Raw genomic sequence first — 57,671 nt, 5'->3', positions numbered from 1 at the left:
TATCCAGTTCGAGGCCGGAAAATTCTCGGTCGCGGGGACCGACCGCATGAAGACGTTCGAGGAGATCGCGGGCGCCGCCTACGTGCCGCACGACTATCCGCTCGAAGTGCTGGAGCCGGGGCTCGAGGAGCAGGCTTACTACGATCCCGTCAACTTCACCTATCCCGGCGGCTGCCACATTGCCGAGGTCGAGATCGACCCGGAAACCGGCACGGTGACGCTGGTCAACTACACCGCGGTGGACGACGTCGGCACGGTCATCAACCCGATGATCGTGGAGGGCCAGTTGCACGGCGGCATCGTGCAGGGCGTCGGCCAGGCGCTGTACGAGAACGCAGTCTATGACGAGGGCTCGGGCCAGCTGCTGTCGGGCTCGCTGATGGACTATTGCATGCCGCGCGCCGACCACATGCCGATGATGAACATCGCGACCCATTCGACGCTGTGCACGCACACGCCGATGGGCGTGAAGGGCTGCGGCGAGGTCGGCACCATCGGTTCCCCGGCGGCGGTCATCAATGCGGTGGTCGATGCGCTGTCGCATCTCGGCGTCACCCATGTCGACATGCCGGCGACGCCGAACCGGATCTGGCGCCTGCTGCAAAACGCGTCGCTGCCGGTCGCTGCGGAATAGGGAGGATGACAATGAAGCCGTTTGCCTATCACCAGCCGAGCGAAATTCCCGACGCTGCCAAACTGCTGACCTCGATCGAGGACAGCAAGCTCGTCGCCGGCGGCATGACGCTGATCCCGACGTTGAAGCAGCGGCTCGCCAGTCCGCCTGCCCTAGTCGACCTGTCGAGGCTCGGACATCTGAAGGGCATCACCGACGACGGCGCCACCATCACCATCGGTGCAATGACGCCACATGCGGTGGTGGCAGCCTCGAAGCTGGTGCAGGCGAAGATTCCCGGACTCGCCGCGCTGGCCTCGATGATCGGCGATCCCGCCGTGCGCATCCGCGGCACCATCGGTGGCTCCGTCGCGAACAACGATCCGGCGGCCGATTATCCGGCAGGTGTGCTCGGGCTGGGCGCGACCGTCGTCACCAGCACGCGCGAGATCGCGGCCGACGGGTTCTTCCGCGGCCTGTTCGAGACCGCGCTTGAACCTGGCGAGATCATCACGGCGATCCGCTTTCCGGTGCCGCTCAAGGCGGGCTACGCCAAGTTCAAGGCGCCGGCGTCGCGCTATGCGCTGGTCGGCGTGTTCGTCGCGAAATTCGCCGATGGCGTTCGCGTAGCCGTGACCGGAGCGGGCTCCGGCGTATTCCGCGTTCCCCCGATGGAAGAAGCGCTGTCTCGAAATTTCGATCCGTCCGCGATCGCGGCGATCAGGATCGACACCGACGGCCTCACTTCCGACATCCATGCCGAAGCCGACTACCGTGCGCATCTCGTCACGGTGATGGCCAGGCGCGCCGTCGACGCGGCGCTCAGCTAGCACTTTTAGGGTTGATGATGACTGATGGTTCCGGCCGAACGGCCTTCCCGCCGGCGCCGACTGGCCTTGGCTCGCTTTCCGCAACCGAGATCCTGGCCGGCTACCGGCGCAAGGCGTTCACTCCGCGCGATGTCGTCGACGACACCATTGCCGCGCTGGAGGTGACCAATGAGGCCTGCAACGCGGTGGTGACGCCGATGTACGAGCAGGCGAGGGCGGAGGCCGATCGTCTCACCAGGGAGATGCGTTCCGGCGAGGCCAAGGGGGCTCTCGCCGGTATACCCGTGACGATCAAGGATTTGGTCTTTGTCGCAGGCGTGCCGGCCTATGGCGGCTCGCCGATGAACAAGGCATTCGTGCCCGATGTCGACGCGGCGGTTGTCTCGGCGCTGAAGGAGGCGGGTGCAATCGTCACCTGCAAGACCACGACCTGCGAGTCCGGTTACAAGTTGACGGCGGATAGCCCGGTCACCGGCACCACGCGCAATCCGTGGAACCCCGGTCGCACCAGTGGTGGGTCGAGCGGCGGCGCGGCGGCGGGCGTTGCCGCCGGCTGCGGCCCGATCGCGATCGGAACCGATGGCGTCGGCTCGATCCGCGTGCCCTCGTCCTTCTGCGGTGTGTTCGGCCTGAAGCCGACCTTTGGCCTGGTGCCGCGTTCGCCCGGCTTCTCGCCACCGTCCTGGGGCTCGCTCGCGCATACCGGGCCGATTACGCGGACGGTCGCGGATGCCGCGCTGACGCTGGAGATCATCGCCGGCTACGATTTGCGCGATCCCGCGAGCCTGCCGGTGGCGGCGCGGCGGTTCGATACGAACGTCGCGCCGTTGAACGGCATTCGTATCGGCGCCAGCGTCGATCTCGGCTACGCCGCCGTCAGCCCCGATGTGCGCGCGGCGTTCGGCAAGGCGCTGGTCATTCTCGATGCCTGCGGCGCGCAGGTCACCATGGACGGTCCGGGCCTCGATCCCGGCATCCTGGAGCACACGCTGAAGCCGATCGCCTTTACCGAACAGGCGGCCGCGGTCGCGACCAAGACCACGGCCGATCTCGCCGGCTCCGAAGCAGATTATCTTGATGTCATCAGTGCCGGCCGGCGCTACAGCGGCACGGACTATATCGAAGCGGGTTATCGCCGCGGCCAGGCTCGCGGCGGCTTCCTGAAGCTTTTCGAGCGCGTCGATGCGCTGGTGACGCCGACGGTCGCGGTGACCGCGTTCGAGGCCGGCCGCATCGGCGTCGACACGATCGACGGCGGCAAGGTCGATCCGCATCTCGGCTGGTCGCCCTTCACCTGGCCGATCAACCTCGCCGGCCTACCGGCCGCGACGCTGCCTTGCGGCTTCGATCGCGATGGGCTGCCGATCGGCTTGCAGATCGTCGCTCCCTGGCTCGACGAGCCCATGATCTTCCGCATCGCCGCTGCGTTCGAAGCGGCCCAGCCATGGGCAAACTTCTGGCCGTCACTGGTGCTCCGCGAAAGTCCCGCGCGCACGAAGGCATGAAGCTCAGGACAGCTCGATCGGCTCGCCGCGGCCGCTAAGCTCCTCGTCGAGGCGCAGATAGTGCGCGAGATAGTCGTGCAAGGCGGTCGCCGCCTTCGAGGTCGCGCCGCTCGACTTGTAGAGCAGCAGCTCGATCTTCGGCAGCGGCGGCAGGCCCTCGGTCGGGCCGATCTCGCGCATCGCCGGCACCAGCGCGCTGCGGCCGAGTACGGTCACGGCCATGCCGGCGAAGGCCGCCGCCTGGAGGCCGCCGACGCTTTCGCTGACGCAGGCGATGCGCCAGCGCAAGTTCGCGCGTTCCAGTGTGTCGATCGCGTAGTCGCGATAGATGTTGCCCGGCGGCAGCAGCGCCAGCGGAATGGGCCGTTCCTGGTGCGCGGCGGACTGCTCGCCAGTCATCCAGACGAGTTGCTCGCGTCGCACCACCTGGCCGCCCGTAAAATCGTTCATGCGGGTGACGAGCGCGATGTCGACATCGCCGCGCTTGACCAGGCCCACCAGCGGCGTCGAAAGCGCGCAATTGAGCTCGACCTGGACGCGTGGAAAGGATTTTCGGAACACGCTGAGGATCTGCGGCAGCATGAAGGCGGCATAGAGGTCGGGCGTGCCGAGCACGACCTGACCCTCGATCTCCTGCGACGCCAACTGCGAAATCAGTTCGTCATGCAACCGCAGGATGGATTTGGCGTAGGTGAGAACCGTGGTGCCGTCCTCGCTCAGCGTCAGCCGGCGGCCGGCATGCTCGAACAATTGCTTGCCGGTGAGCTCCTCCAGCCGCTGCAATTGCAGGGTGATCGCCGGCTGGGTGCGGCCCAGCCGCCGCGCGGTCTCGGTGATGCTGCCGGTCTCGACCACGGAGATCAGCGACCGGAGCATGCGGATATCGAGGCTGATGAGGTTCATGCGGCGTCCATGTCGCCCAGAATTTATGCAAGTTCCATGCTAGGGCTAAAGAAAGCCGATTTGGAAGGCGCGGCTGCAGGCGGCCTGTTCTCGTCGGTTAGAGGACGTGCCGGTCCGGCATTGCTGGCATACTGAATATTGATTATCAGGCGGGTCGGCGCGCATGATGCGCCCAACGAACATAAAAAGGGAGCACAAAACATGAAAGAGATCTCACCAACGCGACGAGAGCTGCTCGCAATTGCCGCGGCGGCAAGTGCTGCCTCGATCGCGGAAGTTGCGCCGGCCGCGGCGCAGGCCGGGCCGAAGCCGATCTTTCCAGTGCCGATGGTCACCATCCCGATCGTCGGTGAAACCCAGGTGTTCCAGGTCCGCCGCATCTACTGCATTGGACGCAACTACGCGGCGCACGCGATCGAGCGCGGTTCGGACCCGAACCGCGAGCCGCCGTTCTTCTTCCAAAAGCCGACGGATGCAATCCAGAACGTCGCCGTGGGCGAGGTCGCCGATCATCCTTATCCGTCGCTGACCAAGAACTATCACCATGAGGTCGAGCTGGTCGCCGCGCTGAAGTCCGGCGGCTCCAACATTCCGGCCGAGAAGGCGCTCGACCATGTCTATGGTTACGCGCTCGGCCTCGACATGACCCGGCGCGATCTCCAGAACGGGATGGCTGCGGAGAAGAAGCCTTGGGAGATCGGCAAGAGCTTTGACCACGCCGCGGTAATCGGGCCGATCCACCCGGCGAGCAAGACCGGTCATTTCGACAAGGGCGCCATTTCGCTGGCGATCAACGGGACGGTGAAGCAGAGCTCGGATCTCAGCAAGATGATCTGGAACGTGGCCGAGCAGATCGCAAAACTATCGGAAGCGTTCGAGCTGAAGGCCGGCGACATCATCTATTCCGGCACGCCGGAGAATGTCGGCGCGGTCGTGAAGGGCGACGTGCTCTTGTGCAAGCTCGACGGCTTGCCGGACATGTCCATCAAGATCGTCTAGCGGCGGTCTTTGCCTCTCACCGCCTGCGGAAAGCGAGGGGCGGGACGTTTTCGCTTCGTCATGCCCGGGCTTGTCCCGGGCATCCACGTTTTTGGGTGCCGGTTGCGAAGCCCGTGGATGGCCGGGACAAGCCCGGCCACGACGATGCCGAGAGTGGCTTCGGTCCCATCTGTCGCAGCGCGGCGTCCTGATCTAGCTCTGGCCGAGGATCTTCATCGCAGCACGAAGATGCGGCTTGTCGATCATCTGGCCGTCGAGGCGCAGCGTGCCGGAATTCGGATTGCTCGCGAACGCCGCGATCACCTTCTCCGCCCAATTGCGCTCCGCCTCGGTCGGCTCGAACGCCGCGTTGACCACGTCGACGTGCTTGGGATGGATCAGTGCTTTCGCCGAAAAACCGTCGCGCCGCGCCGCGCGCGTTTCCTGTTCGAGCCCCGCCAGATTGTCGATGTCGGTATAGACCGTGTCGATCGGCGCGACCTCGGCCGCGGCCGCCGCCATCAGGCAGAGATCGCGCGCCAGGCGATAAGGGCTGTGGAACACGCCGCCCGACGCCTTTTCAGTAGCGCCGAGCGAGGCCGAGAGATCCTCCGCGCCCCACATCAGGCCCGCGAGGCGAGGGGAGCAGCCCTTGTAGCTGCCGAGCCCGAAGATCGATCCTGCGGTTTCCGTCGCGACGCAGACGATGCGCGTTGAGCCGATGGCGACGCCAGCCGCAGCTTCCAAAGCTTCGAGCCAGGTCGCGACCTGCCGCACGTCGTCGCCGCCCTGCGATTTCGGCAGCACGATGCCGTCGGGCTTGCCTGGAATCACCGCGGCGAGGTCAGCGAGCGTCATGCCGGTGTCGAGCGCGTTGACGCGGACATAGAGCTGATGGGGCTTGTTGCGGCCTTTCAGCATCGCCAGCGTCAATCCGCGCGCCTCCGGCTTCTTGTCGGCGACGACGGAATCTTCGAGATCGATGATCAGCGCGTCGGCGTTGCCTTCGCTGGCCTTCTCGAATTTGCGCGGGGAGTCGCCCGGCACGAACAGCATCGAACGCATCAGACCGGCCTCTTGTGCATCATCGCCATGCGGCGGCATTTTCCGACGATCTCGTCGTTCTGGTTGAGAGCGTGGTGCTCGAATTCGACGATGCCCGCCTTGGGGCGCGATTTGGATTCCCGCAACGAAAGCACCTTCGTCGTCGCCCGCAGCGTGTCGCCATGGAAGACCGGTTTCGGAAAAGTGACGTCGGTCATGCCGAGATTGGCGACGGTGGTGCCCATGGTCGTATCATAGACCGTCATGCCGATCATGATCCCAAGAGTGTAAAGGCTGTTGAAAATGCGCTGGCCGAACTCGGTCTGGGCCGAAAAATGTGCGTCGATGTGCAGCGGCTGCGGATTGAGCGTCAGCAGGCTGAACAGGGTATTGTCCATCTCCGTGACGGTCCGGGTCAGCGGATGCCTGAATTCCTGGCCCACCGAAAACTCCTCGAAATAAAGTCCGGCCATCGCGGTTTCCTCCCTGCGAAATAACGGCGCGCCCGCATCCTCGCGCCGCATGACCCTATGCATGCTACACACAGTTGATGAGGAAATTCACGTATCTGTACCCTGTTTTTCAAGTTAAAGAACGCAAGCGAAGGCACGTTCGGGCGCGCCAATCTGCCGCCGCCTTCGAGTGGGAACGCGACGAGGGGGAGATTGCGCGGTCGCTTCTCCCAAGAAGGAGATCAAGAATATGGATTTCGCGCTCACCGCTCAGCAGGAAGCCATTCGCGACGCCGTCGCAAAGGTTTGCGAAGACTTTCCCGACGCCTATTGGCTGAAGAAGGACCACGACGGCGGCTTCCCGCACGACTTTCACAAGGCCATGGCGGACGCCGGCTGGCTCGGCATCTGCGTGCCGGAGGAATATGGCGGCTCCGGCCTCGGCATCACCGAGGCCGCGATCATGATGCGCGCCATCGCCGAATCCGGCGCCGGCATGTCCGGCGCCTCCGCGGTGCACATCAACGTGTTCGGTCTCAATCCCGTGGTCGTGTTCGGCACCGAGGAACAGCGCAAGCGCATGCTGCCGCCGATGGTCGAGGGCCGCGAGAAGGCGTGCTTTGCCGTGACCGAGCCCAACACCGGCCTCAACACCACCCAGCTCAAGACCCGTGCGGTGGCCAAGAACGACCGCTACATCGTGAACGGCCAGAAGGTGTGGATCTCGACCGCGCAGGTCGCGCACAAGATCCTGCTGCTGGCGCGCACCACGCCGCTGGAGGAGGTGCGCTCGCCGACGCATGGGCTGAGCCTGTTCTATACGGACTTCGATCGCAACAGGATCAAGGTCCACGAGATCGAGAAGATGGGCCGCAAGGTCGTCGATTCCAACGAGCTGTTCTTCGAGGATTTCGAGATCCCGATGGAAGACCGGATCGGCGAAGAAGGCAAAGGCTTCCAGTATATCCTCGAAGGCATGAACCCCGAGCGCATCCTGATCGCAGCGGAAGCCGTCGGCCTCGGCAAGGTCGCGCTGTCGCGCGCGACCGAATACGCCAAGACGCGCGTGGTGTTCAACCGGCCCATCGGCAAGAACCAGGGCATTCAGCATCCGCTGGCCGTAAACTGGGTTGAGCTCGAGGCGGCCTGGTTGATGGTGATGTCGGCGGCCTGGCAATACGACAGGGGCATGCCTTGCGGCGGCGCCGCCAATGCCGCGAAATACATTGCGGGTGAGGCCGGATATCATGCCTGCGAGCAGGCGGTGATGACCCATGGCGGCTTCGGCTATGCCAAGGAGTTTCACGTCGAGCGTTACTTGCGCGAAGTTCTGATCCCGCGCATCGCGCCGGTCAGCCCGCAGCTTGCGCTCAGCTTCATTGCGGAAAAGGTGCTTGGGCTGGCCAAGTCATACTAGGCTCGAGCGCCATCATTTGGCCGAGACGAATTCGCGCGCTATCCCAGTGTCCGTGCCTATTCCGCAGCGATCCGGTCCATCGCCATGGCCCGAAGCCGGGCGCGCTGGATCTTGACCCCGTTGGCGCTGTCGGTGACGGGGAAGGCTTCCACGACATAGATCCGCGCCGGGACCTTGTAGCCGGCGAGCCGCTCGCGCAGGCGCGTGATCAATGTTTCCTGCCGCGGCGGCTCGTGGTGGGATTCCTGGGCGGGGATCACGAAGGCAACGCAGCGGGCGTTTCCCTTCAGATCGACCGCGACGACCTGGGCGTCGGCCACACCAGCGCACGATTTCAGTTCGTCCTCGATCTCGCCGGGCGCAACCAGGAAGCCGCCGAGCCGCATGGCGTCGCCCGCGCGGGTTTCGTAGACGAAGGAGCCGTCGCCGCGCAGCCGGCCGATATCCCCGGTGCGGAAGAAGCCGTCCGCGGTGATGGCGTCGCGCGTCGCGTCGGGATTGTTGTAGTAGCCGAGGAAGCGTGACGGCGCATGGATCTCGATCTCGCCGGAGACGCCGCGAGCGGCGAGTTCGCCGGTCTCGGTGTCGCGCACACGGACCTTGGCCTCCGGCGACATCGGCCAGCCGCCGCCCTCGATGCGATCGGTGAAGGCGTCACTCGAGTGTGCGATCGAGAACAGCGCCTGCACCTCGCTCGAACCGTAGAGGCCGTGCAACGGCATGCCGCGCGCCTCGGCCTCCGCGGCAAGCTCGCGCCAGCCGGGCTGGAACGCGGCAAAGCCGCAAATTTCGAGATGCGGGAACGGCCGCGGCGCGTCGGTGAGGGCGAGGATGCGGCGGAACATTTCATCCGAGCCAAAGGCGTGCGTGATCTCGTACTCGCGGAGAATCTTCAGCGCCGGCGCCGCCTCGAAAGCGTCGAGCGCATGGACGGTCGCGCCCGCTGCGACGAAGCCGAGCAGGCTCGTCATGCCGAAGGTGCCGCAGAACGGCAGCATGGCCAACAGCGCATGGCGCTGCGGCGAGAGTTTGAGCGCCTTGGCGACGGAGGTGGCGTGCGTGGCCAGCGTTCGCTGCGAATGCGCGACGAGTTTTGGTCCTTTGGTCGTGCCTGACGTCGTGTAGAGCAGAACCGGCAGATCGAAATCGTCCTGAGCAGGCGTAGCCGGCGGATAGGGCTTGTCGAAGGCATCGAAGCGCACACATGGCCATTGGGCGGGAATCTCATCCGCGCCGACCACCGCGAGCTCTCGCAGCGCAGGCACCTCGTTCTTGGCGACGTCGGCGAGAATAGCGGCAAAGTCGATCGAGCGGAACGCGGCTTCAATCACCATCAGCCTGGCGCCGGACAGCTTCAGGAGATGCGCGACCTCCGCGCTGCGGTAGCGCGTATTGACGGCGGCGACGATTGCCCCAAGCCGGGCGGCGGCGAACAGCAGCGCGATCCATTCGATCCGGTTGACCAGCCAGACCGCGACGACGTCGCCCTTGCCGATACCGCGCGCGGCAAGCCAGGCGGCGGTCTGCTCGATCTTTTCCGAGAATTCCGCGCGCGAGACCGGCGTGCCGTCGAACACGAAGGCCGGATCGGCGGCAGCCTCGGTCCGGATCAGCGATTGCAGCGTAAATTCGTTGGCGCTCATGGCAACCGGACTAGCCCGATCGCGCGAACCTGTCTACTTGGTGCCGAACATCCGGTCGCCGGCGTCGCCCAGCCCCGGCACGATGTAGCCGTGGTCGTTGAGCCGCTCGTCGATCGCGGCGGTCCAGACCGGCACGTCCGGATGCTCGCTCTGGAACTGCGCGATGCCTTCAGGCGCGGCCAGAAGACAGACGAAGCGGATGTCGCGGGCGCCGCGCGCCTTCAGCAGCGAGGCGCCGGCGCAGGCCGAGTTGCCGGTCGCCAGCATCGGGTCCATCAGGATCACGGTGCGGTCCGACAGGTCTTGCGGCGCCTTGAAGTAATATTCCACGGCCTGCAATGTTTCAGGGTCGCGGTAGAGCCCGATATGGGCGATGCGCGCCGAGGGCATCAGCGCCAGCATGCCGTCGAGGAAGCCGACGCCGGCGCGCAGGATCGGCGCCAGCGTGAGCTTCTTGCCGGCGATCTTGGGCGCCCGCATCGGCGCAATCGGCGTCTCGATCTCGACCAGCTCCAGCGGCAGGTCGCGCGTCACCTCGTAGCCGAGCAGCATCCCGATCTCGTTCAGGATCTCGCGAAAGCTCTTGGTCGAGCGGTCCTTCTCCCGCATCAGGGAGAGCTTGTGCTGGACCAGGGGATGGGCGACCACGTTGACGTTGCTGATGCTCATGAAACCGATCTACACGGTTCCGTGAAATTTCGCCAGATCGGCCGCGTTTTTTTGGCCTCTCCGAGGGGATACGCGGCCTCAACCGGGCATCGTGACCGCGCTGCGGAGCCGGTTGCTCGCCTCCTAGGCAGCCATGATCAATTCGCGATCGACGGGCCTGAGGGCTACGCTCCGAGCCCTCGCGCCACGAGCGTAATGACGAGCGTCAGGACCGCGCTCCACTAGCCGCAGTTCTCGCAGCCGACCGGCTCATAGAGCGAGTCAGGCGCGGGACGAACAGTGGGAACGCTCGGACGCGAAACTTCAGGTGCCAATGCTTCGACTTCGATGAAAGCCGAGAGTAGCGCGAGCGTAAGATCGGCGTGGCGCGCCTCGACAGCGGCGTCGAGCCAGTCCGGCAATTCGCGCTCGCGCGACAGCGCGCAGTGCCATTCGCCCTCGTCATAGGCGATGCGCCGGACTTGCCATAGCGGCAGCTCCAGCTCTATCAGCGCCAGCGCCGCATCGGTCCATGCCTCGACATCGATCAGGCGCGTGATGCGCGTGGTGCGGTTGTTCTGGCCGAGCGTAGGGAAGCGGCGGCAGGCGTGCGCGATGATGTCCAGCATCAACGGTCGGGTCATCGCCTGAGTGTTGCGCAAGCGGTCATTGAGTGACGGCGGTTCGTGGTGTCGGCGTGCGGCGGTCATGTCAGGCCTCCTGGAATTGGCGTCGGTCAGTCGGCCGGCCTCTCCAGGATGGCCAAAACGGCATTTGAAAACGAGATGGGGACGGGGCGGGAGATATAGGGATTTCATAAGTGTGGGCACCGGGCCGCCGCCGGCCTTTTATGAGATTCCTATAACTTCGCCACAACCCTCGTCTCGAAAACCTATGCCCGCGGTGGCACTTCAGCCCGGTCAAAAGTCCCGGTAGGCGCCGTGGAAATGCATCGGCATTTCCTTTCGCGCGCCGACCGGGTCTCCCGAGAAACGGTTGCGCCGAAATCAAGGGCGCAACGAGGAGCAATCCCATGATGGACATTCTGATGCTGGCGCTGGGCTTCGGCTTCTTCGCCCTTGCGATCGGTTACACCTACGCCTGCGAACGGCTCTGAGGGAACGGACCATGATCTTCGATTATTCGCTCGCCGGTGCCGTTTCGCTCGGCCTCCTGTTCTACCTCACTTACGCGCTGCTGCGGCCCGAGCGATTCTGACCGTGCTCCTGCTTCTCAAACTCCTGCTGGCGGACGCCGCGCTCGTCGCCTGCCTGCTTGCACTGCTCCTGCCGCTCCTGCGCAGGACACAAGTCCTAAAGGGTTAAATCCATGACCATGATCGGTTGGCTCCAGATCATCCTATACTGCGTCATCATCGTTGCGCTGACAAAGCCGCTCGGCTGGTACATGACGCGCGTGTTCAACGGCGAGCGAACCTTCCTGTCGCCGGTGCTACGTCCGATCGAGGCCGGCATCTATTGGTTCTCCGGCGTCGACGAGAAGCGCGAGCAGCATTGGCTCACTTATACGGTCGCCATGCTGCTGTTCCATGTCGGTGGCTTCCTCATCATCTACGGCGTGATGCGGCTGCAGGATGTACTGCCGTTCAATCCGGCCGGGCAGTCGGCGGTCGCCGCGGATTTGTCCTTTAACACCGCGATCTCCTTCATCACCAACACCAACTGGCAGAACTACGGCGGTGAGAGCACGATCTCCTATCTCGTGCAGATGCTCGGCCTGACGCACCAGAACTTCCTGTCGGCGGCGACCGGCATCGCGCTCGCGGTGGCGCTGATCCGCGGCTTCTCGCGCGCCTCGATGCGCACGGTCGGAAATTTCTGGGTCGACGTCACGCGCTGTACGCTCTACGTGCTGCTGCCCATCTGTATCGTCTACACGCTGTTCCTGGTATCGCAGGGCATGCCACAGACGCTCGGTGACTATGTCGAGGCCACCACGCTCGAGGGTGCCAAGCAGACCATCGCGGTCGGCCCGGTCGCCTCGCAGGTCGCGATCAAGATGCTCGGCACCAATGGCGGCGGCTTCTTCAATGCTAACGCCGCGCACCCCTTCGAGAACCCGACTGCGCTGTCGAACTTCGTGCAGATGCTGGCGATCTTCACGCTTGGCGCCGCGCTCACAAACGTGTTCGGTCGTATGGTCGGCAACCAGCGCCAGGGCTGGGCAATCCTGTCCGTGATGGGCGTGCTGTTCCTCGCTGGTGTCGCCATCACCTATTGGGCGGAGGCCAACGGTACTTCGACCCTGCATGCGCTCGGCCTGACCGGCGGCAACATGGAAGGCAAGGAGGTTCGCTTCGGCATCGTCGCGTCCTCCCTGTTCGCCGTGATCACGACGGCCGCCTCCTGCGGCGCCGTCAACGCCATGCATGACAGCTTCACCGCGCTCGGCGGCATGATTCCGCTGATCAACATCGAGCTCGGCGAAATCATTGTCGGCGGCGTCGGCGCCGGCATGTACGGCATGCTGCTGTTCGTCATCCTCGCGATCTTCGTGGCGGGCCTGATGGTCGGTCGCACGCCGGAATATGTCGGCAAGAAGATCGAAGCGCGCGAGGTCAAGATGGCAATGCTGGCCATCCTGGTGCTGCCGCTGATGATCCTCGGCTGGACGGCGGTCGGTGTGGTCTATCCGGCGGCGGTTGCCTCGATGGCGAATGCCGGGCCGCATGGCTTCACCGAGGTGCTCTACGCCTTCACCTCGGCGACCGGCAACAACGGCTCGGCCTTCGCGGGCCTCACGGGCAATACCTTCTTCTACAACCTTACGCTTGCAAGCGCGATGTTCGTCGGCCGCTTCTTCATGATCATCCCGGCGATGGCCATTGCGGGTTCGCTGGCCGCCAAGAAATCGATCCCGCCGTCCGCGGGCACCCTCCCGACCACCGGCGGGCTGTTTGTCGGCCTGGTCGTCGGCGTGATCCTGATCATCGGCGGCCTGACCTTCTTCCCGGCCCTCGCCCTCGGCCCCATCGTCGAGCATCTCGCGATGAACGCCGGCCAAGTGTTCTGAATAGCAAGTGTTCTGAACAGCAAGTGTTCTGATCGACAGCCTTCTGATTGTTTGGAGTGACCTCCATGGATACCATGAAACTGCAAAAACGCGCGTCCGTCTCGGCGATGCTCGATCCCAAGATCGTCGTGCCTGCGATCCGCGCGTCCTTCACCAAGCTCGATCCGCGCTTGATGATCAAGAATCCCGTGATGTTTGTGGTCGAGGTCGTGGCCGCGCTCACCACTGTGATCTTTCTGCGCGATCTCCTCACGGGCGGCGGGAATCTCGGCTTCACCTTCCAGATCATCGTCTGGCTCTGGTTCACGGTGCTGTTTGCCAATCTTGCCGAAGCGGTGGCCGAAGGCCGCGGCAAGGCGCAGGCGGAATCGCTGCGCAAGACCCGCACCGAGAGCCAGGCCAAGCTGCTGACCGGCGCCGGCCTGGCCTTCAATCTCGTGCCGGGCACCAGCCTCAAGGTCGGCGATATCGTGCTGGTCGAGGCCGGCGATACCATTCCCTCCGATGGCGAGGTGATCGAGGGCGTCGCGTCCGTCAACGAGGCCGCCATCACCGGCGAGTCCGCGCCCGTGATCCGTGAGTCCGGCGGTGACCGCTCAGCGGTGACCGGCGGCACCCAGGTGCTGTCCGACTGGATTCGCGTGCGGATCACGGCAGCGCAGGGCTCGACCTTCATCGACCGCATGATCAAGCTGGTCGAGGGCGCCGAGCGGGCCAAGACCCCGAACGAGATCGCGCTCAACATTCTGCTGGCCGGCCTCACCATCATCTTCGTGTTCGCTACCGTCACCATCCCGAGCTACGCGGCCTATGCCGGCGGCTCGATCTCGGTGGTCGTGCTGGTCGCGCTGTTCGTGACGTTGATCCCGACCACGATCGGCGCGCTGCTGTCGGCGATCGGCATCGCCGGCATGGACCGCCTGGTCCGCTTCAACGTGCTGGCGATGTCCGGCCGTGCCGTCGAGGCCGCTGGAGACGTCGACACGCTGCTGCTCGACAAGACCGGAACGATCACGCTCGGCAACCGCCAGGCGACCTCCTTCCGCCCGGTGCGCGGGGTCACTGAGCAGGAGCTCGCGGACGCGGCCCAGCTCGCCTCGCTCGCCGACGAGACCCCGGAGGGCCGTTCGATCGTCGTGCTGGCCAAGGAGAAATACGGCATCCGTGGCCGCGACATGGCCGATTTGGGAGCCACCTTCATCCCGTTCACGGCGCAGACCCGTATGAGCGGCGTCGATGCCGGCGGCTCGTCGGTGCGCAAGGGCGCGGTCGATGCGATCCTCAATTATGTCGGTGGCGGTGCGCCGCTGGTGGTCGCCTCCGGCAACACGGCTCGTTCCATCCAGCCCGCCGGGCTCTCGGACATCGGCCGCGAGATCCAGACCATTGCAGACGACATATCGAAGGCCGGCGGCACGCCACTGGCGGTCGCTAGGGACAGCAAGCTGCTCGGCGTCATCCAGCTCAAGGACATCGTCAAGGGCGGCATCCGCGAGCGCTTTGCCGAGCTGCGGCGCATGGGCATCCGCACCGTCATGATTACCGGCGACAATCCGATGACGGCCGCCGCGATCGCAGCGGAGGCCGGCGTCGACGACTTCCTGGCGCAGGCAACCCCCGAGGACAAGCTCAAGCTGATCCGCGACGAGCAGGCCAAGGGCAAGCTGGTAGCCATGTGCGGCGACGGGACCAACGACGCGCCAGCGCTGGCGCAGGCAGACGTCGGTGTCGCCATGAACACGGGCACACAGGCTGCCCGCGAGGCGGGCAACATGGTCGATCTCGACTCCAACCCGACCAAGCTGATCGAGGTGGTCGAGATCGGCAAGCAGCTGCTGATGACGCGCGGCGCACTGACCACGTTCTCGATCGCCAACGACGTCGCGAAGTATTTCGCGATCATCCCGGCGATGTTCCTGGCGTTCTACCCCCAGCTCAACGTGCTCAACGTCATGAACCTGTCGAGCCCGCAGAGCGCCATCCTGTCCGCGATCATCTTCAACGCGCTTGTTATCATCGCGCTGATCCCGCTGGCGCTGAAGGGCGTCGCCTATCGCGCGGTCGGCGCCGGCGCACTGCTCCGGCGCAACCTGCTGATCTACGGCCTCGGCGGCATTGTCATTCCCTTCATCGGCATCAAGGCGATCGACCTCGTGGTCGTTGCCTTGCACCTGGCTTAACCCCGTCATTGCGAGCGAAGCGAAGCAATCCGGAATTCTTGCCGCGGCTGAGAGACTGGATTGCTTCGTCGCTTCGCTCCTCGCAATGACGAAAAAATAGGAGAAACACATGCTCAGAGAAATCCGCCCCGCCATCGTCCTGCTGCTGGTGCTCACAGCCATCACCGGACTTGCCTATCCGCTCGCGATGACCGCTATTGCCGGCGCGATCTTCCCGGCGCAGGCGCAGGGCAGCCTGATCGAGAAGGACGGCAAGGTGGTCGGCTCCGCCCTGATCGGGCAGGAGTTCAAGGACGACACATATTTCCACGGCCGTCCCTCGGCGACGGTAGCGCCGGACCCGAACGATTCGACAAAAACGGTGCCGGCGCCCTACAACGCGGCCAATTCGGGCGGCTCCAATCTCGGTCCCACCAGCAAGGCGCTGGCCGACCGGCTGAAGGAAGATGTGGACAAGCTCAAGGGCGAGAACCCGAATGCCGCCGTGCCGGTCGACCTCGTGACGGCGTCGGCCAGCGGCCTCGATCCGGACATCTCGCCGGATGCGGCGCAATTCCAGGTGCCGCGCATAGCGAAGGCGCGAAACGTGCCGGAGGATCAAGTCAAGCAGCTGGTGGCCTCCAACATTCAGGGCCGCCTGCTTGGCCTGATCGGCGAGCCCCGGGTCAACGTGCTGGCTCTGAATCTCGCACTCGATCGTGCCACGAAGTAGTCTAGGCTAGGTCCGCGCGGATGATTATATTGATTTGATGGTCCGAGAGCGCCGCGATCCCGAACAACGTCCTTCGCCCGAGGCGCTGCTGGAAGCCGCGCGCCGGGAGGAGGGCGTGAGCGGCAAGCTGAAGATCTTCGTCGGCGCCGCTCCCGGGGTCGGCAAGACCTACGAGATGCTGCAAAGCGCCCACGCCAAGCGCAAGGCCGGCATCGACGTCGTGGTCGGCTTCGTCGAGACCCATGGCCGCGCCGAGACCGAGGCGCTGGTGCGCGGGCTGGAAGTGATCCCGCGCAAGAAGCTCGATTACCGCGGCCAGATTGTCGAGGACATGGACCTCGACGCCGTGATTGCGCGCCGGCCGAAAATCGCGCTGGTCGACGAGCTCGCCCACACCAATGCCGCCGGCAGCCGCCATCCAAAACGCTATCTCGATGTCGAAGAACTGCTGTCCCACGGCATCGACGTCTACACCGCCGTCAATATCCAGCACATCGAGAGCCTGAACGACGTCGTCGCGCAGATCACCCATGTGCGGGTGCGCGAGACCGTGCCGGATTCGGTGTTCGACAGCGCAGACGCCATCGAGCTGATCGACCTCACGCCCGACGACCTGATCCAGCGGCTGAAGGAGGGCAAGGTCTATGTCTCCAGGCAGGCCGAGCGGGCGCTGGAGCATTATTTCTCGCCGGGCAACCTGACCGCGCTGCGCGAACTCGCCCTGCGGCGCACCGCCGAACGGGTCGACGAGCAGCTGCTCACCCACATGCAGGCGAACGCGATCGCCGGTCCCTGGGCAGCGGGCGAGCGCATCCTCGTCTGCGTCAGCGAAGATCCGCGAGCGGCCGGGCTCGTGCGCTATACCAAGCGCCTGGCCGACCGGCTGCATGCGCCGTTCACTGCGATCTCGATCGAGACGCGGCGCTCGCTCCAACTCTCAGACGAGGCGCGAGACCAGCTCGCCGACACGCTGCGGCTTGCCGAAGCGCTCGGCGGCGAGGCGCTGACCATTCCGGCTGTCGGCCGCCGCATCGCCGACGACGTCATCAACTTCGCGCAAGGCAACAATGTCACCCAGATCGTGATCGGCAAGTCGACGCGCTCGCGCTGGTTCGAGATGACGCGCGGCTCCGTCGTGCATGATCTGGTGGGCCGCGCCGGCAATATCAGCATTCACGTCATTCCGGGCGACGAGTTGTCCGGCGAGCCCGCGCCGAAGACGTCGGTGCAGACCGCTGCACGCTCGGAACCGTTCAATCCGCTGCCCTATCTGAAGGCGCTCGGCATCGTTCTGGTCGGCCTCGGCGCCGCCGAGCTGATTCAGCCGAGATTCGGCATCGAGAACGTGGACCTCGTGCTGCTGACGGCTGTGGTGGCGGTCGCTGTGCGGTATGGACTGTGGCCGTCGCTGCTCGCGACCGTCGCGGCCTCGCTCTCCTACAATTTCTTCTTCATCCCGCCGATCTACACCTTCACGATCACCGATCCGACCAACGTCGCCGCCTTCGTCCTGTTTACGGTGGTTGCGATGATCGTCTCGAATGTCGCAGCGCGGGTGCGCACCCAGGCCGACACCGCGATCGGGCGCATCAGGACCACCGAGCAGCTGTATGCGTTCAGCCGCAAGCTCGCCGGCACCGGCACGCTCGACGACGTGCTGTGGGCGACCGCTTACCAGACCGCGCTGATGCTCAAGGTCCGCGTCGTGCTCTTGCTGCCGGACGACGGCCTGCTCACGGTCAAGTCGGGCTATCCCCCCGAGGACGATCTCGATCAGGCCGACCTTGCCGCCGCTAACTGGGCCTGGAGCAATGACCGCCCTGCAGGCCGCGGCTCGGACACGCTGCCGGGTGCAAAACGGCTGTTCCTGCCGATGCGCACCGGGCGTGGCCCGATCGGCGTCATCGGCATCGACAACGACCGCACCGGTCCGCTGCTGACTCCGGACCAGCGTCGCCTGCTCGACGCGCTGGTCGACCAGGGCGCGCTGGCGATCGAGCGCGTGCTGCTGGTCGAGGACGTCGACCGTGTCAAGCGCTCCGTCGAATCCGAGCGGCTGCGCTCCGCATTGCTGACCTCGATTTCACACGACCTGAAGACGCCGCTGGCATCCGTGCTGGGTGCGGCCTCGACCATGCGCGATCTCGCCAGCGCGCTCTCCGACACCGAGAAGCGCGACCTGCTCGCCACCGTGATCGACGAATCCGAACGGCTCAACCGCTTCATTGCCAATCTGCTCGACATGACCAAGCTCGAATCCGGCGCCATCGTGCCCAACGCTGCGTTGCACGATCTTGGAGAAATCGTCGGCAGCGCGCTCCGCCGTGCAGCCAAGATCCTCACCGCCCACAAGGTGGAGTTGGAGTTGGCCGCAGACCTTCCTATGCTCCAGCTCGATGCGGTGCTCTTCGAGCAGGTGCTGTTCAACCTGCTCGACAACGCCGCCAAATATTCGCCGCCCCAAGCGACGGTCTCGATTCGCAGCCGGCGCGACAGCGATCATGTGGTGCTCCAGATTGCGGACGAGGGCGATGGCATTCCGTCCGAGGAGCTCGAGAGCGTGTTCGACAAGTTTTATCGCGTGCAGAAGGGCGACCATGTCCGCCCCGGCACCGGGCTCGGGCTCGCCATCTCCCGCGGCTTCGTCGAGGCGATGCATGGCACGATCTCGGCCGCGAATCGCAGCGACCGGAGCGGTGCGGTTCTGACCGTCCGTCTGCCCATTCCGGCCCGGACCCACGCATTGGATACCGCCGCATGAGCGCTGCTCCGATCAAGGTGCTGGTCATCGACGACGAGCCGCCGATCCGCAAATTGCTGCGGATGGGGCTCTCGACCCAAGGCTATGAGATCCTGGAGGCGTCCAACGGCAAGACCGCGCTGGAGAAGCTCAGCGAGGATCCCGCGCTGATCATCCTCGATCTCGGCCTGCCCGACATCCAGGGTCACGAGTTGTTGCGTACCATCCGCGCCCGCAATGAAGCTGTGCCGATCGTGGTGCTGTCGAGCCGTGGCGACGAGGCCGGCAAGGTGGAGGCGCTCGATCTCGGGGCCGACGATTACCTGACAAAGCCGTTCGGCATGGACGAGCTGCTGGCGCGCCTGCGCGCCGCGCTGCGGCACCAGCTTCAGATCCAGGGCGAGCGCCCGGTGTTTCGTGCCGGCGATCTCTCGGTCGATCTGGTGCGCCGGATCGTCAAGGTCGGCGAGCGCGACGTCAAACTGTCGCCGAAGGAATATGACCTCCTGCGCGTGCTGGTGCAGCACGCCGGCAAGGTGCTCACCCACCGCTTTCTGCTGAGGGAGCTCTGGGATGAGTTGACCGACGCGCAATATCTGCGTGTCTACGTCCGCCAGCTCCGGCAGAAGATCGAAGCCGATCCGGAACGGCCGCAATATGTGCTGACGGAGACGGGGATCGGGTACCGGCTGAAGGCGGGGGACTAGCTCTCGATCCTCATCCTGAGGAGCGCGGAACGCGCGTCTCGAAGGATGAAGGCCCGACTGCCGCAGCGGGGGCCTGCATGGTTCGAGGCGGCGCTTCGCGCCTCCTCACCATGAGGGAAAGAGTGAAGTGCGCGGCGGAGAGCTAACCCGCTTTCCTCTGCCTCGCGGTCGACCGGTGCGTCTTCTTCGCGGCGCGCGTTCGCCCCGATGCCCGGCGCGCGTGGGACTTCGCCGCCGTCTTCTTCCCGCCGCGTCCCTTCAAGCTCTGCTTGAGTGCATCCATCAGGCTGACGACATTGCTCGGTTTCTCCTGGGGCTCCGGCAGTTCGATTGTCTTGCCGCTGGCCTTGCGCTTCACCAGGGCCTTCAGCGCGTTCTCGTAGTCGTCCTTGAACTTGCTGGGGTCGAAATGGGAGGCCTTGGTCTGGAGGATATGGCCGGCGAGCTCAACCATGTCCTTGGTGATCTTCGGGCTCTTGATGTCGTCGAAGAACTGGTCCTCGTCGCGCAGTTCGTAGGGGAAGCGCAAAGTGGTGCCGAGCAGACCCTTGCCGAGCGGCTCGATCGCGATGATGTGCTCGCGATTGGTGAGCACGATCTTGGCCAGCGCGACGCGATCCTGGTCCTTCATGGCGTCGCGGATCACGGCAAAAGCATCGACCGCGGCCTTGCCGTCGGGCGCGATGTAGTAGGGATGGTTGAGGTAGCGCTGGTCGATCTCGTCGCTCGGCACAAAGCTCTCGATGTCGATGGTGTGGTTGCTCTCGATCTGGACCGCTTCGAGCTCCTCCGGCTCGATCTCGACATACTTGCCCTTGCGCAGCTCGTAGCCGCGTCCCTTCTGGTCGCTCTCGACGATGTCGCCGGTCTCGGCGTCGATCATCTGCTGCTTCAACCGGTTGCCGGTCTCGCGGTTGATCATGTGAAACCGCGTCTTCTCGGCCGCGGTGGTCGCCGGATATAGCACGACGGGGCAACTGACCAGCGAGAGCTTCAACGTTCCCTTCCAATAGGCGCGCGGTGCCATTCCGATCTCCAGCAATGTAGTTGGAACCCCAACCGTCCCGCGGGGTTTTGGTTCCGGGTGGGATGCGGGCCGTGATAGGCTTCCGTGCCGAAAGAGAATCCGGGACCAGTCGTGCTGCAAAAGCTCTCCAAGTATCGAAAGAAACGTGATTTCGAGAAGACGCCGGAGCCGTCGGGCAAGACCGCGGTGGCGCCGTCGAAGCAGCGGCGCTTCGTGATCCAGAAACATGACGCCACGCGGCTGCACTACGATCTGCGGCTCGAGTTCGACGGCGTCTTCAAGTCCTGGGCGGTGACGAAAGGACCCTCGCTCGATCCGCACGACAAGCGGCTGGCCGTCGAGGTCGAGGATCATCCGCTCGACTATGGCGACTTCGAGGGCACGATTCCGGAAGGCCAGTACGGCGGCGGCACGGTCATGCTTTGGGATCGCGGCACCTGGGAATCCGAAGATCCCGAACGCGGTTTCAAGAAGGGCGATCTGAAGTTCACCCTGCATGGCGAGAAGCTGCACGGCAGCTGGGTCCTGGTGCGCATGCGCAACGACCGCACCGGCGGCCAACGAACCAATTGGCTCCTGATCAAGCATCGCGACGAATATGTTCGCGAGGGCGCAGACAACGACATTCTCGAGGAGGACAAATCGGTCGCCTCCGGCCGCGCGATGGATCAGATCGCCGAAGGCAAGGGGCGAGCACCAAAACCGTTCATGCTGGCGAAGGGCACCAAGGCCAAGGCCGACGCGGTCTGGCAGTCCAACCGGGCGGACGAGGCGAAAGAGCGCACGGTCAAGCCGGCACCCCGCGCGGCGTTGAAGACCGGCAAGACGGCAAAGAAGAAAGCCACAACCGCGACGACCGCGAAGAAGGCGGAAATGCCGGATTTCGTCGCGCCGCAGCTCTGCACCTCGGTCGAGCGCCCGCCGGGCGGCGATGGCTGGTGCCACGAAATCAAGTTCGACGGCTACCGCGTGCAGCTGCGGGTCGAGGGCGGCAAGGCGACGTTGAAGACGCGCAAAGGCCTCGACTGGACCGGAAAATTCGCAAGCATCGCGAAGGAAGCGGGCGCGTTGCCGGATATGATGGTCGACGGCGAGATCGTCGCGCTCGATCATAACGGGGCACCGAACTTTTCGTCGCTCCAGGCCGCGCTGTCGGAGGGCAAGACCGACGAGCTCATCTTTTTCGCCTTCGACCTGTTGTTCGCCGAAGGCCTCGATTTGCGGCGGCTGCCGCTCGGTGAGCGCAAGGACCGCCTCAAGGAGCTCCTGGAGGCACGCAAGAAAAAATCAAGCCAGATCCGCTATGTCGAGCATTTCGAAAGCGGCGGCGACGCCGTGCTGCAATCGGCCTGCAAGCTCGAGCTCGAGGGCGTGGTGTCGAAGAAGCTCGATGCGCCTTATCGTTCGGGGCGGACAGAAAGCTGGACCAAGGCCAAATGCCGCGCCGGCCATGAGGTCGTGATCGGCGGCTACAAGACCACCAATGGCAAATTCCGTTCGCTGATGGCCGGCGTACACCGCGGTGATCATCTCGCCTTCGTCGGCATGGTCGGCACCGGCTTCGGCGCGGACAAGGTCAAGCGCATCATGCCGTCCTTGAAGGCCATGGAGGCCAAGCAAAGCCCATTCGGCGGCAAGAACGCGCCGAAAAAGGCGCGCGAGGTGCACTGGCTGAAGCCGGAGCTTGTGGCGGAGATCGAGTTCGCCGGCTTCACCGCCGACGGCAATATCCGCCAGGCCGCCTTCAAGGGTCTGCGGCAGGACAAGCCGGCGGAGGAGGTCGAGGCCGAGACACCGGTCGATACCGAGCTTGCCGAGCCCTCTTCGAAGCGGCGCGCGAAAGCGAAGACCGGCGCGCGAACGGCCCAGGCCGGCGGCAGTGCCGAAGTGATGGGAGTCGTCATTTCCAAGCCGGACAAGGAGCTCTGGCCGGACGACGGCAATGGCGATCCCGTCACCAAGCTGGATCTCGCGCGCTATCTCGAAGCCGTCGGCGAATGGATGATCGTCCACCTGAAGGGCCGTCCGTGCTCGCTGATCCGCGCCCCTGACGGCATCAAGGGCGAATGCTTCTTCCAGCGCCACGCCATGCAGGGCACCTCGAACCTTCTGGAGCTCGCGCGGGTCTCCGGCGACCGCAAGCCCTATTTGCAGATCGACCGCATCGAAGGGCTCGCCGCCGTGGCGCAGATTGGCGGCGTCGAGCTGCATCCCTGGAATTGCGCGCCCTACGCCTACGATACTCCGGGCCGGCTGGTGTTCGATCTCGATCCGGCGCCCGACGTCGTCTTCGCCGAGGTCGTCGAGGCCGCCAAGGAGATGCGGCAGCGGCTGACCGACATCGGCATGGAAAGCTTCTGCAAGACCACCGGCGGCAAGGGCCTGCACGTCGTGGTACCGCTGCGTCATGGCGTCCGCGATCAGGTGAGCTGGAAAGAGGCGAAGGCCTTCGCGCAAGGCGTTTGCCAGTGGATGGCGGACGACGATCCCGAGCGCTATCTGCTCAACATGTCGAAGAAGCTGCGAACGGGAAAGATCTTCCTGGACTATTTGCGCAACGATCGCATGTCGACGGCGGTGGCCCCGCTGTCCCCCCGCGCGCGCGATGGTGCGACTGTGTCGATGCCGGTCACGTGGGCGCAGGTGAAGAGCGACCTCGATCCGAAGCGGTACACGGTGCGAACGGTGCCGGGCTTGCTGGCGCGATCGAAGGCGTGGGATGGCTACGACGATGCAGCCGCGTCGATCAAGGCGGCGATCAAGAAGCTCGCGGCGAAAAAGAGTAGGGTGGGTTAGCGAAGCGTAACCCACCACTTCTGTTGACGCGGAAAGAAAAGAGGTGGGTTACGCCTTGCGGCTAACCCACCTACCGAACTCGGCTAGATCCGTCCCAGCAGCAGCAGGATCAGCAGGATGACGATGACGAGCCCGAGGCCGCCGCCGCCGTAATAGCCGGTGCCGTAGAACGGGCCGCCGCCGATGCCGCTGAAGCCGCCGAGCAGCGCGATGACCAAAATGATCAGAATGATCGTACCGATAGACATGCCAAATCTCCTCCAGCCCTTCGTTGGAAGGGTCTCTTGCAACCTGTCCCGTGGTGCGAGGGCAACTTGCCGCAGGTTTTAAAGTTCCCCCAATGAAACACCGGTTGCACGCTCCACTTGCATGGAACCTTTGCGGTGTCCGGGGGCATGATTATGTGAGGTTCAATCACTAACCGGGCAGAGCCATGTCAGCACCGCTTGTCGTCTCTATTCCCCACCGCCTCGGCCGCGAGGAGGCGGTGCGTCGTCTCAAGACCGGGCTCGGCCGTGCTGCCGCCAGCATTCCCGTGATGCAGGTCGAGGAGGAGCGCTGGAACGGCGACAGCATGAATTTCCGTATCCGCGCGCTGGGGCAGATTGCGAGCGGCCAGGTCGATGTCGCCGACGACCATGTCAAGGTGCAGGTGGTGCTGCCCTGGCTATTGCAGCGCTTTGCCGAGATGGCGCGGGCCACGATCCGCAAGCGCGGCCAGTTGCTGTTGGGCAAAGACGGGAAGAGCTAGCGTTCAAGCGCGGGTGCGCTGTCGCCCCGGCTTCGCCACACCCGCTGGGCGCGCCGGGATGACAGAAGCGGGAAAACCGCGAAGCGCCTGCGCGAGCGGCAGATCGTTCCCGGCGAAACCCGGCACGCTATAGCCCGTGACGTCGATAGTGGCGTCGGCTCCATCGAGCGCCGGCCATTCGCGTCCTGCTTGCGTGAAAGGTGCGAACTGGCGCCCGACCGCGACGATCGCCGCAGCCCGGCCGTGGCGGCGGGCAAACGCCACGACATGGTCGGCATGTGCGCCCTGCACCTGAAGCGGCTGGTAGTCGCCTCGCGCGAAGACGTCCGGCAACTCGTTGCGCAGCTTGAGCAGGTGCCGCGTCCAGGCCAGCTTGAGCTGGCCGTCCGGCCAGCTCTGGATCAGATGATTCCAATCCGGATTCTCCAGCGTGCCCAGCGCCGCGTGTCGTGCGGAAAAATCCACCGGGCGGCGGTTGTCGGGATCGACCAGCGAGAGGTCCCAGAATTCGGTGCCTTGGTAGAAGTCGGGCACGCCCGGCAGTGTCGCCTTGAGCGTGAGCTGGCTCAGCGCGTTCAGCGCACCGAGCAGCGCGACGCGGCGAGCCAGGGTTTGCAGCGCCTCCAGGAATTCGCCTGACAGCGCGGGATCGAGGATCTTCGCGATGAAGCTATGGACGCCGTTCTCGTAGGCCTCGTGCGGGTTGAGCCAGCTGGTCTCCTCCTTGCCCTCGCGGGCGGCCTTGAGCGCATACGCCTGGATACGCGCGACGAAACCGGCACCGGCCGGCTCCTGGAGGGACCAGGCGCCGAGCAGCGTCTGGTAGAGCATGTATTCGAACGTTGCCGAGGGAGCGCGCAGATTGCCGTCGAGCGCGAGGTGCGGCGCGTTCAGGACTTTCCAGCGCGCCACGGCGCTGGTCCATTCGCCGGGAATTTCACTCAAGGCCGCGATCCGCGCGCGGGCGTCCTCGCCGCGTTTGGTGTCGTGCGTGGCGGTCGCCGTCATCCCTTGCGGCCATTCCCGGGCGCGGGCCTGCATGGTCTCGTGGAAAGCGGGAATGGTGAGCCCCTTGCTCGCGGGATCGCCGCCGACTTCGTTCAGGGCGAGCAGCCGGTGGAATTGATAGAAGGCGGTGTCCTCCAGCGACTTCGCCATCATCGGTCCGGTGAATTGCTGTACCTTCAGCGCAAAGCGGCGCACGCGCGGCGCGCTGTGCGGGGGACGGCCGGGCTTGAGCAAGTCCATGGTGAGCGCGTCGCGCAGGAAGTCGAAAATGCCTTCGTCCGCGGCGAACCATTCCCGGCGCGCGGCCTCGATGGTGTCGTCGATCAGCTTGCGATCGTTCGCCGTCGGCGCGCCTGTCGTCAAATAGGTGCGGTACACCGGGAAATGAAGCACGTAGAGCTCGAGCGCCTGCCGCAGGCTGTCGGCGGAAAAGTCGCGGGTCGAGTAGTGCCCGTTGGCGATGCGCGCCAGCAGGCGCGTCAGAACTGTGAATTCGCTGGTCAGTAGTGTCTCCAGCACGCGCCTTTTGGCGTCCTTGACGTAAGGCGCGAGCCGCGGCGGCCGGTTGCTGATCTGCCGCCAGGTCTCGTCCAGCGCCTCCAGTCCCTTGGGGTCGACCAGAACGTGGGTGATGGCATTCATCCACTCATAGCCGGTGGTGCCCTGGACGCCGGCGAAATGCGGCAGGCGCTCGTGCTCGCACAGGATCTTCTCGATCACCGTATAGAACGGCCTGGTGGTGCCCTGCGCGTCGCGCACCAGCCGGCGCAGCCGCTGGCAATATTGCGCGGGATCGCGCAGGCCGTCGATATGATCGAGCCGGATGCCTTGCAGTTTGCCGTCGGCAATGAGTTGCTTCACCAGCCGGTGCGTGGCGGCGAACGTGCCGGGATCCTCGACGCGCATGCCGGCGAGCCCGTTGACGTCGAAGAAGCGGCGATAGTTGATGTCGCTCGAGGCAAGCCGCCAGTGCCCGAGCTTGTAGTGCTGGCGCTCCAGCAGATGATGCAGCGCCAGCGTCTGCGCGGCGCGGTCCTTGGCGGCGCGATAGGCGCCAAGGCCGCGCGCGATGATATCGGCGCCGCCTGCGATCTCCTTGAGCTCCGCCTTGAAGCCGGGCGCTTCCTTGCGGTTGGGACGGCGCAGTCCCGTGTAGCGCGCCGCGAGCGACAGCAGGCGCTTGCCGGCCTCGGTCTCGGCGGCGTCGGCTTCCTTCACGATCATCCGCAGCATCTCGCCATAGCGCTCCGGCGCGATCGGCAAGCGGTGCTCGAAATACCAGGCGGAAAAACTACCTTCGTCGGGATCGTAGCGCAGCTCGATATCGCCGCTCTCGAGCGCTTCGCCATAGGATGCTCCGAGGATCGGCAGCAGCACGCCGCCGCGGGCGCGGAAAGCCAGTTGATCCCAGTCGATATCGAAGGAGACGGCGTGCGGCGAGGCCTGGCCCCATTCCAGCACGTCCAGCCACCAGGGATTGTCGGCAAAGTGCACGCCGACATGGTTCGGTACGAAGTCGATGATGAGGCCGAGGTCGTGTCGCGTCAGCGCCTCGCTCAGCCGCGCAAAGCCGGCCTCGCCGCCGAGCTCCGGATTGAACTGGCTGTGATCGACGGTGTCATAGCCGTGGGTCGAGCCCTTGCGGGCCTTCATCACCGGCGAGGTGTAGAGATGCGTGATCCCCAGCGCCTTCAGATAGGGCACGACCGCGGCGGCCTTGTCGAAGTCGAAATCCGCGGTGAGCTGAAGCCGGTAGGTTGCGAGAGGAATGGCTGGAGGCATGTCAACCTCCGAGGCGCCAGACCACCGACCAGGGCGCAAGCCGGTCGCCGGTCGCGCCGCCCCAGACCAGGGTCCCCACACCGCCGTCGGAACACGCGACATCCTTGTCGGAGAGATTGGCCACGAGGCGCAACGTCGCGCCATCCCCCATGTGCCAATGTGCGGTGAGCAGGCCGCTATCGGCCACGGCGGAATCACCGAAGCGCGCACCTTTCAGTCGTGGCGCGATCTCCTTGTGGCGGAGTGCCAGCAGCTCCCGCACCAGCGCGAGACGTGCGTCCTGCTCCGACGTGTGGCCGGTCCAGTCGAGCACGGCCGATTGCGGCGTTGCCGGATCGAGCGGGTCGGGCACCTCGTCGCCGTACGTCTCATAGGCCCAGGCGTATTCCTGCCTGCGTCCCTTGCGCACGGCATCAGCCAGTCCGCCCTGGAAGTCGCAGAAGAACGGGAAGGGCGCGGTGGAGCCCCACTCCTCGCCCTGGAACAGCATCGGCACCATCGGCGCGAGCAGGGTCACCGCGAGGGCTGCTTCGATCTGCTTGGGCGGTGCCAGGCTCTCCAGCCGGTCGCCGAGCGGCCGGTTGCCGACCTGGTCGTGGTTTTGCAGGAAGTTGACGAAGGTTGCTGGCGGCAGCTCGCCGCTGTCCTCGCCGCGCGGCTTCTTGCCCCAGAATTCAGAGATTTCGCCCTGATAGACGAAGCCGGAGGCGAGCGCGCGTGCGAGATCGAGCCGAGGCGTTTGATAGTCCGCGTAATAGCCGGCGAGCTCGCCCGTCAGCATCACGTGCCAGGCATGGTGGTAGTCGTCGTTCCACTGGGCGCGATATTTGCCGTTCGGAGGCTCCTGCGCGGCGTCAAGCAGGCTCGCGCGGTTGTCGCCGTTCTCCAGCACGAGATGGATATGCCGCCCCGTCGCCTTGGCAAGCTCGCCCGCGGCGACGCTGAGGTCTTGCAGCATCGATTGCTCGCCGGGGATTGCCATGATGTGATTGGCGGCATCGAGCCTCAGGCCGTCGAAGCAATAGTCGCTGAGCCACGACAGCGCGTTCTCGACGGCAAAAGCGCGAACCTGCGGCACGCGATAATCGATCGCACTGCCCCATGGCGTGTGCGCGTCGGTGAAAAAGGCCGGCGCGTAGCGGCCGAGGTAATTTCCCTCGGGGCCGAAATGATTGTAGACGACGTCGAGGAACACCATCAGCCCGCGCAGATGTGCTTCGTCGATCAGCGTCTTCAAATCATCGGGACGGCCATAGGCGCTGTCGGGCGCGTACCACAGCACGCCGTCATAACCCCAGCCGCGACGACCGGCGAAGTCGGCCAGCGGCATCAGCTCGACCGCGGTGATGCCGGTCGCGACGAGATGATCGAGCTTGTCGATCATGGCACGATAGGTGCCTTCCGCGGTGAAGGTGCCGACATGCGTCTCGATCAGCACCGTCTCTTCCCAGGGGCGGCCGCGCCAATCGGATGCGCGCCAGGCGAAGGCGTCATGATCGATCACCTCGCTCGGGCCGAATACGTCGTCGGGTTGGAATGCAGACGCCGGATCGGGCACGTCCATCTCGTCGTCGATCCTGAATTTGTAGGTGCTGCCGACGGGCAGATTGGCAATCTCGGCGACATACCAGCCATCCTGCCGGCGCTGCATCGCGTGTCGTCTGTCGAGCAGGAGATCGACACGGCGCGCGGCAGGCGCCCACAGCCGGAACGACACGCCGTCCTTTGTCGGCCTCGCCCCGAAGGATGGCCTCATAGCGCCCCCGCGAAAGCGAGCACGGAGCGCGGCGGCGCCTTGCTGTCGCTTCCGGGTTGGAAGTCGACCGTGTTCAGCTTGGCGTCCGTCGTGTTGAGGATTTGCTGCCAGCTCTTGTATTCGGTCAATTTTGGCAATTTGAATGCGATCTCTTCGGGGGCTGCGTTGAGTACGATAAAGATCGCGGCGCTGCCCGGTTCCATCGGCCCCATCACATAGGACAGGAACCGCCCTTCCGGGAATTTCCAGTCGCTTTCCGTCATTTCGTCGCCGGCCGGCGTCAGCCACAGCGCGCCGTAGGAGATGCCGTCCTTGGGGCGGCCGTCGAGCCAGCGATGGCTGCGAAGCTGCGAGAACCGGCGGCGGATCTCGGCGAGTTCGGCGACGAAATCGACCATGTCGTCGCCGTCCTTGCCGAGATTGTCCCAGCCGACCCAGCCAACCTCGTTGTCCTGGCAATAGGCGTTGTTGTTGCCTGATTGCGAATTCCCGACCTCGTCGCCGGCGAGGATCAGCGGAATGCCCTGCGCCAGCATGAGGCAAGCCAGCACGTTCTTGCGAAGCTGACGGCGCAAGCTGACGATTTGCGGATCGTCGGTCGGGCCCTCGACACCGCAATTGTTGCTGTGGTTGTCGTTGGAGCCGTCGCGATTGTCCTCGCCATTGGCCTCGTTGTGCTTCTCGTTGTAGCTGAAGAGATCGGCGAGGGTGAAACCATCATGCACGGTGATGTGGTTGACGCTGGCGCGCGGCCGCCGTCCGTCGTGGTTGAACAGGTCGGAGGACGCCGTCATGCGGCTGGAGATGTCGCCGATCAGGCTGCCTTCGCCGCTCCAGTAGCGGCGCATGGCACTGCGGTAACGGTCGTTCCACTCCGACCATTGCGAGGGAAATGCGCCGACCTGATAGCCGCCGAGGCCGAGGTCCCAGGGTTCGGCGACGAGCTTGACGCTCGCCAGCACCGGGTCCTGGCGGATCGCGGTCAGGAACGAGCTGCCGCGATCATAACCGTTCGGCCCGCGCGCCAGCGTGGTGGCGAGGTCGAAACGGAAGCCGTCGACGTGGCAGACCTCGACCCAATAGCGCAGTGAATCCATCACCATCTGCAGCACGCGCGGGTGGGTGAGGTTCAAAGAGGAGCCGCAGCCGGTGAAGTCGTCGTAATAGCGCGGGTTCTCGCGGTTCAGCCAGTAATAGGAGGCGTTGTCGATGCCGCGGTAGCACAGCGTCGGGCCGAGGTGATTGCCCTCGGCGGTGTGGTTGTAGACGACGTCGAGCATCACCTCGATGCCGGCATCGTGCAGGCGTGCAACGGTGGTGCGGAAGGAATCGAGGGCGTTGTCCTGGGAATAGCGCTGCTCGGGCGCGAAGAAGGACAGCGTGTTGTAGCCCCAGTAATTGGCGAGCTTCTTCTCCACCAGGATGCGGTCATCGACGAAACTGTGCACCGGCAGAAGCTCCACCGTCGTGACGCCGAGCTTCTTCAGGTGCTCGATCATCGCCGGCGAGGACAGGCCGCCATAGGTGCCGCGCAAATTCGGCGGCACGTCGTCGCGCTTCTGTGTCAGTCCCTTGATATGGGCCTCGTAGATGATGGTGTCTTCCCAGGGAATGTTGGGCCGGATCTCGCGGCGGCCCCAGTTGAAGGTCTCGTCGACGACGACGGCCTTCGGCATGCCGCGCGCATTGTCGCGCCGGTCGAACGACAGGTCCTCGCGCGGGCTTCCGGTGCGATAGGCGAAATGCGCGTCACTCCAGACCAGCCGCCCGGAAAGCCGCTTGGCATAGGGATCGAGCAGGAGCTTGTTGGCGTTGAAGCGGTGGCCGTGCTCCGGCTCGTAGGGGCCATGCACGCGATAGCCGTAGAGCTGGCCGGGCGAGACGTCGTTGAGATAGCCGTGCCAGACATCCTCGGTGCGCTCCGGCAGCTCGACGCGCTCGAGTTCGCGGCGGCCTTGCATGTCGAACAGGCACAGCTCGACCTTCTGCGCGTTGGCGGAGAACAGCGCGAAATTGGTGCCGCGTCCGTCCCAGCTTGCGCCGAGGCGTGCGGGCGATCCAGCAGTCAGGCGCATCGTTCAGCTTTCCGGAACGAGGAAGATCGCGGCGAGCGGCGGAATGGTGAGGCGGAGCTCGCCATCGACGGCATGGACTTCGCCGATGTTGCCGACATTGCTGCCGCCGTAATGGGCGGAGTCCGAGTTGAACACTTCCTTCCACTTGCCACCGAGGGACGCGCGGACGCGGTAGTTGCGATAGACGTTGGGTGAGAAGTTGACGATCACCATGCACCGGGCGTGCTCGTCAAATCCCTTGCGCAGCCAGGCGAACACGTTGCGGTTGGCGTCGTCGGTGATCAGCCATTCGAAGCCGGCCTGCTCGCAGTCCATCTGGTGCAGGGCGGGTACCGCGCGATAGAGCCGGTTGAGATCGCGGATCAGCGCCTGGATGCCTGAATGGGGCTTGTACTCGAGCAGGTGCCAGTCGAGCGACTGGTCGTGATTCCACTCACGGCTTTGCGCGATCTCGGCGCCCATGAACAGCAGCTTCTTGCCGGGATGGCCGAACATGAAGCTGTAATAGGCACGCAAGTTCGCGAAGCGCTGCCATTCGTCGCCGGGCATGCGCCCCAGGATCGAGCGCTTGCCGTGCACGACCTCGTCATGCGACAGCGGCAGGACGAAGTTTTCCGAGAAGGCGTAGTGCAGGCCGAACAGGATGTCGCCGTGATGATGCTTGCGGTGGATCGGGTCCTTGCTGATGTAGTTCAGCGTGTCGTGCATCCAGCCCATGTTCCACTTGTAGCCGAAGCCGAGCCCGCCGAACTCGACCGGGCGCGAGACCTGCGGCCAGGCGGTGGACTCTTCGGCGGCCGTGGTCGCCTGCGGGAAACGCGCGAACAGCTCGGTGTTGAAGCGGCGCAGGAACGCGATCGCCTCGATGTTCTCCCGGCCGCCATGCTGGTTCGGAATCCACGCGCCGGGCGGACGGCTGTAGTCGAGGTAGAGCATGGACGCGACGGCATCGACGCGCAGTCCGTCGATCGCGTAGCGCTCGAGCCAGAACAGCGCGTTCGAGACCAGGAAGTTCGTCACTTCGGTGCGGCCGTAATTGTAGATCAGCGTGCCCCAATCGAGGTGGCGGCCCTGGAGCGGATTGGCGTGCTCGTATAGCGCTGTACCGTCGAAACTACCGAGCCCGTGCGGATCGTCCGGGAAGTGGCCGGGCACCCAGTCGAGCAGCACGCCGACGCCTTCGCGGTGGCAGGCATCGACCAGCGCGGCAAAATCCTCGGGCGTGCCGAAGCGGCTGGTTGGCGCATACAGGCCGGTCGGCTGATAGCCCCAAGAGCCGTCGAAAGGATGCTCGCTGACGGGGAGGAATTCGAGATGGGTGAAGCCCATGTCGCGGGCGTAGGCCGGCAGCTGCTCGGCCAGTTCGCGATAGGTCAGCCATTCATTGCCGTTCTTGCGCCGCCACGAGCCGAGATGGACCTCGTAGATCGACATCGGCGCGGACAACGCGTTGATGCCGTCGGGCGCCGGTCGCGGCCGCGGCAGATGCGCTTCGTCGAACACGATGGAAGCGGTCTTCGGCCGCACCTCGCTCGCAAACGCCATCGGATCGGACTTCAACGGAAGCAGATGGCCATGCGGTCCGATAATTTCGAACTTGTAGTGGTCGCCGGCCTTGGCGTGCGGGATGAACAATTCCCAATAGCCCGCGCCCCGCACCCGCATCGGATGGCGCCGTCCGTCCCAGAAGTTGAAGTCGCCGACCACGGAGACACGCCGGGCGTTCGGCGCCAGCACCACGAAGCCGATGCCATCGATGCCTTCGAGCCGCATCGGATGCGCGCCGAGCTTGTCGTAAAGGCGCTGGTGGGTGCCTTCGCCGAGCAGATAGAGGTCGAAATCGGTCAGGATCGGCGGAAGGCGATAGGTGTCCTCGAATTCGATGACGTTGTCGCCGAACTTGGCGCGGAGCTGGTAGTGCTTCGCGCCGTTCGGGAGAGCGCCGATGAACAGGCCGGCATCATGGACGCGATCGAGCTTCGCCACCTCGCCGTGCTCGCCCACCGCTTCGACATTGGAGGCATCGGGAAGAAACGCGCGCACCACGCTCTTGTCGCCCTCGGGGTGCAGCCCGAGATAGTGGAAGGGATCGGAGTGGCGACCCTCGATGATCGCATAGGCCTCGGCAGGGAGTTTAGGCATGGGCTTCGCTCTCGATACTGGACAGAATGCGAAGCAGTCCGGACAGCGGCGCATGGAGCCCCTCAGGCCGGTGGGACAGCTCGTACTCTACTTCCTCGAACGCTTGATCAAGCAGGAAAAACCTTAACAGGCCTGCCGCGGATTGCGGATCTTCCGGCCACAGCCGCCGATCGGTCATGGCTTCGCGGTAGGCGGTGAGGAACGTCGCGGTGGTGCGCTCGCGCCATTCGTCGAGCGCAGCCGTAAGCCGGCCCTGTTCGTCGGAAGCACCCGTGAGCGCGCGGTGGAGCGCCGCGTCAACCGAAAGATCAATCGAGCGGATCAGGCCGGCAACGTCGCGCGCCGCAGGCAGCTTGCGCCGCTTGTCGGCCAGCGGCGAACGCGGATCTCCGTCGAAGTCGATGATGAAGATATCGTCCTTCACGATCAGAGTTTGCCCGAGGCGGAAGTCGCCATGATGACGGATGTTCAACCCGCCGATCTCGGAAGATAATAGCGCGTTGAGCCGGCCGGACAGGGACGCCCGCTGCGCGGCGAGCTGATTGATCAGCGGCCGATCTGCCTCTCGCAGGCCGTCGCTGCTGCTGGCCAGCCGCTCGAAGACCCGCTCGGCCCGTGCCTTGAGCTCGGATGACCAGCGCTTGATTTGTGCGGAGCCAATCGGCTCCGGCACGAGATCGTTTGGCTTTGCGGCGGCCAGAGCCACATGCAGCTCGGCAAGCCGCCGGCCGATCTGCGTAATGAAGTGCAGATAGGGCGCTTGCTCCTGGGTCTCGCGGGGCATCTCGCCCGGGGGCAGCACCCGCTGCTCGTCGATATAGCGGTCGAGATAGCCCGCGGTGACGCCCCAGCCGTCGCCCTGGTTCTCGACATAGGCGTGCAGCACGCCGACTGCGCTGCGACGGTCGTCTTCGACCAGCTCGACGCTGCCGAGCAGTGCCGGCGTGTTGGCAAAGCGGGCGATTTCGGTGAGGTACGAGCCGATCTCGATCTCCGGATTGATGCCGGCTTCGAGCTGGCGATAGATCTTGGCGACATACTGGTTGTCGACCAGCGCGGTGCTGTTCGACTGCTCGATCGCGCGGATGCGTTCGGGCTCCTTGATGGTGTACTCGGCAAACCGGCTGGTCGCCTTGAACTCCAGCCGCAGATTGTTTTCTTCCACCACCAGGTTCTGCGACAGATTGCGCAGGAACAGGCCAATGAAGATCTGCTCGGTTGCGACGTCCAGCAGCGTGCCTTCGCGGGCACCCTGGCGCACGGCGGCGAGCGCCCTGGGATTGAAGCGTTCGCGGTCGAAGCGCACCCATTCGATCTGCATCGGCAGCACGTAGCGCGTGGTGACGTCGCCCTGCGCCGCCTCGAAGAACGCGATCCAGGGCCTGTTGTCGCCGATGTCGCAGAACGGCACCGCCGAGGTCAGCGTCGGCTTGATGTGCTTGGGATTGTGCTCCGGATACCAGCGCGTGCGCGACAGGAATCCCGGCAGCACCTCATGCTCGAACACGCCGCGCTCGCGCGCCAGCGACACCCAGGTCGAGTTCACCGGCACCACCAGCGTCTCGAATTCCGGGACAGCGCGCGGCATCACCGGCTCGGACTTGTCGCGCTCGGTGAGCTGGAACCAGTAGAAGCCATAGGGCCCCAGCGTGACCATGTAGGGCAGTTCGCCGATCGCCGGAAAACGCGTGCGGCCGAGCATCTCCTGCGGGATGCGGTCCTTCCAGGGCGACAGATCGAGCTCGGTCGCCTGGGCCGCGCGCGACAGATTGGCGACGCAGAGGATCACCTCGTCGCGGTACTGCCGGACATAGGCCAGCACGGCGCGGTTGGCCGGGCGGATGAAGGTCATGGTGCCGCGGCCGAAGGCGAGCGTCGATTTGCGCACCGAGATCAGGCGCTTGGTGGCGCTGAGCAGCGAGGACAGGCTGCGCGACTGCGCCTCCACATTCACCGATTCGTAGCCGTAGACGGGATCCATGATCAGCGGCGCATAGAGGCGGGCCGGGTCGCAGCGCGAGAAGCCGCCGTTTCGGTCCGGGCTCCACTGCATCGGCGTACGCACGCCGTTGCGGTCGCCGAGATAGATGTTGTCGCCCATCCCGATCTCGTCGCCGTAATAGATGATCGGCGTGCCGGGGAAGGACAGCAGCAGCGAGTTCATCAGCTCGATCTTGCGCCGGTCGTTGTCCATCAGCGGCGCGAGGCGCCGGCGAATGCCGACATTGATGCGGGCGCGCGGATCGTTGGCGTAGGTGGTCCACAGATAGTCGCGCTCGACGTCTGTCACCATCTCCAGCGTCAGCTCGTCATGATTGCGCAGGAACAGCGCCCATTGGCAGCTTGCGGGAATGTCCGGCGTCTGGCGCAGGATGTCGGTGATCGGGAAACGGTCCTCCTGCGCGATCGCCATGTAGATGCGCGGCATCAGCGGGAAGTGATAGGCCATGTGGCACTCGTCGCCGCGGCCGAAATATTCCTGCACGTCCTCCGGCCATTGGTTGGCTTCCGCCAGCAGCAGCTTGCCCTTGGAGTAGGAATCGAGCTCGTGGCGCAGCCGCTTGATGATGGCATGCGTCTCGGGCAGGTTCTCGTTCGAGGTGCCTTCGCGCTCGCAGAGATAGGGAATGGCGTCCAGACGGAAGCCGTCGACACCGGCGTCCAGCCAGCGCTTCATCACCTGGATCAGGGCGCTGACGACGCGCGGATTGTCGAAATTGAGATCCGGCTGGTGCGAGAAGAAGCGGTGCCAGTAGAACGCGCCGGCCTCGTGATCCCAGGTCCAGTTCGACTTCTCGGTGTCGGTGAAGATGATGCGGGTGCCCTGGTATTTCTGGTCGGTGTCACTCCAGACATACCAGTTGCGGGCGCTCGAGCCCGGAGGGCTGCGGCGCGCGCGCTTGAACCAATTGTGCTGGTCCGAGGTGTGATTGACGACAAGCTCGGTGATGACGCGCAGCCCGCGCTTCTGCGCTTCCTGGATGAAGCGCTTGAAATCCTTCATCGTCCCGAAATCGGGATTGACCGCACCGTAGTCGGCGATGTCGTAGCCGTCGTCGCGGCCGGGCGAAGGATAGAACGGCAGCAGCCACAGCGCGGTGACGCCGAGCTCCTGGAGATAAGGCAGCTTCTCGGTCAGCCCTGCGAAATCGCCGATGCCGTCATGATTGCTATCCGCAAACGCCTTGACGTGAAGCTGATAGATGATGGCGTCCTTGTACCAGAGTTCATCCACGATCTCGGCAGCCTCGGCTTTCTTGGTGTCGACGGAAGACAATACGTTCATGGCGTGCGCCTTTACGCCAGGCAGCGGAACAGCAGCGCCGGATCGCGCTCGGGATCGATACGCAACCTGATCCCGCCCCATTCGATGCGGGCCTGTTCGCCGGTGAGGAGGTTTTCGAGTGCCGACACATGGTGTCGCTGCCCACCGGCGTCAACCGTGACGTCGCCGAGCGGCAACCAGAATTCGCGCACGTCGCGCGACAGTGCAATCACGATCACGATGATGTTGGCCGGATCGGTCGCTTCCTTGACGAAGGTGATCGTCTCGCCGTCTTCGATGCCGAGGAAGCGCAGGTTCGCCGTCTGCTGAAGCGCAGAATTCTCGTTGCGGATGCGATTGAGATCCGCGATGTAGGTCTTGATATGGCCGGGCTTGTTCCAGTCGCGCTGCTTGATCTGGTATTTCTCTGAGTCGAGATATTCCTCGCGGCCGGGGATCGCGTCGTGCTCCAGCAGCTCGAACCCGCCGTAGACGCCATAATTGCCGGACAAGGTCGCGGCCAGCGCAACGCGCGATTTGAACGCCCATGTCTCGCCGCCCTGGAGATGATAGGGCAAGAGATCGGGCGTATTCACGAACAGGTTCGGCCGATAGAAATCACGTTCGGGATAGCGCGTCAGCTCGCCGAGATATTGCTCCAGCTCCCACTTCGCCGTGCGCCAGGGGAAATAGCTGAACGATTGTGCAAAGCCGAGCTTGGCGAGGCCCTTCATCAGCTTCGGGCGCGCGAACGTCTTGGAGAACAGGATCACCTCGGGATGCCGGCGGCGGATGTCGCGGATCAGCCACTCCCAGAAGGCGATCGGCGCGGTGTCGTGATTGTCGATGGCGAAGATGGTGACGCCGTGGTCGATCCAGAACAGCATGGCGTCGCGAAACGCGTTCCACAGGCCAGCCCGGTCGACGGACGCGAAATCGGGGATCACGATATCGGAATAGGGCCCGTCAGCCGTCCGCACCGAGCGATCCGGGCGCCATTTGAACCATTCCGGATGCTGCGTCAGCCACGGGTGGTCCGGCGAGCATTGCACGGCGAAGTCGAGCGCGAGCTCGAGGCCGTATTCCAGGCAGGTCGCGACCAGCGCGCGAAAATCCTCGATCGTGCCGAGTTCGGGATGCAGCGCATCGTGCCCGCCCTCGATGGCGCCGATCGCATAGGGCGAGCCGGGATCGCCGTCGCCCGCCACCGGCGCGTTGTTGCGGCCCTTGCGCCGGGTGCGGCCAATGGGGTGAATCGGCGTGAAGTAGAGCACGTCAAAGCCCATTGCGGCGATGTCGGGCACCCGCGCGATGCAGTCGCGGAGCGTGCCGTGCTGTCCTGGCACCACGCTCTGGCTGCGCGGCATCATCTGATACCACGCGCCGAAGCGCGCCTTGTCGCGGTCGACGTGCAGCGGGAATAGCGCCGAGCGCGTGAGATCAGGCCGCGACTGGCTCTCCGCCATGGCTGCGCCGAGCTCGGTTGCCAGCAGCGGGGCAACGTCGCCGGTCTGAAGATAGTCCTCGCATTGCCTGACGATGACGGCGGCGGCGTCCTGCTGCGCGCCATGAGCCTTGGTCAGAAGGCCGGCGCCCTCGATCGCATCGAGCGTGACGTCGGCACCGGAGCGCTGCTTGCGCGCGACTGCGTGCGACCAGGTGGCGAATTCGTCGGTCCAGGCTTCGATCGCATAGACATATTTGCCGGGCTCGACCGGTGTGAACGCGCCTGACCAGCGGTCATTGCCGTGCGGGATCATCGGCTCGCTCTGCCATTCGCGGTCCTGCTCCTGTCGCCAGATCAGCGCTGCGCCGATCACGGCGTCGCCGTCGCGGTAGATGTCGGCCCAGACCTCGACCGGTTCGCGCGCGATCCGCTTCACGGGGAAGCGCCCGCCGTCGATCAGGGGATAGACGTCTTCGATGAGGAAAGTGCTGCCCGCTGCGGCACTCTCGACAGTTTGAATTGTCTTGTTCACGGTGATGCCATTGACAAGAAAGCAGGAGCCCGTTTCCCTTGCCGGGAACCTACGCTTGATACCACTATAGAAAGCCGCTTGTGTGTCATTGGTTCCGTGGGGAACGGCAGGCCCGGCTTGCGAGTTAACCCTGACTAACCTCCTCAGCGACCTCGTTAAAATCAATTCCCCCGGCCAGAAAATGGCTTGCAAGCTGCGTGCCGAATGGATCTTTTAGCTCAAGCCCGGATCAAGGGCGTTCAATCCGAATTCGTCGATGCCCTCGGAAAGCTGCGGGTCACCGATCCCGTGGCCCTCAAATCCATCCTCGACGCGCTGCCGGAAAAGCGGGTTTACCGCTTCGTCAGCGGGCCCGTGGTGGTACGCGCCTTGGGACATCCGCGCACCGAATTGGTGACGATCGGTGCGCCGCCGCTCAAATGGAAGATGACCGGCAACGGCAATTTGATCGCGCAAGGTGAGACGCGCGAGCCCGTGATTGCCTGGCCGGCCGACCTGCCGCTCGGCTATCACCGCCTGACGCTGACCGATGCCGAAGGCGTGACGGAAGAAGTGCCGATGATCGTGGCGCCGGAGCGGGCCTTCTGCGGCGATTTCGATCGGGGCTGGCTGCTTGCCGTGCAGCTCTACAGCGTCCGGTCGGACCGCAATTGGGGCATCGGCGATTTCACCGACCTCGCCGGTCTCGTCCGGCTCGCCAAGCAGCTGGGGGCCGACGGCGTCGGGCTCAATCCCCTGCATGTGTTGTTCGACGACCATCCGGCCGATTGCAGCCCTTATTCGCCGAACAGCCGGCTGTTTCTCAATCCGCTCTATGTCGACGTCGAGGCGATCCCGGAATTTTCCGCCGACCTCGTCCCCGACGCGGCCGCGACCGCCGCGCGGCTCCGCGACGGTGATCGTGTGCCCTATCCCGACATGGCGGCCTTGAAATGGCTCGGCCTCCGCGCTGCCTTCGACGGCTTCGTGAAAAGCGCGAGCGGCGTCCGCCGCAACCAGTTCGACGCCTTCCGCGCGGCTCGCGCGCCGCTGTTGTCCCGTTTTGCCTGCTTCGAGGTGCTACGCCATCGTTTCGCGGCGCCGTGGTGGGAATGGCCGATGGAATGGCAAAAGCCGGATGAGACGAAATGCGCCGAGCTGCGCAATGGCCCGGACAAGCACGAGGTCGAGTTCGTCGAATTCGTGCAATGGACGGCCGATAGCCAGTTGCATGCGGCCAAGGAGCTGGCCAGTCAGCTCGGCATGCGGGTCGGACTCTATCTCGACGTTGCCGTCGGCGTGCAGTCGAACGGCTTCGATGCCTGGAACGAGCAGGGGGCGATCTCCCGCCATCTCGCCGTTGGCGCGCCGCCGGACGTGCTCAACACCATCGGCCAGGATTGGGGTCTTGCCGGCTTTAATGCCGGCGGCCTGGAGGCGCAGTCCTTCGTGCCGTTCGCCGACATGCTCGCGGCTTCGATGCGCCATTCCGGGGCCATCCGTCTCGATCACGTGCTGGGCTTGAAGCGGCTGTATCTGGTGCCGCGCGGCTTCAAGCCCGACAACGGCGCCTATGTGCAGATGCCGTTCGAGGCGCTGCTGGCGACCGTGGCGCGCGAGAGCGCGGCCCATAAGTGCATCGTGATCGGCGAAGACCTCGGCACGGTGCCCGAGGGCTTTCGCGAGACCATGCAGGATTTCGGCATCTGGTCCTACCTCGTCATGATGTTCGAGCGCGATGATGCCGGCCATTTCCGGCCCGTCGACCACTACCGGCCCAACGCGCTGGTGACGCTGAACACGCATGATTTGTCGACCTATGCCGGCTGGCGCTCCTTCAGCGATCTCAAGATGAAGCGCTCGCTCGGGCTCGATCCCGGCGAGAACGATCAGGCCCGCTGGGATGCGCTCGGTCTGCTCGACGAGATCCTGCGTGCCAACGGCATCCGCGCCAATGATGTCTATTCGGTGCTCGCCTTCCTGTCGCGCACGCCGTCGCGGCTGCTTGCGGTGTCGCTGGAGGATCTGCTCGGCGTGATCGACCAGCCCAACATTCCCGGCACGATCGACGAGCATCCGAACTGGCGCCAGCGCCTGCCTGTGACGCTCGACAAGATCGCCTCGAAGGTGGATCTCGCGGCTTTGAAGGCCGCGACGCGGGAACGCTCGTTGCCCGGCGGGCGTTGATCGGCGGGGTCACTGGACGTCGTTTTCGAGGCTCGCACGACATTGTCTCAGAAAATCGAGGACTATGCGCTGATCGGCGACTGCGAGACCGCGGCGCTGGTCGGCCGCAACGGCTCGATCGACTGGCTGTGCTGGCCGGCCTTCGATTCCGACGCCTGCTTTGCCGCGCTCCTCGGCACGCACAAGAACGGCCGCTGGCTGATCGCGCCGGGCGAGGACGTCACCGCGACGTCGCGCCGCTATCTCGGCGACACCCTCATCCTCGAAACGCGCTTCGAGACGAAGAGTGGCACCGTTGCGCTGATCGACTTCATGCCGCCGCGCGGCAAGGCCTCGGACATCGTGCGGCTGGTGCGCGGTGTCAGCGGCACGGTGAAGATGCGGATGGAGCTCGTGATCCGCTTCAGCTTCGGCGTCGACATTCCGTGGGTGCGGCGGATCGACCATTCCCTGCTGGCGGTCGCCGGGCAGGACATGACCGTGCTGCGGACGCCGGCGAAGACCCGCGGGGAGGATCTGACCACGGTTTCCGATTTCGAGGTGAAGGCCGGCGAGACCGTGCCGTTCGTGTTGACCTACGGCCCCTCGCATCTCGAGCCGCCCCCGCCGATCGACCCGGAGCTCGCGCTTCAGGAGACGGAAAAATTCTGGCAAGGCTGGTGCAGCCACTGCAATCGCGATGGCGACTATCGCGACCTGATCGTGCGCTCGCTGATCACACTCAAGGCGCTGACGTTCGGTCCGACCGGCGGCATCGTCGCGGCGCCGACCACCTCGTTGCCGGAGAAGCTCGGCGGCGCCAGGAATTGGGACTACCGCTTCTGCTGGCTGCGCGATGCCACCTTCACGCTGCTGGCGCTGATGAACTCGGGTTACACCGAGGAAGCCTCGGCTTGGCACAATTGGCTGTTGCGTGCCGCTGCAGGCTCACCGGCGAACATGCAGATCATGTACGGCATCTGGGGCCAGCGGCGGCTGTTGGAATGGGAGGCGACCTGGCTCGACGGCTACGAGGGCGCGCAGCCGGTGCGCGTCGGCAATGCCGCACATGCGCAGCTCCAGCTCGACGTCTACGGCGAGCTGATCGACGCCTTCCACCAGTCGCGCATGGCCAAGCTCAAGCTCGACGACAAGACGACTTGGGCGCTGGAATGCGCCGTGCTCAAGCATCTCGCCGAAGTCTGGGACCAGCCCGATCATGGCATCTGGGAGCGGCGCGGACAGCCGAAGCACTATGTCTTCTCCAAGGTGATGACCTGGGTCGCCTTCGACCGCGGCATCAAGAGCGCCGAGACCTTCGGTTTCAAGGCCCCGCTGCTGCACTGGCGCACCTTGCGCGATGCCATTCATCGCGACGTCTGCAACCGGGGTTTCGACGCGACCGAAAACGCCTTTGTCGAATCCTACGGCTCGAAGCTGCTCGATGCCAGCGTGCTGCTGCTGCCGGCGGTCGGCTTCCTGCCGGCGGAAGATCCGCGCATTCGCGGCACCATCGCGGCGGTCGAAAAGCACATGCTGCGCGACGGCTTTGTGCTGCGGCACGATCCTCGCGAGGTGCCTGCGGGGCAACCGCCGCTCGAAGGCGCTTTCCTCGCCTGCAGCCTGTGGCTGGCCGATGCTCATGTGTTGGCGGGCGATCTCGACAAGGCGCAGAGCTTGTTCGATCGCGTGATCGGTATCGCGAATGACGTCGGGCTGCTGGCCGAGGAATATGATTCAGGCGCCAGGCGTCAGACCGGCAATTTCCCGCAGGCGCTGACGCATATCGCGCTGGTCAACACCGCGCATAATCTGTCCGCGGCAAGGCAGGGCAGCGAGAAGCCTGCGATGCAGCGGTCGAAGTGAGGTTGGCGGCGATCTCTCCGTTCCCTCCCCCCTTGTGGGGGAGGGGCAGGGAGGGGGGTGTCACACGGGGATTCTTTCGGTAGCGCACCGGTCCTCGGCGCATCATCAACAACGGCACCTTTTCCTGGGCTACCCCTCTCCCTAACCCTCCCCCACAAGGGGGAGGGAACGCACTTCCATTGCGGCGCCAGTCGAGTCTCGTCCCGTCGGGCCTCAACCACTCCCGTTCCGCTTCAAGATCATCTCCATTGCCTCCGCAAAACCGTCCTGCTCGTTGGACGCGGTGACGTGGGTGGCCTGGTCCTTGACGTTGTCGGCCGCGTTGCCCATCGCGATCGAGGTGCCGCTGACGCGGAACATCGCGAGGTCGTTCTGCATGTCGCCGATGGTGGCGACTGCGTCCGTTGCAATGCCGAGGCGCCTGGCCATGGCTTGCACGAAGGTGCCCTTGTCAAAGCCGGGCGGGGTGATGTCGAGATAATAGGTTTGCGAACGCACTGCGGTCGCCTCGCTGCCGAGCGCCTTCTGCATCGCCTTCTCGCAAGCTTCGAGGCCCGCCGCGTCGGCGCTGGCGCCGACGATCTTGCAGGCGGTCGCGAGATACGGCGAAAAATCCGTGACGATGGTCGGATCGGAGCGGATCGTGTGCTGCTCGTGTGCCACGTATTGGCCATCAGGCTTGTCGATCAGCCATTTGTCGGCGGTGAACAGCCAGATGTCGGCGCCGAACTCGCGGAGGATTTGCAAGCTACGTTCGGCCGCGCCCGGCGGAATCAAATGCTGCTCGACCGGATTCATCTCGGGATCGACGATCGAGGAGCCATTGAACGGGCCGACCGGCAGCCAGAGCGCCAGCGGCTCGATCAGGAAGCGCATGCCGATCGCGGGGCGGCTCGACGTAATCGTGAAGCCGATGCCGGCCCGGTGCAGACGCTGTACCGCGGATCTCGCGCGGTCGGTCAGCGTCTTGTCCTTTGTCAGCAGCGTGCCGTCGACGTCGGAGACGACGAGCGAGATTTTTGTCATGACGGCCCCTTGGGTGTTTCTTGGGTGTTTGGCCTCAGCGTTTCGCACTGCCCAGTTTCAACTGCCGTACCGCGCCGTCCACGATCGCTTCCACGGACTCGTCGATCGAGACGGTGATCACGTGCTCGCCGGCCTCCGGCGGCTCCAGCGTGTTGAACTGGCTCGTCAGCAGGCCGGGCGGCATGAAGTGACCCTTGCGTTGCGCGAGGCGAGCGGCGATCAGCTCCTTCGTGCCCCTCAGGAAGACGAAGCGGACGTCGTCGCGTCCGCGCAGGAGCACGTCCCGATAAGTATGCTTCAGCGCCGAGCACGCGATGATGACGTGCTCGCCTTTGTCACAGACCCGAGCGATCTCGTCGGCGATGGCGTTGAGCCAGGGCCAGCGATCCTCGTCGGTGAGGGGATGGCCGGCCCGCATCTTCTCGACATTGCTGGCGGGATGAAAGCTGTCGCCGTCTTCGAAACGCCAGCCGAGGCGCTCGCCGAGCGCTTTTGCAACCGTGCTCTTGCCCGAGCCCGACACGCCCATCACGATCAATGCACAAGGTGCTTCAACGCCCGCCACGAATTCCCTCCGGAAGCGCGGCCTGGTCGACCAGCCAGACGGTCTCGCCATTCGAGCGCGCGCGTACAGCCGGAAGAGTCTCGCCATTGAGCAGGCGCGTCAAGATCGGCTGCTTGTCATGCCCCGCTATCTCGAACAGCATTTCGCGGCAGGACGCCAGCGCGGGCAGGGTGAGCGAGACCCGCGGCACGAAGGGGGCAACATTGGCCTCGGGGACGCCGACCACCCAGCGTCGCGTCTCCTCGATCGCGGGGTAGCCCGGGAAGAGCGAAGCCGTGTGGCCGTCCGGCCCCGCGCCCATCAAAACCATGTCGAACAGCGGCCGTGCCGGATCGAGGCTTTCCGCGCCGTAGAAAGACTGCAGCTCGCGCGCATAGGCCTCGGCGCTCTGATTGGGGTTGTCAGCCGTCGTCGGGATCGGGTGAACATGGCCGAAGGGCGCGTTGCGATCGAGAAAGGTCGCGCGCGCGACCGCCATGTTGTTGAGGGGATCGCTTTCGGGCACGAAGCGCTCGTCACCGATGAACCAGTGCACGCGCTCCCACGGGATTTGTTCGCGCCAGGCGTCGCGGCCCAGCAGCTGGTAGAGCCTCTTCGGGCTGGAGCCGCCGGTCAGGCAGATCGCGATCCGCCCGGGATTGGCCGCGATTCGCGCCATCACCCGTTCAGCCGCAGCCCGCGCCAGAGCCTCGGCGTCGGCCGCGACGATCAGCTTCGACTGTCCCACCGCCGCCGTCACGAGAACTTGCGCCAGCTTCGGCCGTCGCGGCGGAGCAATTCATCGGCACAGGCGGGGCCGTCGCTGCCGGCTCGATAGGTCTCGATGCCGTTGCTGCCCGCGTTCTTCCAGGCGTCCAGGAACGGCTGCACCGCCTGCCATCCGGCTTCGATGCCGTCGGCGCGCTGGAACAGGATGTTGTCGCCGATCATGCAGTCGTAGATCAGCGTCTCATAGCCGGTCGAGGGATCGGCCCGGAAATAGTCGCCATAGCGAAACTTCATCTCGACGCCGTCGATGGTGACGCTCGGCCCCGGGATCTTGGCGTTGAACTGGAGCTCGATGGTCTCCGTCGGTGCGATGCCGATCGTGAGGAAGTTCTGGGAGAGGCGATCGACAGCGGTGCCTGAGAACATCGACAGCGGCGCCTGCTTGAACTTGATCGCGACCTCGGTGCGCTTGTGGCCGAGCGCCTTGCCCGTGCGCAAATAGAACGGCACGCCGGCCCAGCGCCAATTGTCGATCATCAGTTTCAGCGCGACATAGGTCTCGGTGGTGCTGCCGGGTTTGACGTCCTCGGTCTTGCGATAGTCCGGGATCTCATCGTCGCCGATGCGCCCCGACAGATATTGGGCGCGCACCGAGCTCTTCAGCGCTTCCTCTTCGCTCGGGCGCTGAATCGAGGTCAGAATCTCGGCCTTCTCGGAGCGCACGGAATGGGCGTCGAAACGCGCCGGCGGCTCCATCGCGACCAGCGACATCAGCTGGAACAGATGGTTCGGCACCATGTCGCGCAACGCGCCGGTGGCATCGTAGAAGCCGCCGCGATGGCCGACGCCGAGCTTCTCCTCCACCGTGATCTGGATGTGGTCGATATGGTTGCGATTCCAGATCGGCTCGAACATGCCGTTGGCAAAGCGCAGCACCAGGATGTTCTGCACCGTCTCCTTGCCGAGATAGTGATCGATCCGGTAGATCTGGTGCTCGTCCATGATCTTCAGCAGCTCGCCATTCAGCGCGCGTGCCGAGGCGAGGTCGGTGCCGAACGGCTTTTCGATCACCAGCCGCCGCCACGCGCCGTTCTCCTTCATCATGCCGGTGCGGCCGAGCTCGCGCGCGGTCGGCGCGAACGCCGCCGGCGGGGTGGCGAGGTAGAACAGCCGGTTGCCGCCGGTGTCCTGCGCGCATTCCAGGGAATCCAGATGCTCGCGCAGGCGATCAAAGGATGGCGGATCCTTTGCGTCGGCTTCGACGAAGGTCACGCATTCCAGCAGCTTCCTGGCAATATCGTCGTCCACCGGCCGGGTCGCGAACTGGCGCAAGCCCTTCAACAGGCTGTCGCGCAGCTCGTCGTCCGACTGGCCCCGGCGGGCGACGCCGACCACGCAGAACTTTTCCGGTAACAGATGCTCGGCCGCCAGATTGTAGAGCGATGGCATCACCAGCCGATGGGTGAGGTCGCCGGTGACACCAAAGATGACGAAGGCGCAATTTTCCGGCTTGCGCTTGGCTTGCGGGTCTTTTGTCACGAACGATTGGCCTTCGCTCTGCTCATTGCTATTTCGGCTTCGAAACAGCCGGCTGCTTCGGCTCCTTGTGGCCGCCGAAGCCGGCTCGCATCGCTGAGAGAATTTTCTCGGCAAAGGTGTGTTCCTTGCGGGAACGGAACCGTGCGAACAGCGCCGCTGTCAGGACTTCGGCCGGCACGGCCTCGTCAATTGCGGCGTTCACGGTCCAGCGTCCTTCGCCGGAATCCTCGACGAAACCGGAATACTCCGTCAGTGTCGGGCTGTCGGCGAGCGCGGTTGACGTAAGGTCGAGCAGCCATGACGGGATCACGCTGCCGCGCCGCCACACTTCGGCAATATCGGCGAGATCGAAATCGTAACGATGATCCGTCGGCAAGGCCTCGATGTTGGCGTTCTTGAGGATGTCAAACCCTTCGGCATAGGCCTGCATCAAGCCGTACTCGATGCCGTTGTGGATCATCTTGACGAAATGACCGGCGCCGACGGGGCCGGCATGGATGTAGCCCTGCTCGATGCGGGGATCCCGCCCCTCACGTCCCTCGGTGCGTGGAATGTCGCCGGCGCCGGGCGCGAGCGCGGCGAAGATCGGATCGAGCCGATCGACCACCTGTTTCTCGCCGCCGATCATCATGCAATAGCCACGGTCGAGGCCCCAGACGCCGCCGGAGGTGCCGACATCGACATAGTGGATGCCGCGCTGCCTCAGCGCCTTGCCGCGGCGGACGTCGTCCTGCCAGAACGTGTTGCCGCCGTCGATGATGACGTCGCCTTCCTGCATCGCACCCGCGATCGTCTCGATCGTTTGCTCGGTAATGCGGCCAGCAGGCAGCATCACCCAGGCGGTGCGCGGCCGTTCGAGCTTGGAGATGAATTCCTCGAGCGTCGCCGAGCCTACCGCGCCGTCGGCGGCAAGGCCGGCAACGGCCTTGGCGTCCTTGTCATAGACCACGGTCGAATGTCCCTGGCGCATCAGCCGGCGAACGATGTTGCCGCCCATCCGGCCGAGGCCGATCATGCCGAGTTGCATTTGAGGAATTCCCTTAGTTCAGTGCGTCGTTGAGCGCCGCATTGAGCGCCGCGAGGCCCTTCTTGAGCCCGCCCTTCAGGTGGACCCGCAGCGCGCGCCGGCCGCGCTCGGTGAGCACGTCGAAGTCGCCCCGTGCCTGCGCCGCCTTGATCACGCCGAAGCTGGCCTTCTGGCCGGGCACCGGCAGGTCCCTGGCATCGTCGGCGGTGATCTGGAGGAACACGCCGCTGTCGGGGCCGCCCTTGTAGGCCTGTCCTGTCGAGTGCAGGAAACGCGGTCCGAACTCGGCGCAGGTCGCGACATGTCGCTTCTCGCGCACTTCGAGCCGCATGGCCTGGAGCGCGTCGATCGTCGCCTTGTCGCGCGCGATGTAGCCGAGCAGGGCGACATAGTCGCCATGGTTGGAGCGCGACAGATGCGCCTTCAGCCAAGAGGTGAGGTCGCCGTTGGCGCCGGCGGCGCGCAGGGCCGCGGCATTGGTCTCGTCGGTGTAGAGATCGGCCTCGGTGGTGCTGACCACCGGCCGTTCGGCCGGCAGCGCGCCGGTCTTTTCGAACGAGGCGGTGAGCTCCCGGGTCTTGATCTTGGCCGCTTCCACGTCCGGCTGGTCGAACGGGTTGATGCCGAGGATGCTGCCCGCCACCGCCGTTGCCATCTCGAAGCGGAAGAACTCCTGGCCGAGATGGTCGATCGACTTCATCACGATGCGCACGACGGGATGGCCGGCCGCTTCGATCGCAGCAAGCTGCGAGTCGTGGGCGGCGTCCGCTTCGCCCTCGATGCGAATGTCGATGAAGAGCCGGTCATTGCCGTAGACCGCGGGCTCGCCCAGCGGCTCGCCGTCGATCGGGATCAGGCCCTTGCCGTCCTTGCCGGTCGATTCCGCGATGAGCTGCTCGGCCCAGGCGCCGAAATCGGCGATCTTCTTCGATGACAGGATCGTCACCTTGTCGCGGCCTTCGAGCGCTGCATGGCCCATGGCAAGGCCGAGCTGCACGCCGGGGTTCTCACTTGGCGGCACGTCCGGTCCGCAGGAGCGGGCCATCGCCAGCGCGTGCTTGACGAAGGTCTTGATATCGATGCCCGCGGTTGCCGCCGGCACCAGGCCGAACGGCGAGAGCACCGAATAGCGCCCGCCGATGGAGGGCTCGCCGTGGAAGATGCGCGCATAGTTCAGCGTCTTCGCCGCCTTCTCCAGCGACGATCCGGGATCGGTGACCGCAATGAAGCGATGGCCGGTCTTGACCTTCGACCCGACCGCCTGCGCGACGCGCTCGTGGAAATAATCCTTCATCGCATTCGGTTCGGTAGTGCCGCCAGACTTGCTGGAGACGATGAACACGGTGTTGGCGATGTCGATCCTGGCCTCCATCGCCCGCACCTGGGCCGGATCGGTGGAATCCAGCACGTGCAGCTTCGGGAACCCGGGCTTCTTGCCGAAGGTCTCGGCCAGCACCTCCGGCCCGAGGCTTGATCCGCCCATGCCGAGCACGACGGCGTCAGAGAATTTCTGGCCCTTCACGCGACTGGCATAGTCCTCATAGTCGGCCACGTCGGCCTTGGCGGCGCTGTCGAGCCAGCCGAGCCATTTGTCCTCGTCGGTGCCGGTCCAGACCGATTTGTCGCGCTGCCACAGCCGGCGGATCTTGGCCGACGCGCGCCATTCCTCGGTGCTTTTGGCCACGGCCTTGCCGAGACCGTCGCCGAGCGAGAGCAGCTGGCGGTCGATCGCGGGCCCGAGCACGGTGGCGCGCTTGTGCGCGACCGCGCCATAGAGCTTGTCGGCGGCGTCGGCAAACTGCTTGACGCCGTCCTTGACGAGCTCCTCGGTGATGGCGTCGAGCGAGACGCCGGAGCGTTCCAGTTCTTCCAGCACGCGCCTGGCGTCGTCGACATTCTCTTCCAGGCTGTCGCGCGGCGTGCCGTGGTCGCGGAACGCATCCAGCGTCGCCGGCGGCACGGTGTTGATGGTGTCGGGACCGATCAATTCCTCGACATAGAGAACGTCGCTGTAATCCTTGTTCTTGGTGCCGGTCGAGGCCCACAGCATGCGCTGCGGTTTGGCGCCCTTGGCCGCGAGCTTGTCCCAGCGGGGACCCGAGAACAGGCGCTTGTAATCCTGGTAGGCGACCTTCGCATTGGCGATCGCGACCTTGCCCTTCAGCGCGGCGAGCCGTTCCTTTTCGCTCGGATCGTTGGCGCGGGCGATCTTCTCGTCGAGCTGCTTGTCGACCACCGAGTCGATGCGGCTGACGAAAAAGCTCGCCACGCTCGCCACGTGCGAGGGGTCGCCGCCACCTGCGACGTATTTCTCCAGACCGGCGAGATAGGCCTCGGCGACTTGCAGATAGACGTCCCTGGAGAACAACAGCGTGATGTTGATGCTGATGCCGTCGCCGATCAGGGTCTCGATCGCCGGCAGGCCCTCCGGCGTGGCCGGCACCTTCACCATCAGGTTCTTGCGGTTGACGTCCTTCCAGAGCCGCCGCGCCTCGGTGACCGTGCCGGCGGTGTCCATCGCCAGATAAGGCGAGACTTCCAGGCTGACATAGCCGTCGCCGCCCTTGAGGCGGTCGTAGACCGGGCGCAGCACGTCGGCGGCGTTCTGGATGTCCTCGACCGCGACGGCCTCGAACAGGTCGGCGACCGACCGATCGCCGCGCTTCAACGCCTTGCCGATCGGCGCGTCGTACTCGTCCGAGCTGCCGATCGCTTTCTCGAAGATCGAGGGGTTGGAGGTGACGCCCTTGACGCCGTCGGTGTCGATCAGCCGCTTCAGGTCGCCCTTGGCGATGAAGCCACGGGCCAGGAAGTCCAGCCAGACGGCTTGTCCGTGCTTTTCCAGTTCTTTGACGGGATTCATGATGCTAATTTATCTCCAAGCCTGCGGGCGAGGGGTTTCCGCGCCGGTCCTGACGCGCTATCCTCTAGCTTACATGCTTCCTTGAGGGAACCAATCAAGGGTATGAGCGTCATATCCTCCAGTGTAACTCCGTCGCGGTCATGGCGATCCGCGTAGAGGGAGCCAAGTTGCGTAAAAGGTCATTGGCCGTGAGGAATCGGCCGGGCCTCCTTGTGTAACGCCAGCTGCCTCGCCTCGCCGCTCGTGGCTGCGCGGAGTACTCATCAGCGGATTCCGGTCCGCCTGATGCATTGTGGCTCGGTCGCGAATGGCCATGCTGGGGGAAGGCATGCAAGCACATCATGACCGTCCGGCGCTCGCTGTCACGGACAGACTCAAATCGGTCACGTCGACCGGATGCGTCGATGCGTCCCACGATCTCGAAATCGGTCCATGTACGACCCGACTGCGGCTGCTGGTCGTAGCGGGCTTCGCCATGACGCTGCTCAGCGCAACGCTCGCCTTGGGCTGGTGGAACGCTCTTGGCGATTACGGCACGATGGTCGGCTATGCCGGCGTGGTGGCGTTCGCCGTGATGACCGGTCGGCTGATCTGGATGCTCCCCGCCGAGCGGGGATCGGTGGTGATCGTCACCCCCTACGGCATTCGCGACCTCCGCATCGGCAATGAATTTCTGCTGTGGGACTCGATCGCGGAGATTTCGGCTGAAGAACGCCGCGGGCGCAAGGTGATCGTGCTGACGCCGACGCCGGCCTTGCAGAGGCAGCTCTGCAGCATCCGCGGCTTGGCCCGCGGTGTGACGGACGATCGCATCGTCATCCGGTCGGACGGCCTGGCGACCGATTTTGATACACTGCTGCGCGCTTGCCGCGACTGTCAGGCCGCCGGCGGTCCGCGCACCGCATTGCAGCAGGAAGATGAACGCGGCACCCAAGGCTTCGCCGTACAAGCGTCATAAGATCGCCGTTCGCAGACGGCTATGATGCGGCGCCGGATGAACGCATCCCCGGTAATGCCCGGATGTTGCGAGCGAGTGACATTTTCTGGAAATGAGCCAATATAGACAAAGATTCGCTCAAATATCAGGCAGGTGCCTGTTCGTAACTCACCCTGTGCCTACGTTGTGCGTTGCGCCGAGAAGGCGCCCGGGTGTCGAATGATCGTCATGTGCTCACGCTGATTCGAGAGTGGCGCTAAGGAACGGTCCGGTCGCTGCTTTCGTTCAATTGTGTAGCGGAACTCACGCGGAGAGGGATCATGTACAACGATTCTCTATTCAACGCTTTCGCTAAGTCGTTCGAGGCGAGAAGCCAACACGACATGTCGATGGCGGAATATCTGGAATCGTGTCGAAGCGATCCCATGAAATATGCGAACGCGGCCGAACGACTGCTAGCAGCGATCGGTGAGCCCCAGACGATTGACACGGCCAAGGACCCACGCCTTGGCCGTATTTTTTTGAACCGCACGATCCGCACCTATCCGGCCTTCGCCGGCTTCTACGGCATGGAAGAAACCATCGAGCGCATCGTCGGTTTCTTCCGTCACGCGGCGCAGGGCCTCGAAGAGCGCAAGCAGATCCTGTATCTGCTCGGTCCGGTCGGCGGCGGCAAATCCTCGCTCGCCGAGCGGCTCAAGTCGCTGATGGAAGTGCATCCGATCTACGTGCTCAAGGCCGGCGACGAGCTCTCGCCCGTGTTCGAAAGCCCGCTCAGCCTGTTCGATCCGGATCAACTCGGCCCGATGCTGGAAGAGAAATACGGCATTCCGCGCCGCCGTCTCACCGGCCTGATGAGCCCGTGGTGCTACAAGCGGCTGGAAGCCTTCGGCGGCGACATTTCCCAGTTTCGGGTCGCAAAAATCCAGCCGTCGCGGCTGCGCCAGATCGGGATCGCCAAGACCGAGCCGGGTGACGAGAACAACCAGGACATCTCCTCGCTGGTCGGCAAGGTCGACATCCGCAAGCTCGAAACCTACGCGCAGAACGATCCCGACGCCTACAGCTATTCCGGCGGCCTCAACCGCGCCAACCAAGGCGTGCTCGAGTTCGTCGAGATGTTCAAGGCGCCGATCAAGATGCTGCACCCGCTGCTCACCGCGACGCAGGAAGGCAACTATATCGGCACCGAGAACATCGGCGCGATCCCGTTCACCGGCGTCATCCTCGCGCACTCCAACGAAGCGGAGTGGTCGAGCTTCAAGGCCAACAAGAACAACGAGGCCTTCATCGACCGTATCTGCGTGATCAAGGTGCCGTACTGCCTGCGGATCACGGAGGAGCAGAAGATCTACGAGAAGCTGATCCAGGGATCCGAGCTCGCGGCCGCGCCTTGCGCGCCCGCGACGCTGGAAACGCTGGCGCGGTTCTCGGTGATGTCGCGCCTGCGCAAGCACGAAAATTCCACGACCTACGCCAAGATGAGGGTCTACGACGGCGAGAGCCTGAAGGAGACCGATCCGAAGGCGCGCAGCGTCCAGGAGTATCGCGATGCCGCCGGCGTCGACGAGGGCATGGACGGTGTTTCCACCCGCTTTGCCTTCAAGATCCTGGCTGCGACCTTCAACCACGATCCGCAGGAAGTCGCCGCCGACGCCGTGCATCTGATGTACGCGCTGGAGCAATCGATCAAGCGCGAGCAGCTGCCCGAGGAAGTCGAGAAGCGCTACCTCGAATTCATCAAGGCCGACCTTGCACCGCGTTATGCCGAGTTCATCGGCAACGAGATCCAGAAGGCTTATCTCGAATCCTACTCGGATTACGGCCAGAACCTGTTCGACCGCTATGTCGACTACGCCGATGCCTGGATCGAGGACCAGGATTTCAAGGACGCCGACACCGGCCAGCTGCTTGATCGCGAACTCTTGAACCAGGAATTGACCAAGATCGAGAAGCCGGCGGGCATCGCCAACCCCAAGGATTTCCGCAACGAGGTGGTCAAATTCTCGTTACGGTCGCGCGCCCAGAACGGCGGCAAGAATCCGACCTGGATCTCCTACGAGAAGATTCGCGATGTGATCGAAAAGCGGATATTCTCCCAGGTCGAGGACCTGCTTCCGGTCATCTCCTTCGGGTCGAAGAAGGACGGCGAGACGGAGAAGAAGCACGGCGAGTTCGTCGCACGCATGGTGGAGCGCGGCTACACCGAGCGTCAGGTTCGCCGGCTCGTCGAATGGTACATGCGCGTGAAGCAGGCCGGTTGAGGCGGATGGAAAAGTGCCGATTCACATTATTGACAGGCGCCTGAACCCAGGCGGCAAGAGTCTCGAGAACCGGCAGCGGTTCTTGCGTCGGGCCAAATCCCTGGTGCAGGGCGCCGTCAAGAAGACCTCGCAGGAACGCGACATCAAGGACGTCCTGGAGGGTGGCGAGGTCACCATTCCGCTCGACGGCATGCACGAGCCGCGGTTCCGCCGCGACGGCGGAACGCGCGACATGGTGTTGCCCGGCAACAAGAAGTTCATCGAGGGCGACTATCTCCAGCGCTCCGGCCAGGGCAGCGCCAAGGATTCCGGTCCGGGCGAAGGCGACAGCGAGGACGCCTTCCGCTTCGTGCTCAGCCGCGACGAATTCGTCGATCTCTTCCTCGATGATCTCGAACTTCCCGATCTCGCCAAGCGCAAGATCGCGCAGACCGAGAGCGAGGGCATCCAGCGCGCCGGCTACACCACGTCGGGCTCGCCATCCAACATCTCGGTGAGCCGGACGGTTCGGCGCGCAATGGCGCGCCGTATCGCGCTCAAGCGTCCCAGCAAGGAGGAGATCGAGGAGCTGGAATCCGCCATCGCCGCATGCGCGGATGAGGACGAGCGTCTGGTGCTGATGGCCCAGCTCGAGAAATTGAAGGCGAAGTCCAAGCGTATTCCCTTCATCGATCCGCTCGACATCCGCTACCGGCGCTTCGAGACGGTGCCCAAGCCGGTTGCCCAGGCCGTGATGTTCTGCCTGATGGACGTGTCGGGCTCGATGTCCGAGCACATGAAGGATCTCGCCAAGCGCTTCTACATGCTGCTCTACGTGTTCCTGAAGCGCCGCTACAAGCATGTCGACATCGTCTTCATCCGCCATACCGATCGCGCCGAGGAGGTGGACGAGCAGACCTTCTTCTACGGCCCGGCTTCCGGCGGCACGCTGGTCTCCAGCGCCCTGCAGGCGATGCACGAGATCGTGCGCGAACGCTTCAGCCCGTCGGACTGGAATATCTACGCTGCGCAGGCCTCCGACGGCGACAATTCCTATTCCGACGGCGAGCTCGCGGGCATGCTGCTCACCGACAAGATCCTGCCGGTCTGCCAGTTCTTCGCATATCTCGAGGTCGGCGAGTCCGGCGGCAGCGCCTTCGATCTGTCCGACTCCTCGCTCTGGACCCTCTACGAGCGCCTGCGCAACAGCGGCGCACCGCTCTCGATGCGCAAGGTCAGCGAGCGCAGCGAGATTTTTCCGGTGTTCCACGATCTGTTTCAGCGCCGCGACACTGCCCAGGAGAAAGCCGCTCCATGACGGAACGCTTGTTCGAAGGCGCCGATTGGGATTTTCACACCTTGCAGCGCATCACGGATGCCTGCGAGGAGGTGGCGACGAAAGATCTCGGGCTCGACGTCTATCCGAACCAGATCGAGGTGATCACCGCCGAGCAGATGCTGGACGCCTATTCGTCCGTCGGCATGCCGCTGTTCTACAAGCACTGGTCGTTCGGAAAACACTTCGCGTATCACGAGGCCTCATACCGCAAGGGCCTCATGGGTCTTGCCTATGAGATCGTGATCAACTCCTCGCCCTGCATCTCCTACCTGATGGAGGAGAACACGGCGACGATGCAGACCCTGGTGATCGCGCACGCCGCCTTCGGGCACAATCATTTCTTCAAGAACAACTATCTGTTCAAGCAGTGGACCGACGCCGACGGCATCCTGGATTATCTGGATTTCGCCAAGAACTACGTCATGCAATGCGAGGATCGCTACGGCCGGGTCGAGGTCGAGCGCACCCTCGATGCCGCGCATGCGCTGATGTCGCACGGGATCGACCGCTATCCCGGCAAGAAGAAGCTCGATCTCCGCGCCGAAGAGAAGCGGGCAGGGCGCCGCCGCCAGCACGAGGAGGAGGTCTTCAACGACCTCTGGCGCACCGTGCCGGCGGGAAAGAGCAAGACCCGGTCCGCGCTCAGCATCGAACGCCGCCGCAAGCTGCTCGGCCTGCCGCAGGAGAACCTGCTGTATTTCCTCGAGAAGAGCGCGCCGCGGCTGGCGCCCTGGCAGCGCGAGCTGCTGCGCATCGTCCGCCACATCGCGCAATATTTCTATCCGCAGAGCCAGACCAAGGTGATGAACGAGGGGACGGCGACCTACGTCCACTATCGCATCATGACCAAGCTGCATCAGCAGGGCCGCATCAGCGACGGCAATTTCCTCGAATTCCTGCAGTCGCACACCAACGTCGTGTTCCAGCCCGAATTCCACGACCAGCGCTTTTCCGGCTTCAACCCCTATGCGCTCGGCTTCGCCATGATGCAGGACATCGAGCGCATCGTCACCCGGCCGGAAGACGAGGACCGCGAGTGGTTCCCGGACATCGCCGGCAAGAACGACGTGATGGGCGTGCTGCGCGACGTCTGGGCCAACTACCGCGACGAGAGTTTCATCGCCCAGTTCCTGAGCCCGAAGCTGATGCGGCACCTTCGCATGTTCCACCTGCATGACGATCCCGAGGAACGCGCCGGCATCCGGGTCGACGCCATCCACGACGAGCGCGGCTTCCGCCGCGTCCGGCGCGAGCTGGCACGGCAGCACGATGTCGGCTACATCGACGCGAATATCGAGGTGGTCGACGTCGATCTCTCCGGGGACCGGCGGCTGATCCTGCATCACCATGTCATCAAGGGCGCGCAGCTCAACGAGACCGACGCCAAGCGCGTGCTCCAGCATCTGGCCGATCTCTGGACCTACGACGTCGCACTGATCGAGGTCGACGCCAACGACAAGGTGCTGCGCGAATACGTCGTGAGCCCGCGCCCGATCTCGGCGGTGGCCTGACGCTGACGTCACGCCTGGAGCTTCGATGTGGCGGACAGCTCGCCCGCTGTCCATCCTTCGAGACGCCCGCCTTTGGCGGGCCCTCAGGATGAGGACGGAGTCTGCGGCTGCAATTTCGACAGATAGGGACGCTGCCTAGCCTCATCCTGAGGAGACCGCGGAGCGGTCGTCTCGAAGGACGAGGCGCTTGCTCTGGCCGCCGCCGAGAATTTGAATCGACTCGAAGTCCTCTAAGTCGATCGCTTCTTCGCCGGCTTCTTCTTGGCTTTCGACGCGTTCAGCTCCACCGCTGCGCGGATCAGCGCCTTCAACGCCTTCTCGTTGATCTTCTCACCTTCGCGAATATCGATCGCGCGCCGCACGTTGCCGTCGAGGCTGGAATTGAACAGGCCCGCCGGATCGTCCAGCGCCGCGCCCTTGGCAAAGGTCATCTTCACCACGGCCTTGTAGGTCTCGCCGGTGCAGATGATGCCGTCGTGCTCCCACACCGGAACGCCGCGCCATTTCCATTCCTCGACGACATCAGGGTCGGCCTCCTTGATCAGGGCACGGATTCGTCCGAGCATGTCGCCGCGCCAGTCACCGAGCTCCTTGATCCTGCCGTCGATCATCCTGGATGGCGAAGCGCCATCCGTCTTCGTCGCGCTGCTGGTTTTCGCGGTCACGGCCTTCTTCATGTTCACGCCTCTTGTCGGGCGCCGCGGCCGCGGTCGAGATATGGCAGCGCGAACATATTGAGCCCGGTCGCAAGCAACGGGATCAATGGGACGAAGGCGAGCAAGCCGATCCACGTCGCCTGGACTTGCAGCGTCAGGGCGACGATGTTGGCGATGACGGCAAGCGTGAAAGCGATCGAGAGCCAGCGATGGATTTGCCGAATCCACATGTTTCCTGTCATGAAACCTCCTCTTGAGATGATCGAATGAAGGCCGGTGGCCGAGCTAGTCTGCCCTTGCCAGCAGCTCGTCCAGCTTGGCGAGAAACTGCTTCCAGCCGGCATGCGCGCCGCCGAAAGCCTGCTTCTGCGTCGGGCTGAAGCCCGCTTGCTCGACACGCAGATGCGTGCCGGCGCCCGTCGGAGTCAGCGTGAAGGTCACGACGCTCTTGAGGTCGAACGCCGCGTCCTCATGCGAGAAATTCCAGGTGTAGGCGAGCGTCTTCTGCGGCTCGATGGTGAGGACCTCGCAGTCCAGCACGCCGCCCCACTCGCCGCGAAAATTGAAGCGGTGGCCCACGGTCGGCTCGAAGTCGTTCTTCATCAGCCATTCCTCGATCAGATGCGGCTGCGTCAGCGCGCGCCAGATCCGCTCTGCCGGAAAGGCAAATTCGCGCTCGATGACGACGGAACGGGTTTCGGCCGCGGATTCGTTCATTGGTCCATCCTCTTCAGGAGATCGTCGAGCGCGTCGAGCCGGTTCTGCCAGAATCCGGCCATCTGGCTGGTCCAGTCGATCAGCGGATTGAGCGCGCCGGGCTGGGCGCTGTAATGCGTCTGCCGTCCTTGATGCCGGTCGCGCACGAGGCCAGCCTGCTTCAGCGCGCCGAGATGTTTTGAGACCGCGGGCTGAGACACGCCCGACAGTGCCGTCAGAGCCCCGACCGTCTGTTCGCCCTCGCGGCACAATCGCTCGAAGATCGCCCGACGGGTGGGGTCGGCGAGCGTCCTGAACAGAAGATCGTGAGCGGCGGCGGGCATGCAATCCATAACCTGTAAGTTATGGATGTATTCATAACCTTGGGGTTATGGATGTGTCAAGCGCGTTGCGAGCGTGTGGTACTCGCTCGCGCAACCCGCTCCGCCGTCATTGCGAGGAGCCCTTGCGACGAAGCAATCCAGTCTGAGCCTCCCCTAAATCGGTGGACACCTATAGCTTAGACAGCAAGAGGTGTCAGATGACGAAACGGCAGCGACGTTC

At 64.4% G+C, this 57,671-nt stretch carries 43 protein-coding genes (1 of these 43 running past the window's edge); 19 read left to right on the top strand and 24 right to left on the bottom strand.

All coding sequences use genetic code 11. From position 1 onward, the window contains the following. The 3 genes in view from AC0L2F_RS06120 to AC0L2F_RS06110 are tightly spaced (at most 17 nt apart) and all read left to right on the top strand, a layout consistent with a single transcriptional unit that may run on beyond the window. Positions 1-634, top strand: partial view of a xanthine dehydrogenase family protein molybdopterin-binding subunit gene (locus AC0L2F_RS06120; RefSeq protein ID WP_007613852.1) — the end only. It extends 1,754 nt beyond the left edge of the window; only the last 634 of its 2,388 coding nucleotides appear in the window; the start codon falls outside the window, past its left edge; its stop codon occupies positions 632-634. An 11-nt stretch (positions 635-645) separates the two neighbouring features. Beyond that, positions 646-1,443 carry an FAD binding domain-containing protein gene (locus tag AC0L2F_RS06115; protein ID WP_473247839.1) on the top strand — a complete coding sequence of 266 codons (798 nt, stop codon included), beginning with the start codon at positions 646-648 and terminating at the stop codon, positions 1,441-1,443. A 17-nt stretch (positions 1,444-1,460) separates the two neighbouring features. Beyond that, the gene (locus AC0L2F_RS06110) at positions 1,461-2,948 is read left to right on the top strand and encodes an amidase (RefSeq protein ID WP_473247838.1); all 1,488 of its coding nucleotides are present in this window, start codon (positions 1,461-1,463) and stop codon (positions 2,946-2,948) included. 3 nt (positions 2,949-2,951) lie between these two features. Here the strand turns inward: AC0L2F_RS06110 and AC0L2F_RS06105 are convergent, their stop codons facing one another. After that, positions 2,952-3,851 carry a LysR substrate-binding domain-containing protein gene (locus AC0L2F_RS06105; RefSeq protein WP_473247837.1) on the bottom strand — a complete coding sequence of 300 codons (900 nt, stop codon included), beginning with the start codon at positions 3,849-3,851 and terminating at the stop codon, positions 2,952-2,954. Between the two features lie 201 nt (positions 3,852-4,052). Here AC0L2F_RS06105 and AC0L2F_RS06100 point away from each other — a divergent pair, with 201 nt between their 5' ends. Next, complete coding sequence (locus tag AC0L2F_RS06100; RefSeq protein WP_473247836.1) at positions 4,053-4,850, top strand: fumarylacetoacetate hydrolase family protein; 798 nt, start codon at positions 4,053-4,055, stop codon at positions 4,848-4,850. Positions 4,851-5,042: 192 nt separating this feature from the next. On the opposite strand, the gene AC0L2F_RS06095 is transcribed toward AC0L2F_RS06100, so the two are convergent. Both AC0L2F_RS06095 and AC0L2F_RS06090 read right to left on the bottom strand, forming a co-directional pair. Further along, entirely contained in the window at positions 5,043-5,894 is an 852-nt protein-coding gene (locus tag AC0L2F_RS06095; RefSeq protein ID WP_473247835.1) for an HpcH/HpaI aldolase/citrate lyase family protein, read from the bottom strand. After that, complete coding sequence (locus tag AC0L2F_RS06090) at positions 5,894-6,397, bottom strand: MaoC family dehydratase (RefSeq protein WP_473247834.1); 504 nt, start codon at positions 6,395-6,397, stop codon at positions 5,894-5,896. The genes AC0L2F_RS06095 and AC0L2F_RS06090 overlap by 1 nt, the downstream gene beginning before the upstream one ends. A 178-nt stretch (positions 6,398-6,575) precedes the next feature. Here AC0L2F_RS06090 and AC0L2F_RS06085 point away from each other — a divergent pair, with 178 nt between their 5' ends. Further along, entirely contained in the window at positions 6,576-7,742 is a 1,167-nt protein-coding gene (locus AC0L2F_RS06085; RefSeq protein WP_473247833.1) for an acyl-CoA dehydrogenase family protein, read from the top strand. Between the two features lie 56 nt (positions 7,743-7,798). Here AC0L2F_RS06085 and AC0L2F_RS06080 read toward each other — a convergent pair whose 3' ends face one another. The 3 genes from AC0L2F_RS06080 to AC0L2F_RS06070 all read right to left on the bottom strand — a co-directional run bounded on the left by AC0L2F_RS06080 (position 7,799) and on the right by AC0L2F_RS06070 (position 10,743). After that, positions 7,799-9,385, bottom strand: a complete 1,587-nt coding sequence (locus AC0L2F_RS06080) for an AMP-binding protein (protein WP_473247832.1) — start codon at positions 9,383-9,385, stop codon at positions 7,799-7,801. Positions 9,386-9,418: 33 nt separating this feature from the next. After that, complete coding sequence (gene upp / locus AC0L2F_RS06075) at positions 9,419-10,054, bottom strand: uracil phosphoribosyltransferase (protein ID WP_085351919.1); 636 nt, start codon at positions 10,052-10,054, stop codon at positions 9,419-9,421. A 221-nt stretch (positions 10,055-10,275) separates the two neighbouring features. Next, complete coding sequence (locus AC0L2F_RS06070) at positions 10,276-10,743, bottom strand: hypothetical protein (protein WP_473247831.1); 468 nt, start codon at positions 10,741-10,743, stop codon at positions 10,276-10,278. Positions 10,744-11,161: 418 nt separating this feature from the next. Here AC0L2F_RS06070 and AC0L2F_RS06065 point away from each other — a divergent pair, with 418 nt between their 5' ends. The 6 genes from AC0L2F_RS06065 to AC0L2F_RS06040 all read left to right on the top strand — a co-directional run bounded on the left by AC0L2F_RS06065 (position 11,162) and on the right by AC0L2F_RS06040 (position 19,405). Continuing rightward, positions 11,162-11,251: a K(+)-transporting ATPase subunit F gene (locus AC0L2F_RS06065; protein ID WP_018454042.1), complete on the top strand. Its 90-nt coding sequence runs from the start codon at positions 11,162-11,164 to the stop codon at positions 11,249-11,251. A 111-nt stretch (positions 11,252-11,362) separates the two neighbouring features. Continuing rightward, positions 11,363-13,066: a potassium-transporting ATPase subunit KdpA gene (gene kdpA, locus AC0L2F_RS06060; RefSeq protein WP_473247830.1), complete on the top strand. Its 1,704-nt coding sequence runs from the start codon at positions 11,363-11,365 to the stop codon at positions 13,064-13,066. A gap of 65 nt (positions 13,067-13,131) precedes the next feature. Further along, complete coding sequence (gene kdpB, locus AC0L2F_RS06055; protein WP_473247829.1) at positions 13,132-15,246, top strand: potassium-transporting ATPase subunit KdpB; 2,115 nt, start codon at positions 13,132-13,134, stop codon at positions 15,244-15,246. A gap of 109 nt (positions 15,247-15,355) precedes the next feature. Continuing rightward, positions 15,356-15,958, top strand: a complete 603-nt coding sequence (locus AC0L2F_RS06050) for a K(+)-transporting ATPase subunit C (protein ID WP_473247828.1) — start codon at positions 15,356-15,358, stop codon at positions 15,956-15,958. 37 nt (positions 15,959-15,995) lie between these two features. Next, positions 15,996-18,719, top strand: a complete 2,724-nt coding sequence (locus AC0L2F_RS06045) for a DUF4118 domain-containing protein (RefSeq protein ID WP_473247827.1) — start codon at positions 15,996-15,998, stop codon at positions 18,717-18,719. Beyond that, positions 18,716-19,405 (top strand): response regulator, encoded by a 690-nt coding sequence (locus tag AC0L2F_RS06040; RefSeq protein ID WP_456768278.1) that lies wholly within the window; start codon positions 18,716-18,718, stop codon positions 19,403-19,405. The genes AC0L2F_RS06045 and AC0L2F_RS06040 overlap by 4 nt, the downstream gene beginning before the upstream one ends. Positions 19,406-19,547: 142 nt before the next feature. On the opposite strand, the gene ku is transcribed toward AC0L2F_RS06040, so the two are convergent. Next, complete coding sequence (gene ku / locus AC0L2F_RS06035; RefSeq protein WP_063995107.1) at positions 19,548-20,432, bottom strand: non-homologous end joining protein Ku; 885 nt, start codon at positions 20,430-20,432, stop codon at positions 19,548-19,550. A 111-nt stretch (positions 20,433-20,543) separates the two neighbouring features. Here ku and ligD point away from each other — a divergent pair, with 111 nt between their 5' ends. Next, a complete protein-coding gene (ligD, locus tag AC0L2F_RS06030; RefSeq protein WP_473248059.1) occupies positions 20,544-23,228 on the top strand; it encodes a DNA ligase D in 2,685 nt (894 codons plus the stop codon). 83 nt (positions 23,229-23,311) lie between these two features. On the opposite strand, the gene AC0L2F_RS06025 is transcribed toward ligD, so the two are convergent. Further along, positions 23,312-23,476, bottom strand: coding sequence for a DUF3309 family protein (locus AC0L2F_RS06025; protein WP_007595743.1), 165 nt, complete (start codon positions 23,474-23,476; stop codon positions 23,312-23,314). A gap of 185 nt (positions 23,477-23,661) precedes the next feature. On the opposite strand from AC0L2F_RS06025, the gene AC0L2F_RS06020 reads away from it, so the two are divergent. Further along, positions 23,662-23,979: a polyhydroxyalkanoic acid system family protein gene (locus AC0L2F_RS06020; RefSeq protein WP_473247826.1), complete on the top strand. Its 318-nt coding sequence runs from the start codon at positions 23,662-23,664 to the stop codon at positions 23,977-23,979. Between the two features lie 3 nt (positions 23,980-23,982). On the opposite strand, the gene treY is transcribed toward AC0L2F_RS06020, so the two are convergent. From treY to AC0L2F_RS05990, 6 genes are read right to left on the bottom strand one after another with little or no spacing between them, the layout of a single operon-like run. Then, positions 23,983-26,769, bottom strand: coding sequence for a malto-oligosyltrehalose synthase (gene treY, locus AC0L2F_RS06015; RefSeq protein ID WP_473247825.1), 2,787 nt, complete (start codon positions 26,767-26,769; stop codon positions 23,983-23,985). 1 nt (position 26,770) lies between these two features. Then, positions 26,771-28,525: a malto-oligosyltrehalose trehalohydrolase gene (gene treZ / locus AC0L2F_RS06010; RefSeq protein ID WP_473247824.1), complete on the bottom strand. Its 1,755-nt coding sequence runs from the start codon at positions 28,523-28,525 to the stop codon at positions 26,771-26,773. Then, the gene (gene glgX / locus AC0L2F_RS06005; protein ID WP_473247823.1) at positions 28,522-30,600 is read right to left on the bottom strand and encodes a glycogen debranching protein GlgX; all 2,079 of its coding nucleotides are present in this window, start codon (positions 30,598-30,600) and stop codon (positions 28,522-28,524) included. Before glgX ends, treZ begins: the two co-directional genes overlap by 4 nt. A 3-nt stretch (positions 30,601-30,603) precedes the next feature. Further along, on the bottom strand, positions 30,604-32,742 hold the full coding sequence (glgB, locus tag AC0L2F_RS06000) for a 1,4-alpha-glucan branching protein GlgB (RefSeq protein WP_063995113.1): 2,139 nt from the start codon (positions 32,740-32,742) through the stop codon (positions 30,604-30,606). Then, on the bottom strand, positions 32,735-36,028 hold the full coding sequence (gene treS / locus AC0L2F_RS05995) for a maltose alpha-D-glucosyltransferase (RefSeq protein WP_473247822.1): 3,294 nt from the start codon (positions 36,026-36,028) through the stop codon (positions 32,735-32,737). Before treS ends, glgB begins: the two co-directional genes overlap by 8 nt. Before the next feature lie 11 nt (positions 36,029-36,039). Then, on the bottom strand, positions 36,040-37,986 hold the full coding sequence (locus AC0L2F_RS05990; RefSeq protein WP_473247821.1) for a maltotransferase domain-containing protein: 1,947 nt from the start codon (positions 37,984-37,986) through the stop codon (positions 36,040-36,042). A 204-nt stretch (positions 37,987-38,190) separates the two neighbouring features. On the opposite strand from AC0L2F_RS05990, the gene malQ reads away from it, so the two are divergent. Both malQ and AC0L2F_RS05980 read left to right on the top strand, forming a co-directional pair. Continuing rightward, the gene (gene malQ / locus AC0L2F_RS05985; protein ID WP_473247820.1) at positions 38,191-40,152 is read left to right on the top strand and encodes a 4-alpha-glucanotransferase; all 1,962 of its coding nucleotides are present in this window, start codon (positions 38,191-38,193) and stop codon (positions 40,150-40,152) included. A 42-nt stretch (positions 40,153-40,194) separates the two neighbouring features. Continuing rightward, on the top strand, positions 40,195-41,997 hold the full coding sequence (locus tag AC0L2F_RS05980; RefSeq protein ID WP_473247819.1) for a glycoside hydrolase family 15 protein: 1,803 nt from the start codon (positions 40,195-40,197) through the stop codon (positions 41,995-41,997). Positions 41,998-42,210: 213 nt separating this feature from the next. Here AC0L2F_RS05980 and AC0L2F_RS05975 read toward each other — a convergent pair whose 3' ends face one another. From AC0L2F_RS05975 to AC0L2F_RS05950, 6 genes are read right to left on the bottom strand one after another with little or no spacing between them, the layout of a single operon-like run. Beyond that, positions 42,211-43,023, bottom strand: coding sequence for an HAD family hydrolase (locus AC0L2F_RS05975; RefSeq protein WP_473247818.1), 813 nt, complete (start codon positions 43,021-43,023; stop codon positions 42,211-42,213). A 34-nt stretch (positions 43,024-43,057) separates the two neighbouring features. Beyond that, the gene (locus tag AC0L2F_RS05970) at positions 43,058-43,588 is read right to left on the bottom strand and encodes a gluconokinase (RefSeq protein ID WP_473247817.1); all 531 of its coding nucleotides are present in this window, start codon (positions 43,586-43,588) and stop codon (positions 43,058-43,060) included. Beyond that, on the bottom strand, positions 43,575-44,327 hold the full coding sequence (pgl, locus tag AC0L2F_RS05965; RefSeq protein WP_473247816.1) for a 6-phosphogluconolactonase: 753 nt from the start codon (positions 44,325-44,327) through the stop codon (positions 43,575-43,577). Before pgl ends, AC0L2F_RS05970 begins: the two co-directional genes overlap by 14 nt. Beyond that, entirely contained in the window at positions 44,324-45,835 is a 1,512-nt protein-coding gene (gene zwf / locus AC0L2F_RS05960; RefSeq protein WP_473247815.1) for a glucose-6-phosphate dehydrogenase, read from the bottom strand. The genes pgl and zwf overlap by 4 nt, the downstream gene beginning before the upstream one ends. Before the next feature lie 28 nt (positions 45,836-45,863). After that, a complete protein-coding gene (gnd, locus tag AC0L2F_RS05955; protein ID WP_473247814.1) occupies positions 45,864-46,862 on the bottom strand; it encodes a phosphogluconate dehydrogenase (NAD(+)-dependent, decarboxylating) in 999 nt (332 codons plus the stop codon). 13 nt (positions 46,863-46,875) lie between these two features. Further along, the gene (locus AC0L2F_RS05950) at positions 46,876-49,725 is read right to left on the bottom strand and encodes a bifunctional transaldolase/phosoglucose isomerase (RefSeq protein ID WP_473247813.1); all 2,850 of its coding nucleotides are present in this window, start codon (positions 49,723-49,725) and stop codon (positions 46,876-46,878) included. Between the two features lie 307 nt (positions 49,726-50,032). Here AC0L2F_RS05950 and AC0L2F_RS05945 point away from each other — a divergent pair, with 307 nt between their 5' ends. From AC0L2F_RS05945 to AC0L2F_RS05930, 4 genes are all read left to right on the top strand, one after another. Further along, on the top strand, positions 50,033-50,683 hold the full coding sequence (locus AC0L2F_RS05945; RefSeq protein WP_063995122.1) for a hypothetical protein: 651 nt from the start codon (positions 50,033-50,035) through the stop codon (positions 50,681-50,683). A gap of 299 nt (positions 50,684-50,982) precedes the next feature. Next, the gene (locus AC0L2F_RS05940) at positions 50,983-52,926 is read left to right on the top strand and encodes a PrkA family serine protein kinase (protein ID WP_007595704.1); all 1,944 of its coding nucleotides are present in this window, start codon (positions 50,983-50,985) and stop codon (positions 52,924-52,926) included. Positions 52,927-52,945: 19 nt separating this feature from the next. Continuing rightward, a complete protein-coding gene (locus tag AC0L2F_RS05935) occupies positions 52,946-54,223 on the top strand; it encodes a YeaH/YhbH family protein (RefSeq protein WP_179950138.1) in 1,278 nt (425 codons plus the stop codon). After that, the gene (locus AC0L2F_RS05930; RefSeq protein WP_473247812.1) at positions 54,220-55,755 is read left to right on the top strand and encodes a SpoVR family protein; all 1,536 of its coding nucleotides are present in this window, start codon (positions 54,220-54,222) and stop codon (positions 55,753-55,755) included. The genes AC0L2F_RS05935 and AC0L2F_RS05930 overlap by 4 nt, the downstream gene beginning before the upstream one ends. Positions 55,756-55,985: 230 nt before the next feature. Here AC0L2F_RS05930 and AC0L2F_RS05925 read toward each other — a convergent pair whose 3' ends face one another. From AC0L2F_RS05925 to AC0L2F_RS05910, 4 genes are read right to left on the bottom strand one after another with little or no spacing between them, the layout of a single operon-like run. Next, a complete protein-coding gene (locus AC0L2F_RS05925) occupies positions 55,986-56,432 on the bottom strand; it encodes a DUF1801 domain-containing protein (RefSeq protein ID WP_063995123.1) in 447 nt (148 codons plus the stop codon). Positions 56,433-56,434: 2 nt separating this feature from the next. After that, a complete protein-coding gene (locus AC0L2F_RS05920) occupies positions 56,435-56,653 on the bottom strand; it encodes a hypothetical protein (RefSeq protein WP_473247811.1) in 219 nt (72 codons plus the stop codon). A gap of 43 nt (positions 56,654-56,696) precedes the next feature. Continuing rightward, positions 56,697-57,128, bottom strand: coding sequence for an SRPBCC family protein (locus tag AC0L2F_RS05915; RefSeq protein WP_473247810.1), 432 nt, complete (start codon positions 57,126-57,128; stop codon positions 56,697-56,699). Next, a complete protein-coding gene (locus tag AC0L2F_RS05910; RefSeq protein WP_007595691.1) occupies positions 57,125-57,451 on the bottom strand; it encodes an ArsR/SmtB family transcription factor in 327 nt (108 codons plus the stop codon). The genes AC0L2F_RS05915 and AC0L2F_RS05910 overlap by 4 nt, the downstream gene beginning before the upstream one ends. Positions 57,452-57,671 lie beyond the last annotated feature (220 nt).

Source organism: Bradyrhizobium sp. Ken64 (assembly GCF_055807555.1).
Note: the sequence above shows the minus strand (reverse complement) of the source record. Positions and strands in the feature narration are given on the sequence as shown.

Excerpts from the sequence above, each read along its gene's own strand:
- AC0L2F_RS06115 (WP_473247839.1), top strand. The coding sequence starts at position 646 with ATGAAGCCGTTTGCCTATCACCAGCCGAGCGAAATTCCCGACGCTGCC.
- AC0L2F_RS06110 (WP_473247838.1), top strand. The coding sequence starts at position 1,461 with ATGACTGATGGTTCCGGCCGAACGGCCTTCCCGCCGGCGCCGACTGGC.
- AC0L2F_RS06105 (WP_473247837.1), bottom strand. The coding sequence starts at position 3,851 with ATGAACCTCATCAGCCTCGATATCCGCATGCTCCGGTCGCTGATCTCC.
- AC0L2F_RS06100 (WP_473247836.1), top strand. The coding sequence starts at position 4,053 with ATGAAAGAGATCTCACCAACGCGACGAGAGCTGCTCGCAATTGCCGCG.
- AC0L2F_RS06095 (WP_473247835.1), bottom strand. The coding sequence starts at position 5,894 with ATGCGTTCGATGCTGTTCGTGCCGGGCGACTCCCCGCGCAAATTCGAG.
- AC0L2F_RS06090 (WP_473247834.1), bottom strand. The coding sequence starts at position 6,397 with ATGCGGCGCGAGGATGCGGGCGCGCCGTTATTTCGCAGGGAGGAAACC.
- AC0L2F_RS06085 (WP_473247833.1), top strand. The coding sequence starts at position 6,576 with ATGGATTTCGCGCTCACCGCTCAGCAGGAAGCCATTCGCGACGCCGTC.
- AC0L2F_RS06080 (WP_473247832.1), bottom strand. The coding sequence starts at position 9,385 with ATGAGCGCCAACGAATTTACGCTGCAATCGCTGATCCGGACCGAGGCT.
- upp (WP_085351919.1), bottom strand. The coding sequence starts at position 10,054 with ATGAGCATCAGCAACGTCAACGTGGTCGCCCATCCCCTGGTCCAGCAC.
- AC0L2F_RS06070 (WP_473247831.1), bottom strand. The coding sequence starts at position 10,743 with ATGACCGCCGCACGCCGACACCACGAACCGCCGTCACTCAATGACCGC.
- AC0L2F_RS06065 (WP_018454042.1), top strand. The coding sequence starts at position 11,162 with ATGATCTTCGATTATTCGCTCGCCGGTGCCGTTTCGCTCGGCCTCCTG.
- kdpA (WP_473247830.1), top strand. The coding sequence starts at position 11,363 with ATGACCATGATCGGTTGGCTCCAGATCATCCTATACTGCGTCATCATC.
- kdpB (WP_473247829.1), top strand. The coding sequence starts at position 13,132 with ATGGATACCATGAAACTGCAAAAACGCGCGTCCGTCTCGGCGATGCTC.
- AC0L2F_RS06050 (WP_473247828.1), top strand. The coding sequence starts at position 15,356 with ATGCTCAGAGAAATCCGCCCCGCCATCGTCCTGCTGCTGGTGCTCACA.
- AC0L2F_RS06045 (WP_473247827.1), top strand. The coding sequence starts at position 15,996 with ATGGTCCGAGAGCGCCGCGATCCCGAACAACGTCCTTCGCCCGAGGCG.
- AC0L2F_RS06040 (WP_456768278.1), top strand. The coding sequence starts at position 18,716 with ATGAGCGCTGCTCCGATCAAGGTGCTGGTCATCGACGACGAGCCGCCG.
- ku (WP_063995107.1), bottom strand. The coding sequence starts at position 20,432 with ATGGCACCGCGCGCCTATTGGAAGGGAACGTTGAAGCTCTCGCTGGTC.
- AC0L2F_RS06025 (WP_007595743.1), bottom strand. The coding sequence starts at position 23,476 with ATGTCTATCGGTACGATCATTCTGATCATTTTGGTCATCGCGCTGCTC.
- AC0L2F_RS06020 (WP_473247826.1), top strand. The coding sequence starts at position 23,662 with ATGTCAGCACCGCTTGTCGTCTCTATTCCCCACCGCCTCGGCCGCGAG.
- treY (WP_473247825.1), bottom strand. The coding sequence starts at position 26,769 with ATGCCTCCAGCCATTCCTCTCGCAACCTACCGGCTTCAGCTCACCGCG.
- treZ (WP_473247824.1), bottom strand. The coding sequence starts at position 28,525 with ATGAGGCCATCCTTCGGGGCGAGGCCGACAAAGGACGGCGTGTCGTTC.
- glgX (WP_473247823.1), bottom strand. The coding sequence starts at position 30,600 with ATGCGCCTGACTGCTGGATCGCCCGCACGCCTCGGCGCAAGCTGGGAC.
- glgB (WP_063995113.1), bottom strand. The coding sequence starts at position 32,742 with ATGCCTAAACTCCCTGCCGAGGCCTATGCGATCATCGAGGGTCGCCAC.
- treS (WP_473247822.1), bottom strand. The coding sequence starts at position 36,028 with ATGAACGTATTGTCTTCCGTCGACACCAAGAAAGCCGAGGCTGCCGAG.
- malQ (WP_473247820.1), top strand. The coding sequence starts at position 38,191 with ATGGATCTTTTAGCTCAAGCCCGGATCAAGGGCGTTCAATCCGAATTC.
- AC0L2F_RS05975 (WP_473247818.1), bottom strand. The coding sequence starts at position 43,023 with ATGACAAAAATCTCGCTCGTCGTCTCCGACGTCGACGGCACGCTGCTG.
- gnd (WP_473247814.1), bottom strand. The coding sequence starts at position 46,862 with ATGCAACTCGGCATGATCGGCCTCGGCCGGATGGGCGGCAACATCGTT.
- AC0L2F_RS05950 (WP_473247813.1), bottom strand. The coding sequence starts at position 49,725 with ATGAATCCCGTCAAAGAACTGGAAAAGCACGGACAAGCCGTCTGGCTG.
- AC0L2F_RS05945 (WP_063995122.1), top strand. The coding sequence starts at position 50,033 with ATGGCCATGCTGGGGGAAGGCATGCAAGCACATCATGACCGTCCGGCG.
- AC0L2F_RS05940 (WP_007595704.1), top strand. The coding sequence starts at position 50,983 with ATGTACAACGATTCTCTATTCAACGCTTTCGCTAAGTCGTTCGAGGCG.
- AC0L2F_RS05930 (WP_473247812.1), top strand. The coding sequence starts at position 54,220 with ATGACGGAACGCTTGTTCGAAGGCGCCGATTGGGATTTTCACACCTTG.
- AC0L2F_RS05925 (WP_063995123.1), bottom strand. The coding sequence starts at position 56,432 with ATGAAGAAGGCCGTGACCGCGAAAACCAGCAGCGCGACGAAGACGGAT.
- AC0L2F_RS05920 (WP_473247811.1), bottom strand. The coding sequence starts at position 56,653 with ATGACAGGAAACATGTGGATTCGGCAAATCCATCGCTGGCTCTCGATC.
- AC0L2F_RS05915 (WP_473247810.1), bottom strand. The coding sequence starts at position 57,128 with ATGAACGAATCCGCGGCCGAAACCCGTTCCGTCGTCATCGAGCGCGAA.
- AC0L2F_RS05910 (WP_007595691.1), bottom strand. The coding sequence starts at position 57,451 with ATGCCCGCCGCCGCTCACGATCTTCTGTTCAGGACGCTCGCCGACCCC.